Here is a 49,110-nt window from a genome sequence, read left to right as displayed (position 1 = left end):
TGACCTCGCAGCAGTTACCGGGGAGCGCGATCCCTGTGGTCGGGGGTTTCCCCGCGTTGGCGCGGTTTAGCCCCCCATCGCAATCGCGGGTAAACCCGCTCCCACAAGGTCCCCGCAGCAGCCCCAAAACAATCAGCCGTTAACCGGCTCACGCGAGGTCCCATGAAAGACCTGTTCAAGGATTGCTCGCTGTCCGCCCTGGTGGCCGGGATGATCGCCACGGTGATCTCCTACGCCGGCCCGCTGGTGCTGGTGTTCCACGCCGCAGAAAGCGCCGGCCTGTCCCACAGCCTGCTGTCTTCCTGGGTCTGGGCAATTTCCATCGGCAGCGCCGTGCTCGGTGCCGTACTCAGCCTGCGCTACCGGGTGCCGGTGGTGATCGCCTGGTCGATTCCCGGCTCGGCGCTGCTGGTCACCGCCTTGCCGCAGATCGGCCTGAACCAGGCCGTCGGCGCCTACCTGGTGACCAACCTGGTGTTGCTGCTGATCGGCCTCAGCGGCGCCTTCGACCGCATCATCGCGCGCCTGCCGGGCTCGATCGCCGCCGGGATGCAGGCGGGCATCCTGTTCAGCTTCGGCGTCGAGGTGTTCCGCGCGCTGCCGGCGCAACCGGCGCTGGTGCTGGGCATGTTCCTTACCTACGTGGCGATGCGCCGCTTGTGGCCGCGCTACTCGGTAGCGGCGGTGCTGCTGGTGGGCGTCGGTATCACCCTGTCTGGCGGGCATTTCCATAGCGACAAGCTGGTCTTCGACCTGGCCACGCCGCAATGGATCACCCCCGAATTCAGCCTGGCCGCCACCCTCAACCTGGCCCTGCCGCTGGTGCTGGTATCCCTGACCGGGCAGTTCATGCCGGGCATGGCAGTGCTGCGCAATGCCGGCTACCAGACCCCGGCCAGCCCGATCATCAGCAGCAGCGCGGTGGTCGGTGCGCTGCTGGCACCGTTCGGTTGCCATGGACTCAATCTGGCAGCCGTCACCGCCAGCCTCTGCACCGGCCGCGAAGCCCATGAAGACCCGCGCCGGCGCTATATCGCCGCGCTGTCCGGCTGTGCCCTGTACCTGCTGTTCGGCATTGCCGGGGCCACCCTGGTGTCGTTGTTCGCCGCGTTTCCCAAGGCGTTGATCGCGGCGCTGGCCGGGCTGGCGTTGTACGGCGCCATCAGCGAGGCCCTGGCGCGCAGCCTGGCCGAGCCCAGGGAACGCGATGCCGGGTTGTTCACCTTCCTGGTCACTGCCTCGGGCGTGTCCTTCCTTGGTCTGTCGGCAGCGTTCTGGGGGCTGGTCTTCGGCCTGCTCGCCCATTGCCTGCTGGCGGCCCGGCGTCCTTCACCCACTACGGCCGCCGTGCCGCGCAGTCACTGAAACACCGGTTCCACCCAACGGCAGCGGCCTCACCGGACCGCTGCCTGGAAAGCTGCACCCCAATAAAAACAAGATCAGAGAGCTTCCCGATGAAACAGCTACCTTGCGCAACCCGCGTCATGCTTCCCCTCGGCCTGGCCGTCGCCAGCCCCTCGCTGCTGGCGGCCGAGCCGGACTTCTTCAAGGACTCCACCGCCACCCTGACCACCCGCAATTACTACTTCAGCCGCGACTTCTCCGACATCGTCGGCGCCAACCAGCAGTCCAAGGCCGAAGAGTGGGCCCAGGGCTTCATCCTCAACTTCAAGTCCGGCTACACCCCCGGCACCCTCGGCTTCGGCGTGGATGCCATCGGCCTGCTCGGGCTCAAGCTCGACAGCAGCCGCGACCGGGCCAACACCGGCCTGTTGCCGATGCAGGAGGATGGCGTCGCTGCCGACAACTACAGCCGCCTGGGCCTGACCCTCAAGGCGCGGCTGTCGAAGACCGAGCTGAAGTTCGGCGAACTGCAACCCAACCTGCCGGTGCTGGCCTTCAGCGATATCCGCCTGCTGCCGCCGACCTACCAGGGCGTGGCCATCAGCTCGGCGGAAATCGACGGCCTGACCCTGCAGGGCGGCCACCTCAAGTCCACCCACCTGCGTAACGAAAGCGGCGACGGCAAGATGGCCGCCATGCTCGGCCATGTGCCGCAGCGCCAGGCGGAAAGCGACGGCTTCAACTTCGCCGGTGCCGACTATGCCTTCAACGGCAACCGCAGCACCGCCAGCCTGTGGTACGGCCAGCTGGAAGATATCTACGAGCAGGGCTTCCTCGGCCTCAAGCACTCCCAGCCGGTGGGCGACTGGGTGCTGGGCGCCAACCTCGGCTACTACACCGCCAGGGAAGACGGCGACAAGCTGCTTGGCGATATCGACAACCAGGCGCTGTTCTCGCTGCTCTCGGCCAAGCGCGGCGGCCACACCTTCTATGTCGGCTACCAGGCCATGTACGGCGACAGCCCGTTCCCGCGGGTGTTCGCCAATATCACCCCGCTGGGCAACGAAGTGCCGACCTACGAGTTCGCCTACACCGACGAGCGCTCCTGGCAGGCGCGCTACGACTACGACTTCGCCGCCTTGGGCATTCCCGGCCTGACTACCAGCGTGCGCTATATCACCGGCGACAACGTCGATACCGGCCGCGGCTTCGAGGGCAAGGACCGCGAGCGCGACCTGGATATCGCCTACGTGGTACAGAGCGGCGTGCTCGGCGGTCTCGGCATCCGCGTGCGCAATGCCATGGCGCGCTCCAACTACCGCAGCGATATCGACGAAAACCGCCTGATCTTCACCTACACCTGGAAACTGCTCTAAGGAGGCGGCATGACGCGAAAAGGCCTGGCCCTGCTGGTGCAGGGCCTGTCCGGGCTCGCCTGTATCGCCGCGCTGTGGCATCCGGCCGGGATTGTCCTGGCCGTGTCGGGCATGGCACTGGCCGCCGTGCTCTGGCAGGGCGTGGTGGAGTATCGAGTGCGGGAGGTGATCGTCGAAATACCTGCACCGTTACCGCCGCCTTGCCCGCCGCCGGAGCCGGTGCAGGCGGCGGAGGATCCGCGCCTGCGTGGCTGCCTGGTGGCGCTGGGTGACGAGATCCACGCCACCGAGCAGGACATGCGCTTCGCCAACCAGCTGGCGCGGGAGGCGGGTGGCAAGGTCAATGCCAGTGCCGAGAGTATCCAGGCCTCGGCGGATATCCTCGGGCGCCTGGACAGCTCCATGGTCCAGGTGGCCAGCGCCTTCGACGAACTGGGTGCGCAATCGGTGCAGATTGGTTCGTTGGTCGGCAGCATCCAGGACATCTCCAGCCAGACCAACCTGCTGGCGCTGAATGCCGCGATCGAAGCGGCCCGGGCCGGTGACCAGGGCCGGGGTTTCGCCGTGGTCGCTGACGAGGTGCGCAGCCTGTCGCGGCGGGCGGGGGATTCCAGTGCGCGGATCCGGCAGATTGCCAAGGGCCTGGAGCAATCGGCGGAGGAGGCGCGGTTGGGCATCGGTCAGCTTGGCGAAGCTGCGCGCCAGGGGCTGGCGCAGTCAGGCGTGGCCTTGCAGGCCATGCAGGACATGCGCAGCGCGGCGGTGGCACGGGTCGAGATCGTCGAGCGGGTGATGGGGCGGTTGGCCAGTCAAAGGGCGCTGGCGGGTGAGGCCGGGCGGTTGGTGAATACCATGGATTGAAGGTGTTGCTGCAAAGCAGCGCCGACCTTGTGGGAGCGGGTTCACCCGCGATTGCGATAGTGAATCCACCAACGCAATCGCGGGTAAACCCGCTCCCACAGGGTGCCCTGCACTTGATGGGGATGTGAAATCAGAACACCCGCCCCACCTTCCCGGTACAGACGATCCCCTGCACGAACATCACCATCTGCTCGCGCACCGCACCGATGCTGCCCCATTGTCCCTGCCCACATAGCAGCCCCAGTACCGCCTGGGCGATCGAGCCGGCCCGTGGCGCCGAGGCGGGCCCGCACTCGGCGATGATGATCTCGCTGAGCAGGGCGCTGTAGGCTCCTTTCAATTCCTCCACCTGGCGCAACTGCTCCGCATTGAGGTTGACCGCCTCCCGGGTCAGCAGGGTGAGCCGGTCCGGGTGCGCCTGGCTGAACGAAATGAACGCCTGGACAAAGCGTTGCAAGCGTTCGCCATTACTCCGGCTGCCCTTGAGGCACTGCCGCGTCTCGTATAGCAGATCGGTCAGGCTCGATTCGATCAGTTCGAACAGCAACCCCTGTTTGCTTTCGATATGGTGATACAGCGACCCCGCGCGCAAACCCAGGTGGCCGGCCAGGTCGCGCAGGCCGATGGCCTGGTAGCCATGGCTGGCGAACAGGCTGCTGGCCGCCTCCAGCAGGCGATCGCGGGCGTCGGGGGAGGGCACTGACAAGCGGCTGGCGGCGGGCATCGGGATGACCTGTGAACGATTTGATGTTTGACCAAATGTAAGACAACAGGCATCTTACGTAAAGACTCAATCGCAGAGGTGGTTCATGGAAAATCAAACGGTGGTGATCGTCGGTGGCGCGTCGGGCCTGGGCCTGGAAACCGCGCGCCTGATGGTCAAGCGTGGGGCGTTGAAAATCGGCCTGATCGACCGCAACGAGCAATTGCTGGTGCAGGCTGCAGAAGAATTGCGCGGCCTCGGGGCTGAGGTGGCAGTGGCGGTCGGCGATATCGCCCGCAAGGACACCGCTCACGGTGCCTTCGAGGAAATCGTCGGTGCCCTCGGCCGGGTCCATTGCCTGGTCAACAGCGCGGCGATCTACCCGCGCAAGGATATCTTCGAGATCACCGACGAGGAGTGGGATCTGGAAAACGCCGTCAACATCAAGGGCACCTACCACATGATGGTCGCGGCCGTTCGGCATATGCAGCAGTACGTGGCGGCCCCGGCAGTGACCGGGCGCATCGTCAATGTCACCTCGGTGGACGCCTTCAAGGCCCACCCGCAGAACGCCCACTACGCGGCGACCAAGGCTGCCGTGGTCAGCCTGACCAAATCCTTCGCCCAGGCCTGTGCCAAGGACCAGATCCTGGTCAATTCGGTAGCCCCGGCCGGTTTCGCCACCGAGCGCGCCCGCCAGCTGGGTTTCCTCGGCGAACTGGCCGCTGCCAACCCGCTGGGGCGCGCCGCCGAGCCTGCGGAAATCGCCGAATGGATCGTGATGATGGGCAGCAGCCGCAACAGCTACGCCACTGGAGAGAACGTGATTGTCAGCGGGGGCTATATCTATGCCTGAAGTCGCATTCCCCGCGGGCTACCAGCGCGCCCTGGTGACCGGGGCCACCAGTGGTATCGGCAAGGCCATCGTCCTGGCCCTGCGCGATGCCGGTCTGCAGGTGATCGCGGTCGGGCGCAGTCCCGAGGCGCTGGCGGAACTGGTCGACGAGCCGGGGGTGACCACCCTGCGGGCAGACGTCCGTGACGTCCATGGGCTGAGTGCCGCACTGCAAGGGCAGGCTGTGGACGTACTGGTCAACAACGCCGGCATCCTCTCGACCCGCGCCGCGTTCCAGGAGATCGACGAGGCGGAGATCGACAACATGCTCGATATCAACCTCAAGGCGCCGCTGCATCTGGCCCGGCAAGTGCTGCCGGGGATGGTCGGGCGGGGCAGGGGGCACCTGTTCTTCATCGGCTCGAGCGCCGGCCGCGCGCCGCATCCGGGAGCCGCGGTGTATGGTGCTTCGAAGGCCGGCGTCAGTCTGTTCTGTGATGCCTTGCGCTGCGACCTGCTCGGTACTGGCGTGCGCGTCACCGAGATCGCCCCGGGGCGGGTGCAGACCCAGTTGTACAAGACCGCGATGGGTATGCAGGCGGCGGGTAGCGAGCTGTATGACGGCTATGAGTCGATCCAGCCGGCGGACATTGCCGAGCTGTTGCTGGCGGCGTTGAGGATGCCGGCGGCGGTGGATGTATCGCGGCTGGAGGTTTTCCCCACGGCGCAGGCGGTGGGCGGGTCGCGGATGGTCAAGACGCTGGAATAGAGCCCATCTGCGGTCACCTGTGGGAGCGGGTTTGCCGGAACGCCGGAACGCCGCGATTGCGGTAGTGAATTCACCATGGCAATCGCGGGTAAACCCGCTCCCACAGGGGTGGTGTTGTATCTATGGGCTTTTGCAGGCGACAGATTTCTCTCCACAGGTGCTTGACCACCTGTAAGACAACATATAACTTACATGAAAAGCCGCTTAGCCAAGCGGAGTCGTAACAACTACAAAGCATTGCAGGGGATATGACGATGACTGCGACATCATGCCGGGTCGGCGTGGACATAGGCGGAACCTTCACCGATATCGCGCTGGACGTGGACGGGGTTCTGCATTCGACCAAGATCCTGACCGACTACGAGCTGCCCGAGCGGGCCATCCTCACCGGCGTGCGCCAGGTGGTGGAGCAGGCCGGCCTGCAGCTGTCGGATATCCACCAGCTGATCCACGGCACTACCCTGGCGACCAACGCCCTGATCGAGCGCCGCGGTGCGCGTACCGCCTTCATCACCACTGAGGGCTTTCGCGACACCCTGGAAATGCGCACCGAAAACCGCTTCGAGCAGTACGACATCAATATCGCCCTGCCGCCGCCGCTGATCGACCGTGAACACCGCTACACCCTGCGTGAGCGCCTGGATGTGAAGGGCCGCGTGCTGATCGCCCCGGCCCAGGCCGAGATCGACGCCCTGGTCGAGCGCATCGCCGAAGGCAACTACGAAAGCGTGGCCATCGGCTTTATCCATAGCTACGTCAACGGCGCCCACGAGCGTCAACTGCGCGATGCCTTGCAGGCGCGCCTGCCGCAACTGTCGATTTCCATTTCCAGCGAAGTCTCGCCGCAGATGCGCGAGTTCGAGCGCTTCAACACCGTCTGCGCCAACGCCTACGTCAAGCCGCTGATCAAGTCCTACCTGGACCGCCTGGTGGTGACGTTGAAACAGTCAGGCGCCGATTGCCCGGTATTCATGATCCACTCCGGCGGCGGCATCATCTCGGTGCAGAGCGCCGCCGAATTTCCGGTACGCCTGGTGGAGTCCGGCCCGGCCGGCGGGGCGATCTTCGCCGCCGATATCGCTCGCCGCTACCAGCTGGAAAACGTCCTGTCCTTCGACATGGGCGGGACCACGGCGAAGATTTGCCTGATCGAAGACCAGGTGCCGAAGACCGCCAAGACCTTCGAAGTGGCCCGCACCTATCGCTTCAAGAAGGGCAGCGGCATGCCGATTTCCATCCCGGTGGTGGAGATGGTCGAGATCGGTGCCGGCGGCGGTTCCATCGCCAGCATCGACAGCATGCGCCAGATCCGCGTCGGCCCGCACAGCGCCGCCTCCGAGCCAGGTCCGGCCTGCTACGGCCGTGGCGGCCAGGAGCCGACCATCACCGATGCCAACCTGCTGCTCGGTCGTCTCGATGCCGACAACTTCGCCGGCGGCGCCCTGCGCCTGTCCAGCGACAACGCCGCCATTGCGATGAGCCGGGTCATCGGCCAGCCGCTGAACCTGCAAGCCTACACCGCCGCCTTTGGCGTCTGCGAAGTGGTCGACGAAAACATGGCCAACGCCGGTCGCGTGCATGCCGTGGAAAGCGGCAAGGACATCGCCGACTACACCATGATCACCTTCGGTGGCGGTGGCCCGCTGCATGCCGCGCGGCTCTGCGAAAAGATGGGCGTGTCGCGCTTCCTGGTGCCGGCCGGTGCCGGCGTGGGATCGGCCATCGGCTTCCTGCGTGCGCCGTTCGGCTATGAAGCGGTGCGCAGCGCCTTCGTGCGCCTGTCCGAGTTCGATGCCGCCGCGGTCAATGTGCTGATCGAAGAGATGAAGGCCGAGTCGCTGGGCTTCCTCCGTCAAGGCATGCCCGAGGGCGAGCCGGAAATGGACTGTACCGCCTTCATGCGCTACGTCGGCCAGGGCTGGGAAATTCCCGTAGCCCTGCCATTCAAGGCCTTCAGCGCGGCGGATACCGTCGAGTTCAAGGCGCGCTTCGAAGAGGCCTACACGCGCTTCTTCGGTCGCCCGATCGACGGTCCGGACATCGAGATCGTCAGCTGGTCGGTCAAGGCCAGTTCGCCGCTGCCGCCGGTCGCCCGGATCGAGGAGGTCGCCGCCTCGTACCGCGCCCATGAAGTGGCGCGCCGCCAGGTCTTCGACGTGGCCGCCGGTGGTTTCGTCGATGCCGGCATCCATCCCCGCGAAGAGCTGCAGGTCGGTGCCCGGGTCGATGGCCCGGCGATCATCGTCGAACGCGAGACCTCGACCTTCGTCACCTCGAACTTCACCGCCACGGTCCAGCCCGACGGCTGCCTGCTGGTCGCCCGTCGCTAATACCTGATTCGGAAGCATTCACCATGAGCGAAACATTGATCGACATTCAAATGCAGGTGATGTGGAACCGCCTGGTCTCGGTGGTCGAAGAACAGGCCCTGACCCTGATCCGCACCGCCTTCTCCACCAGCGTGCGCGAGGCGGGCGACCTGTCCGCCGGGGTATTCGACCGTGCCGGCAACATGCTCGCCCAAGCGGTCACCGGCACGCCGGGGCACGTCAACACCATGGCCGAAGCGGTGGTGCACTTCATCAAGGATATCGGCGAGGACAACATCTTCGAGGGTGATGTCTACGTGACCAACGACCCGTGGAAGGGCACCGGGCACCTGCACGACATCACCATCGTCTCGCCGTCCTTCCACAGGGGACGCCTGATCGGCTACTTCGCCAGTACCGCCCACGTGGTCGATATCGGTGGTCGCGGTTTCGGCCCGGATGCCCGCGAGGTGTACGAGGAAGGCCTGTTCATCCCGATCATGAAGCTGTTCGAGCGCGGCAAGGTCAACCGCGACCTGATCAATATCCTGCGCAACAACGTGCGCGAGAACGATCGCGTGGTTGGCGACTTCTACGCCCTCTCGGCGTGCAACGAGACCGGCCACAAGCGCCTGCTGGACATGCTCGAAGAGTTCCAGCTGGACGATCTGGAGCATATCGGCAGCTTCATCCTGGAGCACAGTCGCCGCGCCACCCTGGAATGCTTCAAGTCGCTGCCCCACGGCACCTACAGCAACAGCATGACCCTCGACGGCTACGACGTGCCGGTCACCCTGGCGGTGACTCTGACCGTCGGCCCGGACGGGATCAAGAGCGACTTCACCGGTACTTCGGGCATGAGCCAGTTCGGCATCAACGTGCCGTTGGGTTACGCCAAGGCCTACGCCTGCTACGGCCTGAAGTGCATCGTCGCGCCGGAGATCCCCAACAACTCGGCATCCCTGGAGCCCTTCGAGGTGACCGCGCCGGAAGGCTGCATCCTCAATGCCAAGCATCCGGCACCCGTGTCGGTGCGCCATGTGCTGGGCCACTTCGTCCCGGATCTGGTACTGGGCGCGCTGCACAAGTGCCTGCCGGGCAAGGTACCGGCCGAAGGTGCCAGTGCCCTGTGGAACCTGCATCTGAGCGTGCGCCCGCTGGAAAGCAACCCCAACGGTCGCAATGCCGAGATGCTGATGTTCAACAGCGGCGGCATGGGTGCCCGTTCGGCGATGGATGGCCTCAGCGCCACGGCCTTCCCCAGCGGTGTGCACACCATGCCGGTGGAAGCCACCGAGCATGCCGGGCCGGTGGTGGTCTGGCGCAAGGAGCTGCGTGAGGGTTCCGGTGGCGCCGGCCTGCTGCGCGGCGGCCTGGGCCAGGAGATCGAGGTCTCGGCGGCCGAGGGCTACAGCTTCCGCTTCAGCGCCATGTTCGACCGTATCCAGTACGCCGCCCGCGGCCTGGAAGGCGGCCAGCCGGGAGCGGCGGGTTATGTCGGCCTGGATGACGGCAGTCTGCTGCGCGGCAAGGGCCAGCAGTTCGTCCCGGCGGATCGGCGCCTGGTCCTGCGGCTGCCCGGTGGCGGTGGCTACGGTGATCCGCGCCAGCGCGATCGCCAGCAGGTCGAGCGCGATCTGCGCTTCGGCTACATCAGCGCCGAACAGGCACGGGACGACTACGGCTTCGAAGCCGGCGGGGAGCGTTGAGATGGAGATCCAGAGCAGCCGCGTGCGCGCGGTGAAGAGCTCGCCAAGCATGGCGGTGTCGGTCCTGGCCAAGCAGATGCTGGCCCAGGGCGAGTCGGTGATCAACCTGGCCCTGGGCGAGCCGGACTACAACGTCCCGGCCCATGTGATCGAGGCGGCCCACCAGGCAATGCTCGCCGGCAACAACCACTACACCGGGCCCAATGGTCTGGAGTCGCTGCGCCAGGCGATCGTCGACAAATTCGCCCGGGAGAACGACCTGGTCTACGGCCTCGACGAGATCTGCGTAGGCAACGGTGCCAAGCAACTGCTGTTCAACGCCTTTCTCGCCACGCTGGAACCGGGCGACGAGGTCATCACTCCGGCGCCGTACTGGGTGTCCTACACCGATATGGCCATGCTCAATGGCGGCGTGCCGAGGGTGATTCCGTGCGATGCCGACCAGGGCTTCAAGCTCAAGCCGGAGCAACTGGAGGCCGCGATCACCCCGCGCACCCGCTGGGTCATGCTCAATTCGCCGAACAACCCGAGCGGTGCGATTTTCACTCGCGAGGAACTGGCCGCCCTCGGCGCGGTGCTGGAGCGTCACCCACATGTGCTGGTGATCTCCGACGAGATCTACGAACACATCGTCCTCGGCGACCAGCCCTTCGTGTCCTTCGTCACTGCGTGCCCGCAGATGCGCGATCGCACCCTGTTGATCAACGGCGTGTCCAAGGCCTATGCCATGACCGGCTACCGCCTGGGCTACGCCGCCGGGCCGAAGAACCTGATCGTGGCGATGAACAAGACCCAGTCGCAGACCACCACCTGCCCGTCGAGCATCTCGCAACTGGCCGCCGTGGCCGCGCTGAACGGCCCGCAGGATTTCGTCCGCGAGGCCAACCGCGAGTACCAGGCACGGGGCGAACTGGTGGTGCGCGGACTGGCGCAGATTCCCGGGCTGCAACTACAGATGCCGCAAGGCGCCTTCTATGCCTTCCCCAACGTCGCCGCCTTCATCGGCAAGCGCGCCCCGGACGGCGAGGTGATCGGCAACGACGCCGACCTTTCGGCCTACCTGCTGCGGGTCGGCAAGGTGGCCACGGTGCCGGGTTCGGCATTCGGTCTGGAACCTTATGTACGGCTGTCGTTCGCCACATCGCGGCAGGAACTGGAACAGGCCCTGGGGCAGTTGCGCGATGCCTTCGCGGCCCTGGTTTGACTAATCGGAATTCGAGGTAACCATGAGCAAACCCTTCAAACGCCTGCTGATCACCGGCGCCGCCGGGCGCCTCGGCTCGGTGCTGCGCAAGCACCTGGCGGCCTTCGCCGACGAGCTGCGCCTGACCGATATCGCCGACCTGGGGCAGGCCGCGGCCCATGAACAGCTGATCCGCTGCGACCTGGGCAACTTCGACGACGTGCTGCCGCTGACCGAGGGCGTGGACGCGATCGTGCATGCCGGTGGCGTGCCGGTGGAAGACACATTCGCCAGGATCCTCAACGGCAATATCGTCGGCACCTACAACATCTACGAAGCGGCACGGCGCAATGGCGTCAAGCGCGTGGTGTACACCAGTTCCAACCACGCCATCGGCTTCTACGACCGCACCGAAACCATCGATGCCACTGCTGCCCACCGTCCGGACAGCCTGTACGGCGTGAGCAAGTGCTTCGCCGAGGACCTGGGCCGCTACTACTGGGACAAGTTCGGCATCGAGTCGGTCAACCTGCGCATCGGCTCGTCGTTCCCCGAGCCGCTGGACCGACGCATGCTCGCCACCTGGCTGTCGTTCGACGACTTCGCCCAGCTCACCGAGCGCTCGCTGCTGGCGCCGCGGGTCGGGCACATGATCGTCTACGGCATGTCGGCCAACCGCGAAAGCCTGTGGGACAACCGCCTGGCCTCGTCCATCGGCTATGTACCGCAGGACAGCGCCGACGCCTACCGCGAGAAGGTCCTGGCCGAGCATCCGCCGCTGGACCCGAACGAGCCGGCAGCGCGTTTCCATGGCGGCAACTTTGCCGGCGCCGGGCACTTCGAAGACCCGAAATGACCTCCACATCCCAAGAGTGCTGAACCATGGCTTCCACGGCTAAACAACAGAATTACGATGTGGTGATCGTCGGTGGCGCGGTGAATGGCAGTTCCACCGCCTACTTCCTCGCCAACAACCCGGACTTCAAGGGCTCTGTGCTGGTCATCGAGCGCGACTGGACCTACAACAAGTCCGCCACCGCGCTCTCCAGCAGTTCGATCCGCCAGCAGTTCTCCAACCCGATCAACATCGAGATCTCGAAGTTCGGCGCCGAGTTCGTGCGTAACTTCCCCGAGGTCATGGAGGTGGATGGCGACAAGCCCAACCTGGCCTTCCACGAGAACGGCTACCTGTTCCTCGGCGACGACAAGGGCTACGAGGTGCTGCGCCGCCTGCACGACACCCAGGTGTCCCACGGCGCCGACGTGCACCTGCTCGACCCCGAGCAACTGGCACGGCAGTTCCCCTGGGTCAATATCGACTCCCTGGCTGGCGCCAGCTACGGCAAGACCGGCGAGGGCTGGTTCGACAGTCTCGGCATGCTCAACGGCTTCCGGCGCAAGGCGCGGTCGATGGGCATCGAATACATCGAGAACGAAGTGGTCGGCATCCAGCGCGAAGGCGACCGCGTCACGGCTGTGCAACTGGCCAGTGGCGAGCGTATCGGCTGTGGCCTGCTGGTCAACTGCGCCGGCACCCGGGGTACCAGGATCGCCCGCATGGCTGGCCTGGATATTCCGGTGGAGCCGCGCCGTCGCTCGCTGTTCGTCTTCGACTGCCGCACCCCGCTGCAAGGCACGGTGCCGCTGACCATCGATCCGACCGGCGTGTTCTTCCGTCCTGAAGGGCAGTTCTACCTCGGCGGTACCTACCCGAAAAACGATCCGGAAGTGGATTTCGAGGACTTCGACGTGATGCACGACGAGTTCGACGAAGAGGTCTGGCCGATCCTTGCCGAGCGCGTGCCGGCGTTCGAGGGCATCAAGGTGGTGAACTTCTGGGCCGGGCACTACGACTTCTGCGTGCTCGATCACAACGCCATCGTCGGCCCGCACAACGAAGTGAGCAACTTCCTGTTCTGCAACGGCTTCAGCGGCCATGGCCTGCAGCAGGCGCCGGCCATCGGACGCGGTCTTTCCGAACTGATCACCTATGGCGGCTATCGCTCGCTGGACCTGGGTGCGCTGTCCTACCAGCGGGTCATCGACAACAAGCCGTTCCTCGAAGACTCGGTCATCTGAGCGCGCCGCCTGAAGGAGAACAACAATGAGTGACAACACAGCAGTACGCAGCGGCGGCCAGGTGCTGGTCGATGCCTTGCGGGTCAACGGGGTCGAGCGCGCCTTCTGCGTGCCTGGCGAAAGCTACCTGGCGGTGCTCGATGCGCTGCATGACGTGCAGGACGAGATCGAGCTGATCGTCTGTCGCCAGGAGGGCGGGGCGGCCTACATGGCCGAGGCCTACGGCAAGCTCACCGGCAAGCCGGGGATCTGCATGGTGACCCGCGGACCGGGTGCGACCAATGCCTCGGTGGGGGTGCACACCGCATTCCAGGATTCCACGCCGATGATCCTGTTCATCGGCCAGGTGGCCCGCGACCAGATCGAGCGCGAGGCCTTCCAGGAAGTGGACTACCGGCGCATGTTCGGCCAGATGGCCAAGTGGGTGGTGCAGATCGATGACGCGGCGCGGATTCCCGAGCTGGTCAACCAGGCCTTCCAGCGCGCCATCAGCGGGCGCCCGGGTCCGGTGGTGGTGGCATTGCCGGAAGACATGCTGACCGATCTGGTCTCGGTGGCTGATGCCCGTCCGGCGCAGCGCGTTGAAGCGGCACCGGCTCCGGCAGCGCTGGCCGAGTTGCAGGCGCTGATCGGCAAGGCCGGCAAGCCGCTGGTGATCGCCGGTGGCGGTGGCTGGAATGCTGAGGCGGTGGCCGACCTCAAGCGCTTCGTCGAGGTGCAGAACTTGCCGCTGGCGGCCTCGTTTCGCTGCCAGGACCTGTTCGACAACACCGATCCGCACTATGCCGGCGATCTCGGCCTGGCGGCTGGTCCGGCGCTGGTGGAGGCGGTGAAAGGCTCCGACCTGCTGATCGTAGTCGGTGCCCGCCTCGGCGAAATGACCACCGGTGGCTACGCCCTGGTGGATATCCCGACGCCCAGGCAGGCCCTGGTGCATGTGCATGCCAGCGCCGAGGAAATCGGCCGGGTCTACCAGCCGACCCTGGGCATCAACGCCGGCCCGGCCAGCTTCCTGGCCCAGGCCGCAGCCTTGCCGGCCGTGCGTCCGGCGGCATTCAGCGACTGGGTAGCCAGCCTCAATGGCGGATATCGCGGCAACTTCGACACCCCGCGCTCGCCCGGCGATGTGCAGATGAGCGAAGTGATCGCCTGGCTGAACAAGACCCTGCCGGCCGACAGCATCCTTACCTGCGGCGCCGGCAACTACACCGGCTGGGTGCATCGTGGCTACCAGCACCGGGTCTTCCGCACCCTGCTGGGCCCGACCAACGGTTCCATGGGCTATGGCGTGCCGGCGGCGGTGGCAGCCAAGCTGACCTGTCCGCAGCGCACGGTGATCGCCTTCGCCGGTGACGGTTGCTTCATGATGAACGGCCAGGAACTGGCCACGGCGGCGCACTACGACGCCCGGGTGATCACCATCGTGATCAACAACGGCATGTACGGCACCATCCGCATGCACCAGGAGCGCAGCTACCCGGGCCGGGTCTCCGGCACTGAGTTGCACAATCCGGACTTCGCTGCCCTGGCCCGGGCCTACGGCCTGCATGGCGAAACCGTGACCCGTACCGAGGACTTCGCCGGCGCCTTCGAGCGTTGCCAGGCCTCGGGCAAGGCGGCGCTGATCGAGATCCAGGTGGATCCGGAAGCCCTGACCCCGCGCATGACCCTCAGCCAGATCCGCGAGAAGGCGATGCAGTCCGCGCGCTGATTGACCTCGGGTGGGGCGCGGTATGGCCCCACCTTTTTCCCTTTTTCGAACGAGCCAATCGACATGAAACTTGCCGATCACGACCTGCTGCGTGAGTGTTGCTATATCGACGGGCAATGGCTGGCGGCCGACAGCGGCCAGCGCATTGCCGTGACCAATCCGGCCAATGGCGAGGTACTGGGGCATGTGCCGCGCATGGGTGCCGAAGAGACCCGTCGCGCCATCGTCGCCGCCGAGCGTGCCCTGCCGGCCTGGCGTGCGCTGACCGCCAAGGAGCGGGCGGCGCGCCTGCAAGCCTGGTTCCGCGAGATCATGGCTCACCAGGAAGACCTGGCGCGGATCATGACCGCCGAGCAGGGCAAGCCCCTGGCCGAATCCCGTGGCGAGATCGCCTTCGCGGCGGCCTACCTGGAGTTCTATGCCGAAGAGGGCAAGCGCATCTACGGCGACGTGATTCCGTCGCCGAATTCCGACCGCCGCCTGCTGGTGACCAAGGAGCCGATCGGTGTCTGCGCGGCGATCACGCCGTGGAACTTCCCCTCGGCGATGATCACCCGCAAGGCTGCGCCGGCCTTGGCGGCGGGCTGCACCCTGGTGCTCAAGCCGGCGTCGCAGACACCGTTCAGTGCCCTGGCGCTGTGCGTGCTGGCGGAGCGGGCGGGGATTCCGCCGGGCGTGCTCAGCGTGGTGACCGGGGATTCGGCGGCCATCGGTGGCGAGCTGACCGCCAGCCCGGTGGTGCGCAAGCTGTCCTTTACCGGTTCGACGCCGATCGGCATCCAGTTGCTGCAGCAGTGCGCGGCGACGGTGAAGAAGGTCACCATGGAGCTGGGCGGCAATGCGCCCTTTATCGTCTTCGACGATGCCGACCTGGAGAAGGCGGTGGAGGGCGCGCTGATCGCCAAGTTCCGCAACAGCGGGCAGACCTGCGTTTGTGCCAACCGTTTCTATATCCAGGACGGCATCTACGAGCGCTTCCTCCAGCGCTTCGCCGAGCGGGTGAATGAGTTGGTGGTGGGCGAGGGTGACCAGCCGGGTACGCAGGTCGGACCGATGATCGACGGGCGCGCGGCCACCGGGGTCGAGCGCATGGTCGGCGAGGCGGTGGAGGCCGGGGCGCGGGTGGTGGCCGGTGGTCGCCGGCATGCCCTGGGTGAGGCGTTCTTCGAGCCGACCTTGCTGGCGGATGTAACGCCGGAAATGCGCGTGGCGCGGGAGGAGATCTTCGGGCCGGTGGCGCCGATCTTCCGTTTCGCCAGCGAGGAAGAGGTGATCGCCGAAGCCAACAACACCGAGTTCGGCCTGGCCTGCTACCTGTATGCGCGGGATGTAGGGCGGATCTGGCGGGTGTCCGAGGCGCTAGAGTACGGGATGGTCGGGGTCAATGTCGGTGTGGTGGCGACCGAGGTGGCGCCCTTTGGTGGGGTCAAGGCTTCGGGGCTGGGGCGGGAAGGGTCGCGGTACGGGATCGAGGATTACCTGGAGATCAAGTACGTCTGCCTGGGGTTGTGAAAAACCGTTCGGCTTGACGCGTACCCTGTGGGAGCGGGTTCACCCGCGATTGAGTCGGTGATTCCACTACTGCAATCGCGGGTGAACCCGCTCCCACAGGTCCGAGTACAGGCAACCTCAATTCTTGCTATCAAGCACCCGCTGATACCGCGACAAACTCTCTTCCAGGTGCTTGCGCAGCGCCGTGCGCGCGCCACTCACATCGCCCATGGTGATCGCCGAGAGGATCGCGCCATGCTCGCGGCCGATCTTCTTGATATGGGTCTGGCGGTTCTTGCCCGTCACCTGGCCATGCTTGAGGTTGAGGTCAAGGATGATGTCCGGCCCCAGGGCTTCGAGCAGCTGGGTGAAGTGCGGGTTGTTGGTGGCCCGGGCAATCGCCAGGTGGAATTCGAAGTCGGCCTTGGCTTCCTCCTCCAGGCTCGCCCCATCCAGGGCATTGAAGCGGTCGAAGGCCTCGGTGATCTGCGCCATGCTGGTCGGGCTGCGGCGCTCGGCTGCGCGGGCCACCGATTCGGTCTCGATGCCCAGGCGCAATTCGAGAATATGCGCCGCCGCGCGTACATCATCGACCACGCTGTCGATGGCGAAGCCGATGCGCTTCACATCCTGCTCGACTACGAACACACCGACACCCTGGCGGGCGATCAGGCGTCCACCCAGGCGCAACGAGGCGACAGCCTCGCGGATCACCGGGCGGCTCACCCCGAATTCCTTGCACAGCTCCTGCTCGGACGGCAGCTTGTCGCCCGGGCGGTAAGTGCCATTGTCGATCCGGCTGGACAGCTCCTGGATCACGGTTTCCGCCAGATTGGCGCGGCGCGTACCTAACGACGCATTCATCGAATTGCTCCTGAAACTGATTGGCTCATCACGGTTGATTCTCCGCCAGGTCATGCGCAGCCCGTAAGCCCCATGCGGTCGGGATCCGTAGCCAACCAGCGGTAATTGTGTGGCCATATGTTATCAAACATCTGACCAGGCAGGTGGCGACAGCCGATTTGCGGCCTGGTCCGCTTCGTCTGCTCGCCAGGCTTTTTTACATTTTTCCCAAGCATACACCCATTGACAGTTGCCTGCTGACTGTTATCTTACAAGTGCGATGGCGTTCTGGCCAATCGCGAGCGGTAAGCGATGACGAGGTGCTCGGTCTGCTTGCGTGCACCCCCGATGGCTTGCCCTGTTTCTCGCTGGTTCGTCCGACCACTACTGGGAGCTGAAAAATGAAAAAGAATATCGGCGGGCGTACAGCCCTAGCGACCGCGGTAACGTTGTTCATGGCCATGGGGACCGCGCAAGCGGAGGTGGTCAGGATCGGTTTCGCCGGCCCTCTCACCGGGCCTTCGGCACACCAGGGGCAGGATGTCGAGCACGGCATCCAGATCGCCATCGATGAAGCCAACCAGCAGCAACTGAAGATTGGTGGCCAGGTGGCCGAGTTCAAGCTGGTCTCCGAGGACGATGTCGCCGACCCGCGTACCGGCACCGCCGTGGCCCAGCGCCTGGTGGACTCGAAAGTGGCGGTGGTGATCGGTCACTACAACTCCGGCACCAGCATCCCGGCCTCGAAGATCTACGCCGCCGCCGGCATCCCGCAGATTTCCCCGTCGGCCACCAACCCGACCCTCACCCAGCAAGGCATCCCGTCGGTGTTCCGCGTGGTCAACGATGACGCCACCCTCGGCCGCTACGCCGGCAATTACCTGGTCAGCAAGCTGGAAGCCAAGCGCATCGCCATCTTCGATGACCGCACCGCCTACGGCCAGGGCCTGGCCGACGAGGTGACCAAGGCGGTCAAGGCCGCGGGCGGCAACGTTGTGGTGCGCGAGTACACCAACGACAAGTCCACCGACTTCAACGCCATCCTCACCACGGCCAAGGCGCAGAAGGCCGACGCGGTGTTCTTCGCCGCTCTGGACTACCAGGCTGCGCCCATGGCCAAGCAGATGAAGAACCTTGGCCTCAAGGCGCGCTTCATGAACATCGGCAACCTGCCCAACGACTCCTTCAAGCAGATGGCCGGCAGCGCCGCCGACGGCGTCTACGCCTGGAACTACGGCACGCCGCTGCTGGACATGCCCAAGGGCGCGGCCTTCGAGCAGAAGCTCAAGGACAAGTTCGGCGTTGGTGTGGTGCAGTCCTCGCCTGCTGCCTACGACGCCACCTGGGCGGCGATCAACGCCATGGTCAAGGCCGGTTCCGCCGATCCCAAGACCTACCTGCCAGTACTCAAGAGCGAGAGCTACGAAGGCGTCACCGGCACCATCGCCTTCGACGACAAGGGCAACCTGAAAAGCCCTGCCGCCACCGTGTTCCAGTTCGCCGACGGCGGCTGGAAAACCCTGTCGGTCGAGCGCAACTGAGCTTCACCCCAATAACAAGCGGGCCCGCGAGGCCCGCCGCATAACAAGAAGATTTTTCCCACCTGCCAGGCCAGTCGCTCGCGCGGGCAAACCCTTCGCGCGTCGACGTCAATGCAGTTTCGAGGATTCAGCTCGTGGACGGTAATTTCGATATTTTGTTGCAGCAGGTCCTCAACGGCCTGGTGCTGGGCAGCATCTACGCCTTGGTCGCGCTGGGCTACACCATGGTCTACGGCATCATCGGCCTGATCAACTTCGCCCATGGCGAGGTGGTGATGGTTGGCGCCATGGTCACCATTTCAGTGTTGACCATGCTTGCCGGCGCCGGTTTCGCCCCAGGCATCGTCACCTTGCTGCTGGCGATCATGGCTGCGGCGGTGGTCTGCATGCTGCTCGCTCAGGGCATGGAAAAGTATGCCTATCGGCCGCTGCGCAAGGCGCCGCGGCTGACGCCGCTGATCCTCGCCATCGGTATCTCCATCGCCCTGCAGAACCTGGCGATGATGATCTGGGGGCGTGGCTACAAGACCTTTCCCGAAGTGGTCGAGACACAACCGGTGGATATCCTCGGCGCGACCCTGACCAACGTGCAGGTGTCGATCATGCTGATCTCGGTGGTGATCATGCTCGGCCTGTGGCTGCTGGTGGACAAGACCCGCCTGGGCAAGGCCATGCGCGCCACCGCGCAGAACCAGGAAGTGGCCGGTCTGATGGGCATCAATATCAACCGGGTGATTTCCGCGACCTTCCTGATCGGCGCGAGCCTCGGCGCCATCGCCGGGGTGATGCGTGCCATCAACTACGGCCAGGCCGATGCCTACATGGGCCTGCTATTGGGGCTCAAAGCCTTCTCTGCGGCGGTGCTGGGCGGCATCGGCAACCTCTTTGGTGCCATGGCCGGCGGCCTGTTGCTGGGGCTGATCGAATCCCTGGCGGCGGGCTACACCGGACAGATCACCGGTGGTTTCCTCGGTGCCAACTACCAGGACATCTTCGCCTTCGCGGTGTTGATCCTCGTGCTGCTGTTCCGGCCCAACGGCCTGCTTGGCGAACGCCAGGCCGACCGGGCCTGAGGGGGCGTCATGAACAATCACAAGACTCAATACCTGCTGCTGATCCTCGGTTTCATCGCCTTGCCGTTCCTGGTCGAGGCCATTCCCATGCTCGGTCCGACCTGGGTACGCATCCTCGGTTTCGCCATGCTCTACGTGCTGCTGGCGCTGGGACTGAACATCGTGATCGGCTACGCCGGCCTGCTGGACATGGGCTACATCGGCTTCTACGCCATCGGTGCCTACCTGTACGCCTTGCTGGCCTCGCCGCACCTGAACATGGCCGGCCTGGCCGCTGGCGTGCTGGACTGGCCGCTATGGGTGATCATCCCGCTGGCGGCGGTGGCCGCAGCGATCTGCGGCGTGCTGATCGGCGCGCCGGTGCTGAAACTGCGTGGCGATTACCTGGCGATTGTCACCCTCGGCTTCGGCGAGATCATCCGCATCTTCATGAACAACCTCGACCAGCCGGTGAACCTCACCAATGGTCCGCAGGGCATCAGCAACATCGCCCCGCTGCACCTGGACTTCGGCGCCTGGAGCCACGCGCCAGGCGAGGGCGCGACGGCGGTACTGTCGTTGCAGGAAAGCTGGAGCCTGTTCGGTCTCAACGTCTCGCCGGTGATCAGCTACTACCTGTTCTTCCTGTTCATCGTGATTCTCTGCATCGTCCTGTCCAAGCGCCTCGAAGTATCGCGCATCGGTCGCGCCTGGATGGCCCTGCGCGAAGACGAAGTGGCCGCCGAGGCCATGGGCCTGAACAAGCGCAACCTCAAGCTGCTGGCGTTTGCCATGGGCGCGACGTTCGGTGGCGTGTCCGGCGTGCTGTTCTCCAGCTACCAGGGCTTCGTCAGCCCCGAGTCCTTCACCCTGATGGAGTCGATCATGGTCCTGGCCATGGTGGTGCTCGGCGGCATGGGCTCGATCCGTGGCGTGGTGCTGGGGGCGCTCATCCTGTCGGTGATGCCCGAGCTGTTCCGCGACCTGGTCAACTGGATCCAGCCGTGGGTCATGGACAACGTCACCTTCGTCAGCCGCGACATCCTGCGCAACGTGCTGGATGCCTCGACCCTGCGCATGCTGGTGTTCGGTTTTGCCCTGATCCTGGTCATGCGCTTCCGTCCCGAAGGCCTGTGGCCGTCCGACCGCCGTCGTGCCGAGCTGCATGACGCCGACCCTGAACCTGCGCCCGTACCGGCCGCGCTGAGCACGTCCGTACAGGCGCCGGCCAGCGAAGCGTCCTTCGAATACCCGGCCAAAGAGGCGGACAAGGCATGAGCGACATCCTTCTCGAACTGCATCAGGTGAGCAAGTTCTTCGGCGGCCTGCAGGCGCTGCACGGGATCGACCTGAAGATCCGTCGCGGCGAGATCCGTGGCCTGCTCGGCCCCAATGGCGCCGGCAAGACCACCCTGTTCAACGTGCTCACCGGCCTGTACCAGGCCGAGCAGGGCAAGGTGATGTTCGACGGCAAGCCGCTGCGCATCAGCAAGCCGGACAAGGTGGTGGAAGCCGGCATCTCGCGGACCTTCCAGAACATTCGCCTGTTCCACAACATGACCGCGCTGGAGAACGTGATGATCGGCCGGCATGTGCGCACCCGCAGCGGGGTGTTCGGCGCGATCCTGCGCACTGCGGCCTGCGTGCGTGAAGAGCGCGAGATCCGCCAGGCCGCTCGCTACTGGCTGGACTACGTCGGTATCGCTCACCTGGGCAGCGAGCTGGCGAAGAACCTGTCCTATGGCGACCAGCGTCGCCTGGAAATCGCCCGGGCCCTGGCCACCGAGCCCAAGCTGATCGCCCTCGACGAGCCGGCGGCCGGCATGAATGCCTCGGAGACCGAGGGGCTGCGCAAGCTGATGTGCAAGATGCAGGCGGACGGCAAGACCGTGCTGCTCATCGAGCATGACGTGAAGCTGGTGATGGGCCTGTGCGACCACGTCACGGTGCTGGAATTCGGGCGCAAGATCGCCGACGGCCTGCCGGCCGACGTGCAGAAGGACCCCAAGGTCATCGAGGCTTATCTCGGTGCGGAGGTAGTGGCATGAAGAACATTCTCGAAGTGAACGAGCTCAAGGTGGCCTACGGTGCCATCCAGGCGATCAAGGGCATCGACCTCAAGGTCCGCGAAGGCGAGATGGTCGCCCTGATCGGTGCCAATGGCGCGGGCAAGACCACCACCCTCAAGACCCTCGCCGGCCTGCTGACGCCGAGTGCCGGACAGATCACCTTCGACGGCAAGGCCCATTCGGCGATCAAGGCCTACGACCTGATCCGCGAAGGCTTGGCGCTGGTACCGGAAGGCCGGGGCATCTTTCCCAAGCTGACGGTCCATGAAAACCTCGAAATGGGTGCCTTTTCCCGGCGCGATGGCAAGGACGCGATCAATGTCGATATCGAGCGGATGTACGGCATCTTCCCGCGCCTCAAGGAGCGCGCCTTTCAACTGGCCGGGACCATGTCCGGTGGCGAGCAGCAGATGCTCGCCATCTCCCGCGCCCTGATGGGCCGGCCCAAGTTGCTGCTGCTCGACGAGCCGTCCATGGGCCTGGCGCCGATCATCGTGCAGAAGATCTTCGAAACCATCCGCGAGGTGGTCAAGGGCGGCGTGACCCTGCTGCTGGTGGAGCAGAACGCCCGCCTGGCCCTGCAGACCTGCGACCGCGCCTACGTGATCGATTCCGGGCGCATCGCCCTGACCGGCCATTGCCATGACCTGCTGCACGACGAGCAGGTGCAGAAGGCCTACCTCGGCGAATGAGGGGGCGTAATCCAATGAAGAGGGTGTGCTGTGAGTGACATTGAACGCTACGGATTCGATACCCGGATCCACCATGGGGTGAAGCACAACGGTGTGGTCTACCTGACCGGCCAGGTGGGCACGCCAGGCACCTCGGCTGCGGCGCAGACCCGCGAAGTGCTGGGCAAGATCGACGAGCTGCTGGCCCAGGCCGGCACCGACAAACGCCGGATCCTCAACGTGATGCTGTGGCTGGACGACCTGCGCGACTTCGACGAGGTCAACCAGGTCTGGGACACCTGGGTCGACAAGGCCCACGCCCCGGCGCGCTCCACCGGCCAGGCACGCATGACCAGGCCCGGCATGCTGGTGGAAATCATCGTTACCGCCGCGACCTGACGGGACGGTATTGGCTTTATCTCGCCGCCGTTCGTGCGGCGGCGAAGTGGATTGAAGGTTTCAGATGACGTCGTATCCAGAAGAAAAACAAGGCTCCCTGCAACACGGCCTGACTTCCCGTCAGGTGTCCATGATCTCCATCGCCGGCATCATCGGCGCCGGCTTGTTCATCGGCTCTTCCAACGCCATCGCCTCCGCCGGCCCGGCCATTCTCATCTCCTATGCCATGACCGGCCTGCTGGTCCTGCTGGTGATGCGCATGCTCGGCGAAATGGCGGTGGCCAACCCCGACAGCGGTTCGTTCTCGACCTATGCCGGCCAGGCCATCGGGCCCTGGGCCGGCTTCAGCATCGGCTGGCTGTACTGGTGGTTCTGGGTGCTGATCATCCCCGTGGAAGCCATCGCCGGCGCCGACATCCTGCATGCCTGGTTTCCGGCCGTGCCGTCCTGGCTGTTCGCCTTTCTGATCATGGGCGCGCTGGCTTGCAGCAACCTGGTCAGTGTGAAGAACTTCGGCGAGTTCGAGTTCTGGTTCGCGCTGGTCAAGGTGGTCGCCATCATCGCCTTCATCGTCATCGGTTGCCTGGCGGTCTTCGGCGCCTGGCCCCTGGCCGAGGTTTCCGGCGTCAGCCACCTGTGGGCCAATGGCGGGTTCATGCCCAATGGTTTCGGGACCGTGCTGGGCGGGGTGCTGATCACCATCTTCTCGTTCTTCGGCGCCGAGATCGTCACCATCGCCGCAGACGAAACCTCCAACCCGCAGGCCAAGATCCGCCGCGCCACCAACCTGGTGGTGTACCGCATCGCGATCTTCTACCTGGCCTCGATCTTCCTGGTGGTCTCGCTGGTGGCCTGGAACGATCCGGGCCTGAAGGCGGTGGGCTCGTTCCAGCGCGTACTGGAAGTGCTCAACGTGCCCGGCGCGAAACTGGTGGTCGACCTGGTGGTCCTAGTGGCCGTCACCAGTTGCATGAACTCCGGGCTCTACACGGCCTCGCGCATGCTCTATTCGCTGGGCGCGAGGGGCGAGGCGCTGCCTCTGGTCAAGCGCGTGTCCGCCAATGGCGTGCCGGTGGTGGCCGTGCTTCTGTCGACCCTGGCGGGCTTTGCCGGGTGCGTCGTCAACTACGTCTTCCCGGGCAAGGTCTTCAGCTTCCTGTTGTCGACCACGGGCTCCATCGCCTTGCTGGTCTACCTGGTGATCGCCGTTTCGCAACTGCGCATGCGGGCACGGGCCGAGCGGGAGGGCCGGCAACCTGAGTTCAGGATGTGGCTGTTCCCCTGGCTGACCTGGCTGGTGATCGGCAGCATCCTGCTGGTGCTGGGGTACATGTTGTTCAGTGATGCCTATCGCTACGAGGCACTGATGACTGGCGGGGTGACGACCTTCATCGTGCTGGTGTACCTGACGCGGCAGTGGATACCGCGCCAGGGAACGCGTGTTTTGCAGCGCTAGGTATAAGGTCCCGGGCATCTGTTGCGGCAGCATTGCGCCAACCCGCCGGGGTGTTCGAGGCGGTCGAGCCCCAGCCTTCCTTGGCCAGGGCCGGCTACCGGTGTTACTTCAACCGGGCCATCCAGATATTGGTCGAGTACGGAATCTGGATCGAGGCGCTGCCCAGGCTCTGCAGATAGTCCTCGATGGCGCTGATCACCTCGGGGAATGCGGCGCCGGCCTGACGCTGCAGCGTTGCGTGGGAGCGCCAGGCCTCCAGGCATTCCTCGATCGACTGCTGGTGGGTGACGCGGGCATCGAGGTGGACAACCGCGCCGAACAGCCCGGAAGCATCGATGGCGGCGCTCTGGTCTTCACGGCGCGTACCGTAGGCGTAGCCCGGCACGCGCTCCTTGATGATGGCTTCGATGCGGGCCTGGATCGGGTCATCCAGATTGCGGTGGTTCCACATGCAGGCGAACCAGCCGCGCGGCTTGAGGATCCGCGCCGTTTCCTTGAGGGCTTGCTGGCGATCGCAGACATTGAAGGAGCTGCCGAAGGTGACCATGTCGAACGCTTGGTCGGCTTGCCCGGTGGCTTCGCCAGTGCCTTCGTGCCAGGCGACGTTGCCCAGGTCGAGGGTGCGCTTGATGCCGTTGGCACGCATGGCATCGTTGGGCTCCACGGCCACCACGTCCATGCCGCGTGCGGCCAGCATCAAGGTCAGGTGGGCGACACCTGCGCCGACATCGCAGAAGCGCTCGCCCTTGCTGGCGCCGGCGATGGACACCATGGCATCGATCGCCGCGTCGGCGTAGTCGGGACGCTTCAGGTAAGCGTCAGCCAGGACGGTGTAATCCCATTCGGTTTTCATACTGATTTCCCTTTTATGAATCGGTGCAGCAAGTCGTCGGTCAATGTCATTGCCGTGTGCCGGGGATCGAATTCCGCCACCCACTCCGCCATGCGCGGTTCGTCTATCGGTACGTCGAGCCCTGCGACGTTGCTCAGCTCGCCGGCATCGAAGCGCCGGTAGATGCCCTTGGGGTCGCGGCGGCGCAGTTCCTCCACCGGGACCTTCAGGTACACCTCGAAGTAACCTGGCAGATGAGCGCGGTTCCAGGCATGGATCTCGCGGAACAGCGAAATCGTCGCGATCACCACGATATGCCCCTGGGCCGCGATGACCCGGCACAACTGCGCGTACTGCATGGCCAGCGCCAGGCGTCCGCTTCTCTCGTAGCTCTGCGGGTGGTTGGCCGTCGTGCCGAACACGTCGCGCAGTTCATCGCCGTCGAGCATGACCACCGAGTGGCCCTGGTGGCGCAGCCTGGCGGTGAAGTCCCGGGCCAGGGTCGACTTGCCCGCCCCCGAAAGCCCGGTGATCCACACCACCTGCCCGCTGAAGCCGGCACTCATCTGGCCTCGACCTCGCCGGCAGCGTTCATCGCAAAGTAGCGGAATTCGGAATCGTGCTGTTTTTCCACCAGGTCCAGGAAGACTTCCTCGGGGTGGCGGAAGCCGCCGAATTCCGACTCGTAGAATGCCTTGTACAGCGCATAGTGCTGGTCGGGCGGCAGCAACTCGAAGCCGTGCAGCAACTCCCGGAGTTCGTCGCCGTTCCTGGCGATGGGCAGCAGGTTGCCCATCTGCTGCAGCCAGGCATGCACGATGGGGTGGGTTTCACTGCAGGACGGCACGTAGTAGATGGGCAGCCTGCAGGTATTGAGCATGAACGAAACGCCGCCGCTCGACGCATCGGTAATGATCGTGTCGCACTTGCGGTAGAAGTCTTCGCTGCGACCCTTGGTGGTGTCGATGGTAATCCACGGATACTCGCCGAGCTTCTCGCACATCTCCGCAATATAGGGATGTTCGAAGTCGGTCATGTAGGGACGCAGGAGAATGCTGGCGTGGGGCACCTGGGTCTTCACTGCGTTGATGACTTCGACCATGTTTTCGAAGAGCGAGGCGCCGCTCGGGCAGATGCCTTTCTGGGTCGGCAGTATGCCCACGACATACTTGTCGGGGCTGCGCTCAAAGGCGGGTGGCGCGCTCAGGACTTCGGGGATTTTCACCGGCAGGGTCGAGATTGCCGTGGTCTTGCGCAGGTCCGAGCGGATCGTCTTCAGGGAAAAGGACAGGCCATTGTGTCTGTCCTGCCGATAAAGCTGCATGCCTTTCTGCAGCAGGCAGAAGAACGATCGGGAAGGAGAAACGATGGCATCGAAAAGCGCCATCAGGCTGGAGGCATAATGCTTGTCGGCGATGGGCATGCCGACATTGCCATGGGAGATGAACACCGCGAAGTTCGATTCATCCAGCGCCCGTCCAATAAAGGCGTCATTCGAGATGATGACCTGCGACTTCAGTTCCGCAATATATTCCAGTTCGATTTCTTCAACCGGATAATCCAGGACCTGTTCGGCGTCCTGTTTGCTCAGTCCGGTAGTCTTTGTATGAAGTACGACACAGTTATATTTATGTCGAAGTGCATTCAGAGGGGGCAGGAGGTATTCAAGATACGTTTTCCCGCCATTCAATACGTTGTTGATCAGATAAATGTTTTTCATGGCAAGCATTGCGCGTCGGCAGCCTTCCTGGGCGTCAAAAGTATTATTTCAATCACAGGCAATCGGGCGATGCTATCACGCGCTCCAGCCAATCTGCCATCACTCTGGGGCGCCTGTTGTCGGCGTGGAAAAAGTGGAAATCCGCAGTTTGTCGATTGTGTAGTATCGCCGTCTGCGCAATCGCCTCACACGCCTCCAGAGCACAACCGGAACCTTGTTTCTCATGACGCTTTTCTACCTCAAGCTCATCGTCACACCGCTGCTGATGTGGGCTGTTTCCCTTGCCTCGCGACGCTGGGGCGGGCTGCTCGGCGGGCTGCTCTCGGGCATGCCGATCACCTCGGCGCTGGTCATGGTGTTCCTGTGCCTGGAGCAGGGCAGCGGGTTCGCCGTGAATGCGGTACCCGGCGCGCTGGGTGGGCTGGCGGCGGTGCAGGCGAGTTATGCCTGCTACCTGTTCAGCAGTCGCCGGGTCGGTATCGTGCCCACGGTGCTGGTGTCGCTGGGATGCTATGGGATCGCGGCGTACGTCCTCACCCATTGGGCGGGCTTGCCGCTGGCCATCGGCGTCGCCCTGTGCCTGGTGGCGCTGCTGGTATGGGCCACCGGGCGCGAGGCGCGGCCGGCGCAGTTGGCGCAGATCAAGCCGCGCTGGTGGGAAATCCCCCTGCGCATGGTCGCCGCCACCAGCCTGCTCATGCTCACCACCGGGACCGCGCAGTGGCTCGGCCCGGCAGTGAGCGGCATGCTCGCACCGATCCCGGTGATCGCCTGGCCGCTGGTGGTGTTCTCCCATGTCCAGGGCGGCCGCTATTCCATGGCCGGGATGATCCGCGGCAACGCCATCGGCGGGGTCGGGGTGATCGCGTTCTATCTGGTCATCGGGCATTTGCTCGATCACCTGGGGATCGCGTTGACCTTCTTCCTCGCCGTTGCGCTGGCGGTGGTCCTGACGGTCGGGCTGGCGACCTTGCTGCGCTCGCGCCAGGCCCGATGACGCTGGCGTCGACACCGGCCTCGATGCGGTTACATGGGTGAAACAATGATCTTCACATTGTGCTCCTTGTTGTTCACCAGCTCCTCGAACCCTCGCTCGACGATCTGCTCCAGCCCGATCCGCCCGGTCACCAGCGGCGCGATGTCCAGGCGGCCGTCGGCGATGAAGGCGATCACGTCGGCGAATTCGCCGTTGTAGGCCAGCGAGCCGATCACCTGCTTCTCGGTCGCCACCACCTCGAAGAAGTTGAACGAGCTGGCTTCCTCGAAGATGCCCACCAGCACGCAGGTGCCGGCCTTGCGGATGGCATCGATGGCCAGCTTGGCGGTGTGCTTGTTGCCGATGCACTCGAAGCTGACATCGGCACCCAGGCCGTTGGTGAGGTTGCGGATCTCTTCCAGCACATCGCATTCGTTCGGGTCCAGCACATGGCTGGCGCCCACCTCCCAGGCCTTGGCCTTGCGCGCCGAGGACATCTCCAGGGCGATCACCCGCGCCGCGCCGGCAGCCTTGGCGCACATGATGGTGCACAGGCCGATGGTGCCGGCCCCGACCACCACCACGTTGCGCCCCAGCAGGTTGCCGGCCTTCTTCACCGCGTGCATGCCCACCGCCAGCGGTTCGATCAGCGCCCCGGCCTCGGCCGGGAAGTCCGCCGGCAGCTTGTACAGCAGGTTGGCCGGGACGTTGACCCACTCGGCGAAGGCGCCGTTGTTCATCAGGCCGGTGAAGGCCAGGTTCTCGCAGATGTTGTACAGCCCGGTGCGGCAGTAGTAGCAGGTGCCGCAGTGCTGGCAGGCGTCGGCGGCCACCACCTCGCCGGCGCTGAAGCCCTCGACCCCGGCGCCGAGCTTGACGATTTCGCCGCAGAACTCGTGGCCGAGGATGCACTGGCCCTTGATCCCGGTGAGCGGGTGCGGGGCCTCCACCGGGATGAACACCGGGCCGGCGACGAACTCGTGCAGGTCGGAGCCGCAGATGCCGCACCAGTGCACGCGGATCTGCACCCAGCCGGGGGCTGGATCGCCCGGCAGCGGCACGCTTTCCACGCGGATATCGTTGCGCCCGTGCCAGACCGCCGCGCGCATGCTGTTGGAAGTGATGGTCATGCTGTTCTCCTGTTCAGTGGCGTGCGAGGAAGGCCAGCAGCAGGGCGTTGACCGCCTCGGCGTCTTCCAGTTGCAGCATGTGCGCCTGCCTGGGCAGCACGTGGACTTCGGCGGGCAGGCCCTCGGCGTGGCGGGCGGGAATGATCGCGTCCGCCTCTCCCCAGATCACCAGCACCGGATGCTCGCCGGCCTCGACGACAGGGCGCAGGTCGACCTGCTGCCGGCCGCCTGCGAACAGCGTCCCGGCCAACTGGCGCAGGGCGCTGTCCACCCCTTCCAGGCGCTTGTACTTGAGCATGTCCTCAAGCATCTGCCGGTTGACCAGCGCCGGGTCGGAGAACAGTTGCACCAGTTGCGGCTTGAGGGAGTTGCGGTTGCCGGCCTCGACGAAGCCTTGCAGGTAATCGCCGTTGATCTCCGCCCCCAGCCCGGCGCTGGCCAGCAGGCTCAGCGAACGCACCCGCCGTGGCGCCAGGCGCGCGGTATCGAGGGCCACGGCGCCGCCCATGGAGTGCCCGGCCAGGTGCGCCTGGGCGATGTCCAGGTGGTCGAGCAGGCCGAGTACCGCGCCGCTCAGTTCGTCCAGGTCGCCCCGGGCCAGGACCTTGCCCGATTCGCCATGGCCGGGCAGGTCCAGGGCGATGACCCGGCGCCCGGCCGCCAGCGCCTCGTGGTTGAACAGCCAGTTGTTGAGGTCGCCGCCGAAGCCGTGGATCAGCACCAGCGGCACGCCGCCTTCGCCACGCTCGAAGTAGCGCAGCACGCGGCCGTCCAGCTCGATCTTCTGCGGCAGCGGCCCGCTATCGGCCTCGCCACCGCCGTCGGCGACGAACTCGGCCTGGAAACGCTCGACCACGGCATCGATGTCTTCGTCGCGGGCTTCGCCTTCGACCACCACGCCGAGCAGCGCCCCCACCGGCAGGGTCTCGTCCTCCCGCGCCACCTGGCGCCGCAGCACCCCGGAGAAGGGTGCCTCGACGCTGCTGCTGATCTTGTCGGTCTCGACATCCAGCACCGCGTCGCCTTTCTCGATCAGGTCGCCGTCCTGCTTGAGCCAGGTATCGACGCGCCCCTCGGTCATCGACAGGCCCCACTTGGGCATGGTCAGGGTATGGATCCGGCTCATGCCACCTTCCTCCCGTGCAGCAGTTCCAGCACCGTGGCCTCGATCTTCGCCGCGCTGGGGATGTACAGGTCTTCCAGGGCATCGGAGAACGGCACCGGTGTATGCGGCGCGGTGACCTGGCGGATCGGGCCCTTGAGGGCATGGAAGGCCTGCTCGGCGACCAGCGCGGCAATGTCGGTGGCCAGGGAGCAGCGCGGGTTGGCTTCGTCGATGACCACCAGGTGGCCGGTCTTTTCCACGCTTTCGAGGATGCTGTCGGCGTCCAGCGGGCTGGTGGTGCGCAGGTCCAGCACCTCGCAGGACACGCCCTGGCGCGCCAGGCTGGCGGCGGCGTCCATGGCCAGGTGGACCATGCGCCCGTAGGTCACCAGGGTCACGTCGTCGCCGTCACGGAGGAAGTTGGCCTCGCCGAAGGGCACGGTGTAGAGCTCTTCCGGCACTTCGCCCTGCATCGAGTAGAGCAGCTTGTGCTCGCAGAAGATCACCGGGTCGTTGTCGCGGATCGCCTGGATCAGCAGGCCCTTGGCATCGTAGGGCGAGGACGGGCAGACCACCTTGAGCCCGGGGATATGGGTCCATAGCGCGGTGAGCATCTGCGAGTGCTGGGCGGCGGCGCGCAGGCCGGCGCCGACCATGGTGCGGATCACCAGCGGGGTGACCGCCTTGCCGCCGAACATGTAGCGGAACTTGGCGGCCTGGTTGAGGATCTGGTCCAGGCAGCAGCCGGCGAAGTCGACGAACATCAGCTCGCACACCGGACGCAGGCCGCGGGTGGCGGCACCGACCGCGGCGCCGACGTAGCCGATCTCGGACAACGGCGTGTCCAGCACGCGGCCGGGAAACTGGTGGTACAGGCCCTTGGTGACCCCGAGCACGCCGCCCCAGGCGTCGTCCTCGCCGGGTGCGCCGGCGCCGCCGGCATTGTCCTCGCCCATGATGAACACGGTCTGGTCGCGGCGCATTTCCTGGGCCAGGGCTTCGTTGATGGCCTGCTGGTAACTGATCTTTCTAGCCATGATGGCGGTCCTTTCTTGTTATGGATTCAGGGATAGGCGACGTAGACGTCGCTCAGCAGGTCGGCCGGGGAGGGCTTGGGATCGGACTTGGCGCGCCGCACGGCGTCCTCGATGCTGGCTTCCACCTCGGCATCGATGGCGTCCAGCGCGGCCGCCTGGAGCAGGCCGGCGCGCACGGTGCGCTCACGGAACTGCATCAGGCAGTCGCGGGTTTCCCGGTAATGCTTGACCTCGTCGGGGTGGCGGTAGGTCTGCGCGTCGCCCTCGAAGTGGCCGTAGTAGCGGGTCAGCTTGACCTCGATCAGCGACGGCCCTTCGCCGGCGCGGGCGCGCTCGATGGCGGCGCCGGCGGCTTCATGCACGGCGAAGAAATCGAAGCCGTCCACCGTCACCCCGGGCATGCCGAAGCCGGCGGCGCGGTCGGCGATATGGTCGCAGGCCACCGACCAGTTCGACGCCGTGGCCTCGGCGTAGCCGTTGTTCTCGGCGATGAAGATGCACGGCAGGCTCCACACCGAGGCCAGGTTCATCGCCTCGAACACCGCGCCCTCGTTGGAGCCGCCGTCGCCGAAGAAGGCCACCGCCACCGCCTTGCTGCCCTTGAGCTTGGCCGCCAGCGCGGCGCCTGCGGCCAGCGGGGCGCCGGCGCCGACGATGCCGTTGGCACCGAGCATGCCCTTGGACAGGTCGGCGATATGCATGGAGCCGCCCTTGCCCTGGCAGACCCCGGTCTTCTTGCCGTAGATCTCGGCCATCATCCCGTACACGTCGACGCCCTTGGCAATGCAGTGGCCGTGTCCGCGGTGGGTCGAGGCGATGCAGTCCTCGTCGTCGAGGTGGGCCATGACCCCGGCGGCGGAAGCCTCTTCGCCGGCATACAGGTGGACGAAGCCGGGGATCTCGCCGGTGGCGAACTCCACGTGCAGGCGTTCCTCGAAGGCGCGGATGGTGCGCATCACGCGCCAGGCATGCAGCAGTCGTTCAGTCGATAGCGTGGACATTTTCTTGTTCTCCTGGGTGGTTCACGGTGTTGCCGGTGACGGCCAGCAGGCGATGACGAGCGGCGTAGGCCAGGGCGGCCTCGACGTCGATGCTCAGCGGGCCGTCAAGTTCGAGGGTGATGCTGGGGTGGTCGCTGGCGGCGAACTCGATCTCCCGTTCGCCGTCCAGGGCCAGGGTGCCGGCGGCCAGCAGCGGCCGCCGGGCCACGCCGGGTTCGAGGCTGCCGCTGGCGACAATGCCGCAGGCTTGCAGCAGGCCTGGGGCGAGCGGGGCGAGCAGGGCTTCGTCGGCCTCCGGCGAGAGGCGCAGCCAGCTGCCGCGCGGGCTGCGCCGCGATACCGGGTTCCACAGCCCGCACAGCGACGACAGGCCGATGGCATGGGGTTCGGCGAAGGCGGCGTGGATCTCGGCGATGTCCTCGGCGCGGCTGATGGCGCGGGCGCCGGTGAAGGTCAGCGGTGAAACCGCGACTTCCACCAGGGCGATCTCGTCGATGCCCCGGGACGGCAGGCGTACGCGCAGGCGCTTGTTGCGGCGCAGGGCGATGTCCGCGGGAATCCGGCCACTGGCATAGAGCCCGCCGACCAGCCCGGCGCCGGTGGCCTCGCGCAGTTCCGGGAAGGCGTTGTTGGTGCCGGTGGACAGGCACAGCAGGGGGATGTCGCCGATTTCGGCGGCCACCGCCTTGTGCGTGCCGTCGCCCCCGAGCACGGCGACCAGGTTCACCCCGCGTTCAGCCAGCATCCGCGCGGCCAGGCGGGTGTCCTCGACGCTCTGGCGCAGGGGCATGTCGAGGAACTCCAGGCGTGGCCAGCGGCTGTCGCGGGCGTGGCGGCCGCTGCTGGCCTTGAGCACGGCGGCGGCGATGCCGGTCATGTCCGGCGGCATCAGCACCTCGTCGATGCCGGTGGCGCCGAAGGCCCCGAGCAGGCGCTGGACCACGGCGGCCTTGTCGGTGCTGGAGGTCAGCCCGGCATTGGCGGTCAGGCGCCGCAGGTCGCGGCCCGAGGCAGGGTTGGCGATGATGCCGATCCGCAGGGCGGGAGTGAGCATGGCGCACCTCTGATTGTTGTTGTGGGTGCGGGACGGGGCCCGGTGTCGGGAGGGGTAGGAGCAAGGCCGGTGCCAGGATCCGGATTTCGCGTTGAAACCTGCGTTGCAGAGCAGTTCGTGTGGATCCGGAGAGGGCGCCCGGCTGAGATGGACAATCTCAGCCCTCGCTGATGGTTTGCACCTTGCAGGCGCTGGCCTGCCTGCTCCGGTGGGGCCAGTACGATTGCCGAGACGCCGAGACGCAGCGTCTCACCCACCCACCGGCCATCCGCCGCGCTTGTCCATACGCCGGGCCGGGTCTTAAATGAGCCCCACAAGAACAACGAAACGAGCCGCGGAGGCCCCATGCTGCCTGCCTCGTCGAAAGCCCACGTGGACTGCGTCAGCCGCGTGTTGCGGCATGCCGGTCGCCTGCCTGAGGCCCCGGTGCCGAACCTGATCCTCGATTCCTGGCGCCGTTCCATGGAACAGCACCACCTCGACCCCGGCTCGCTGCAGGGGCCGCGGATCCTCAGCCAGACCCTGCTCAACGAATACCGCGAGCGGGCCGAGAGTTTCCTGCGCATCGCCGGCGACGAGGTCTCGCGCCTGCATGGCCGGGTGCGCGACGCCGACTACTGCGTGCTGCTCACCGACGCCCAGGGCAACACCATCGACTATCGCGTGGAGTCGGCGATTCGCGCCGACTGCCGGCGTGCCGGGCTGTACCTCGGCACTTGCTGGTCGGAGGGCGAGGAGGGCACCTGTGGCGTGGCTGCGGTGCTGACCAACGGTGTGCCGGTGACGGTGCACAAGCGCGACCACTTTCGCGCCGCCTTCATCGGCCTGACCTGCTCGGCCGCACCGGTGTTCGACCCCTGGGGCGAGCTGCTCGGCGTGCTCGACGTATCGGCGGTGGAGTCCCCGGACGATCGGCGCAGCCAGCACCTGATCCGGCAGATGACGGTGCAGAGCGCCCGCGATATCGAGAACGCCTTCTTCATGCACAGCACCCGCGGCCAGTACGTCCTGCGTGCCCACGCGGCGCCGGGGTATGTCGACAGCCGTCCGGACTTTCTCTTCGCCTGGGATGCCGATGGCCAGGTGCAGGCGCTCAACCCGGCGGCCCGCCACTACCTGCTGGAGCGCTACGGGCAGTTGCCCCGGCATATCGGCGAGGTGTTCGACCCGGACCTGCTGCGTGCCGCTGCCGACGAGCACCCGCGGCATGTCGCCGAGCACGACCTGCATGTGCGCCTGAGCACGCCGCGGCGTTCCCTGAGCCTGGCGGTGCCGTCCCGCGAGGCCAGCCAGGCCGATCCGCGCATCGTCGAAAGCCTGCGCCTGGCGGTGCGGGTCAAGGACCGCAACCTGCCGGTGCTGATCCATGGCGAGACCGGCGCGGGCAAGGAGGTCTTCGCCCGCCAGTTGCATGAATCCAGCGCCCGTCGCGACAAACCCTTCATCGCGCTGAACTGCGCGGCCATCCCCGAGAGCCTGATCGAGAGCGAGCTGTTCGGCTATGTCGCCGGGGCCTTCACCGGCGCCGAGCGCAAGGGTGCGCGCGGGCTGTTGCAGCAGGCCGACGGCGGTACCCTGTTCCTCGACGAGATCGGCGACATGCCCCTGGCCCTGCAGACCCGCCTGCTGCGGGTGCTGGCCGAGGGTGAGGTGGCGCCGCTGGGGGCGGCGCAGCGGCAGACCGTGGATATCCAGGTGGTCTGCGCCAGCCACCGCGACCTGGCGGCGCTGGTGGCCGAGGGGACGTTCCGCGAGGACCTGTATTTTCGCCTCAGTGGCGCGCGCTTCGAGCTGCCGCCGTTGCGCGAGCGCAGTGACAAGCTGGCCCTGATCAACCGCATTCTCGATGAGGAAGCGGCGCGCTGTGGCGTGCGTGCTGGCCTGGGAGGGGTGGTCCTGGAGCGTCTGCTGGGCTACGGCTGGCCGGGCAATGTGCGGCAGTTGCGGCATGTGCTGCGCTACGCCTGCGCCATCTGCCCGGGCGAGAGCATTCGCCTGGAGGACTTGCCGGCGGAACTGCGCGGCGTCGCCCCGGTCGTGACCGACGACATCCCGTCCAGTCCCGAACGCCAGGCGCTGATCGATGCCCTGGTGCGCCATCGCTGGCAGCCGGGCCCGGCGGCGCAGGCCATGGGTATTTCCCGGGCGACCCTGTATCGGCGGGTGAAACAGCATGACATCGTGATGCCGCGGGTGAAGGGCAAGGCCTAGTGCAGAACCGTTCGGGCTTCAGCAGGCGCCTGCCGCGCTCCATACAGCCACACCCTGGCGAGGATGGTCGCCGCCGCCAGGGCGCAGAACAGCAGGCCGCTGACCAGGGTGCCCGGCAGGCCCATGCGCGTGATGAACCAGCCACCGCTGGTGGCGCCGAGGGTGACCCCCAGGTTGATGAACGAGATGTACAGGCCGGTGACGAACTCCGGTGCCTCGGGGGCCTCCGAGGTCAGCCAGACCTGGGTCACGATCAGGCCGCTGGTGTGGGTGGCGCCCCACAGCACGACGATGACGATCATCGGCAGGAGGGCCGGGCTGGCGAAGAAGTGCAGGAGCAGGTAGGCCGCGCCGAGCAGGATCGGCTGCAGCAGGGTGGTGGTCACCTTGCTCCTGGCCAGCAGGCGGCCCGCCAGCAGGTTGCCGGCCACGCCGCCGATGCCGAACAGGATCAGCATGGCGCTGATCACCTCGCCACTCATGCCGGCTTCTCGGGACAGGTACTCGGCACTGTAGGCATACACCGAGAACATCGCGGCGAAGATCAGCGTGGACGCCAGGATGTTCAGCCACAGCGTCGGCTTGCGCAGGATCGCCAGTTGCTTGCCGTAGGGGGCTTTCTGGCCGGCGAAGGTGTCGGGCAGGCGGGCGATGATACCCAGGCCGGCGATCAGGTTGACCGCGGTGCAGAACAGGAAGGCCGCTTCATAGGAGAAGCGTGCGGCGATCCAGGTGGTGATCGGCACGCCGAGGACCATGCCCATGCTGGTGCCGACGAAGGCCTTGGCCGTGGCCTGGGTAGCCTGCTCCCTGGGATACAGCGACACCACCGCGACGAACGCCAGCGAGAAATACAGCGGGTGGAAGAACGCCGGGATGACCCGCAGGATCGCCAGGGTCCCATAGTCGGGTGCATAGGCCGACAGGGCGCTGGTCACGGCGAAGACGAACAGCGACAGGGTTAGCATGCGCTTGCGGTTGTAGCGCGAGAACAGCAGCACCATGAACGGACCGAACACCGCGATGACCAGGGCGAACAGCCCCACCAGCCAGCCGGCTTCGGCGGCGCCGACGCTGTAGCGCTCGATGATCACCGGCAGGATGCCGACCACGCCGAACTCGATGGTGTAGACCCCGAACAGGCCCAGGGCGATGAAGAACAGGGGATTGAACAGTTTCACGGTCGCTCCTTGTCATTCACACGCCGTATACGGCATGGGTCAGGTCAAGGGTGAACTGCCCGTACATGCCTTCGAACGCAGTGTTGGTGAAGGCCACCACCGACAGTTGCTGCAGCGGATCGACGAACCACGAGTGACCGAACGCACCGCCCAGGCGCCAGGTACCGACGGACTCCGGCGTCTGCGCCGCCTGCGCATCGGTCAGCACGGTGAAGCCCAGGCCGAAACCGCGTCCCGGCCAGTTGGCCAGCTCCAGGTCGCCGGTCTGCACGCTGCCCATTTCCTTGGCCAGGCTCGCCGACATCAGGCTGCCGCCGCCCTGGCGCAGGGTTTCCAGCAGTACCAGGAACTCCCCGGCGGTACCGACCATCCCCGAGCCGCCGGACGGGTAGGCACTGGCGTCGAGGGCGCGGTCCGCGTCCATGCGGATGCCGGCGGTGTTCTCGAACACCTCGATCACCTCGACGCCCTGCATGCGCCGTGGCGCCGGGTCGGCATTGAGGTAGGCGGCGGTCAGGCGGGTCGGGTCGACCACGTTGAAGCGCGTGTCGGACAGGCCGAGCGGCTTGCTCACCAGCTGTTCGATGGCTTCGGCCAGCGGCGCCCCGTATACCCGGGCGATCAAGGCGCCCAGCACGTCAGTGGCGATCGAGTAGCCCCAGGCGCTGCCCGGGCGATACAGCAACGGCGCGCTGGCCAGGCGACGGATGTTCTCGTCCAGGGTCAGGGGCGCATTTTCCAGGCCGTCGCACACGCCGGCCCGGGCATAGGCGCCGCCGCCCCGGGCTTCGAGGAAACCGTAGCCCAGGCCGGCGGTATGGCTGAGCAACTGGCGCAGGGTGATGGCGACACGGCTGCCGTCTGCCAGGGCCGGCTGGAATTCCGGCAGCCAGCGGGCGATGGGGTCGTCGAGGCCGATGCGGCCCTGGGCGACCAGGGCCAGGGCGGCGGTCGAGGTGATTGGCTTGGTTACCGAGGACAGGCGGAACAGCGCATCACTGCGCATCGCTTTGCCAGCCTCGCGGTCGGCCACGCCGGCGGCCTTGCGATAGATGATTTCACCGCGACGGGCCACCAGTACCACGGCGCCCACCAGGCGCTGGTCCTCGATGGCGCTGTCCAGCACAGCGTCGATCCGCGCCCGGATCGGGTCGCTGGCGACGGCGCCGGATAGCTGGATGGATTCCTTGATGGTCATGCGTGCGACTCCCTGCTGTGGTTGACGGGGCCATGCTAGGGAACAGACGACCAGGGAAACAGAGGCTAGAATTCCGCACACTTCGGACATATCAGTCCGCAATTCAGAACTCAGGGACAGCGCGTGGACAACCTCAGTGGCATCTCGGTTTTCGTACAGGTGGCCGAAACCCGCAGCTTCGTGGCGGCGGGGCGGCAGTTGGGCGTGTCGTCGTCGGCGATCGGCAAGAGCATCGCGCGGCTGGAGCAGCGCCTGGGCGTGCGGTTGTTTCACCGCACGACCCGCAGCATCAATCTGACGGCGGAAGGCACGCTGTTTCTCGGACGCTGCCAACGGGTGCTGGATGAGCTGCAAGCGGCGGAGCTGGAACTGTCGAGCAGCAGCAGCGAGCCGCGCGGCAAGCTGCGGGTCAGCCTGCCGCTGGCCGGGCAGTTTCTCTTCAGCCTGTTGTCCGGGTTCGCCAGGCGTTATCCGGAGATTCACCTGGAGCTGGATTTCACCGACCGCCTGGTGGACGTGGTGGAAGAGGGCTTCGATGCGGTGGTCAGGACCGGCGCCCTCGACGACTCGCGCTTGGTGGCGCGGCGGCTGGGGGCCTTTCGTTTTGTCCTGGTGGGGGCGCCGGGCTACTTCCAGGCCCATGGCCTGCCGGCCAGCGCCAGTGCCCTGGCTGAGCATGACTGCCTGCTGTACCGGGTGCCTTCAACCGGCAAGCTCGAACGCTGGCCGCTGCCGGAGCAGGCGGGCAACGGCCCGCAGAACCTGCGGGCGGCGATGGTCTGCAACAACATCGACATGCTGGTGAATGCCGCCCTGGCCGGGCGTGGCATTGCCTGCCTGCCCGAGTTCGCGGTGAAGGCGGCGCTGCAGTCCGGTGAATTGCAGGCGGTGTTGACGGAAGAGGTGACCCGCACCCTTCACTTCAGCGTGCTATGGCCGCCGAGCCGGTTCATCGCGCCGAAGCTGCGCTGCTTCGTGGATTTCATTTCCTTGCACCTGTGAAGGGGCGCGGCCACTACCGGCTGTATCTCACCTACGACATCCTGTTCTGGTGATCGGCGCAAACCGGGCGCGATGAGCGCGCGCCCGGCAGGCTGGGGCTACTTGAGGAAGTTCAGGTCCAGCGGGTAATCCAGGATGATCCGCGTCTGGTCGAGGTCGTTGGCGATCGCGCCGTAGTCGCCGCCGGTGCGCATCGAAGCGTGCAGCAGGCGCAGCGACAGGTTCTTCGCCGGCCCCGACTGCACCACGTATTTCACCCACAGGTCACGTTCCCACTGCGAGCCGTCGTGCACCGCGCGGAACCGCGAGTACGCGCCGCCGGCGTCGCGGCCGTCGATATCGGTGCCACGGATGTAGCGTGCGGTGAAGGTCAGCCCCGGGACGCCGAGCACGGCCGCGTCCAGGTCGTAGCGAGCGCTCCAGGCGCGTTCGTTGGGGCTGTTGAAGTCGCTGCCCTGGGAGGCGGCATCCAGCTCGATGTCGAAGCTGTTCCAGACATAGTCGAAAGGCTGGTCGCCATCGATGCGGGTATAGGCCAGCTCGACCTTGTGCCCCCCCAGCGCATAGCCCACCCGGGTGCTCCAGGCGTCGTTGCGGATGTCGCCGAGCAGGGCGGTGCCGGTGTCGCGGGTCCGGTAGTAGTTGGCGCCGGTGTTGAACACGCCCCCCACGCTCAACGGCAGCCGATACTCGATCGAGGCGAATTGCTGGTTCCAGATATTGTCCAGCTCGGAACCGAACAGCTTGATCTTCACATGCTCGATGCCACTGTAGATGCCGCCGTAATAGCTGACGAAATCGCTGTCGGCCTGACGACCGCCGTAGGCCGTGCCCAGCTTGCCGCCATGATTGGTTTCGGCGCGGTCGCTGCTGGAGGTGAAGCGTCCGGCATTGAGGGTGAGGCCGGCGAAGCTGCGGTCGGTGACATTCCAGCCGCGCAGGGTCTGCGGCAGCAGGCGGATATCGCCGTACTTGAGCACCGGCGAATCCGGGAACAGGTCGCCATAGGCCAGTTCGGTGCTGCCTACGCGCATCTTCAGCGCGCCGCCGGCCTTGGAGTATTCGCTCTTCGGGTCTCCCTGGTTGTCCCGCGAGACGATGCCGCCGTTGCCGATGCCATCACCGACCCGGCCTTTGCCACCGTCCAGTTTCACCGCGCCCATGTAGTGCAGGTCGAGGCCGAAACCGACCAGGCCCTGGGTAAAGCCGGAGTTGAATTTCGCCAGGACGCCTTGCGCCCATTCCTGGCGATAGCTTTGTCGTTCGCCGGCGGGGTTGAGGTAACTGCCGTTACGGTTGTCGGCGTTCCAGTAGAAGTTCCTGAAGCCGACCGTGGTCGAGCTGTCTTCGATGAAACCATTGTTCGATTCGGCCGCCACGCCGATCGATGCACACAGACAGGCACTTGCGCCGGCCATTCCCAGGGTGAAAGCGTTGAGCCGCATAGAGACTTCCTTATTGCCAGATTCAAGAACGGCAGCGTGAAGATTTATTGTTATTGACCAGGCGTCTTTCGAGCGGGCAGCCGGGTGCCTGACCGCTGGCTTGCGGATGCCGCAAGTTGCGCCCTTGATCGTCGGTGTTGCCCGGGCCGGTGGTGTCAGCCCGGGAAGGTGTTGCCCGCTATCAGGCCGTCAGGCCGTCGAAGAAGCGCGAGGCGTTTTCGTCCAGGGTGGCGATGTCGTAGCCGCCTTCCTGGACCACCACGCAGGGCAGGCCGAGGGCCTTGATCCGCTGCCCCAGCAGGCGGAAGCCTTCGTGGCTGACGGCGACCTTGGACTGCGGATCGTTTTCGTAGATGTCGAAGCCCAGCGACAGCACCAGCACGTCCGGGGCGAAGTCGCGCAGCGCGGCGCTGGCCTGGTCCATGCAGGCGAAGAAATCCGCCTCGCTGGCGCCGTGGGCCATCGGCAGGTTGAGGTTGAAACCTTTGCCTGCGCCGCTGCCGGTTTCATCGTCGAAGCCGGCCACCACGGGGTAGAAGTTGGTCGGGTCGCCGTGGATCGACACGTAGAGCACGTCGTCGCGCTCGTAGAAGATCTCCTGGATGCCCTGGCCGTGGTGCATGTCGGTGTCCAGCACGGCCACCCTGGTGTACTTGCCCCTGAGCACCTGGGCGGCGATCGCGGCGTTGTTCAGGAAGCAGAACCCGCCTGCCGCCTCGGCGCGGGCATGGTGCCCCGGCGGACGGCACAGGGCGTAGGCGGCCTGGTCGCCTTCGAGCACCGCGTGCGCCGCCGCCACGGCGCTCTGCGCCGACCAGTAGGCCGCCTGCCAGGTGTGCTCGCCGATCGGGCAACTGCCGTCGGCCAGGTAGCGGGCGGTCTTGCCGAGAATGCCCCGCAGCGGGTTGCCTTCGCGGATATAGATGTTCGACATCACTTCGTCGCCCCAGTCTTCCGGTACTTCATGCCATTGCTGGTAGGCGCTGCGCAGATAGTCCAGATAGGCCTGGCCATGCACGGCGGCGAGGGGTGCCTCGCCGTGGTCGGCCGGCTCGAAGCGCGGATAACCGAGCCGGTCGACCACCGCCAGCAGCGGGTCGATCCGCGCCGGTACTTCCTGCGGCTGGCGCATCTGCCCGCGCGACAGGTAGGAGCGGGGGTGGTGCAGGCGTTGTGCGGGATGGAAAAACGTTTTCATCGATGACCTCTTGGTAAAGGCATGCGGTCAGTAACCCAGTGCGGGATCGACCAGATTGTTCAGGGCCAGGCCGTTGGCCAGGCGCGCGACGTTGTCGGCCACCTGCCGGGCGATGCAGCGGTCCGAGGCCGCCGAGGCCATGTGCGGCGTGATCCACACCCCGGGGGTGTGCCACAGCGGTGAGTCGGCGGGCAGCGGCTCCTGCTCGAACACGTCGAGCAGGGCGCCGCGCAGCTGTCCGTCCGCCAGCGCCTGGCGCAGGTGGTCCGCGTCGAGGTGCTGGCCGCGGCCGCAGTTGATCAGGGCGCTGCCCCGCGCCATGCGCTGGAACACCGCGTGGCCGAGGAGGCCATGGGTGGCGGCCGTCAGCGGCAGCAGGTTGACCAGCACGTTGAGCCCGTCGAGGAAACCGTCCAGCGCCTGCGCACCGCCGAAGGTCGAGACGCCCGCCAGCTCGCGCGGGGTCCGGGCCCAGCCACGCACGTCGTAGCCGGCCTCGGCCAGGCGCACGGCCACGGGCGCGCCGATGGCGCCGAGGCCCATCACGCCGACCCTGAAATCCTGCGCCTTGCGCTGCCCCGGGCGCTGCCAGCGCTGCACGGCATTGCCGGTTATCACCTGGTCGAAGCCGCGGTGGAAGTGCAGCACGCCCCAGTGCACGTACTCGCTCATGCCGAGGGTGTGGTCGGGGTCGACCACGCGGCACACGGGCACGTCGGGATCACGGGAGCTGTCGTTGGCCAGATGGTCGACGCCCGAGCCGATCGAGTGCACCAGGCGCAGGTTCGGCAAGCGCGCCAGGCTGCCTTGCGGCGGGAACCAGCACACGGCGACTTCGGCCTCCCGGGCCCGGGCATCCTCGGGCCGCACTACCTGCAGATGCGGCGCATGCTCGGCGAACAGCCTGGCCAGCCAGTCGGTCAGCGCGGGGTTCTGGCACAGCAGTACGAGGCTGGCCATGTCAGTTGCACCAGTCCGTGCGCTGTTCTTCGATCAGGCTGAGCGCGGCTTGCCAGGCCATGTCGATGATGCCGTCGATACCGTCGCGGGCGAACTGCGCCGCAGTGTGCCGGCAGACCTCTTCGCTGGGAATGTTCAGCGCCGCGCCGGCGGCCATCGCCTGGATCTGCGCCTGGCAGGCGCGCTCCAGGAAGTAGATCTCGTGGAAGGCCGCCGCCACGCTGCCGCCGGCCGCCAGCAGGCCATGGTTGCGCAGGATCATCGCCTTGTGCGAGCCCAGATCTGCCACCAGGCGCTCGCGCTCCTCCAGCGACAGGGCGATGCCTTCATAGGTGTGATAGGCCAGGTTGCCGTAGAACTTCAGGGCGTGCTGGGTCAGCGGCAGCAGGCCGTCGCGCTGTGCCGCGACCGCCATGCCCGCCGCCGTGTGGGTGTGGATGATGCAGTGCAGGTCGGGGCGTGCGTCGTGGATGGCCGAGTGGATGACGAAGCCGGCGGCGTTGACCCGGCCGCCGTTGTAATGGCGGTCGACCACATTGCCGTCCAGGTCGATCAGCACCAGGTCGCTGGCGCGCATCTTTTCGAAGGCCACGCCATAGCGGTTGATCAGGAAGTTCCGATCGGGGCCGGGTACCCGCAAGGTGATGTGGGTGTCGATCAGGTCGGTCATGCGGTAGTAGGCGACCAGGCGATACAGCGCGGCCAGGTCGCAGCGCGCTTGCCATTCGATTTCGGGCATGTCGAGGGGCTTGCTCATCATGCGACTCCTTGAGAGGTGGACAGGGATGCCGGTGCGGTATTGGCGCGGCGCAACTGCGCCAGGCCCAGCACGCCGGTCAGCGACATCAGGGCCAGCACGCTGAAGAACAGCGCCAGCGGCAGCCATTGCCCGGCGAAGTGGCCGGCGAGGAAGGTACCCAGCATCGGCGTCAGGCCGCCGGTCAGGCCGCTACCCAGTTGATAGGCGATGGAGATGCCCGAGTAGCGCACCCGGGCCGGGAAGGCTTCGGCCATGTAGCCGGCGATCACCGCGTAGAGGGCAGCCAGCAGGATCACGGCCAGGGCGATGCCCGCCGTCATGTAGAACAGGTTGCCGGTCTGCACCAGCAGGAACATCGGGTACGGCACCACGATGCACAGCGAGGCCACCCACTTGAGGAAGCGTCCTTCGCCGAGCCGTTCGGCGAGCATCGCCGAACAGGGTTGGGAGAGGAATTGCAGGATGGTCACCACGAACAGGCAATCGAGGATGGTGGACTTGGCGATGCCCTGGTACTGGGTGACGTAGGTGATCATGAAGGTGTTGGTGAAGAAGAACCCGCCCGAACCGATGGTCACCGCCAGTGCGGCGAAGAGGATGTTCCGCCAGCCTTTGCGCAGCACTTCCAGGACCGGGTTGTCCGAAGTCTGGTCGCTGACCTTGACCTCGGCGAACTCCGGCGATTCGGGAACACCGAAGCGGATGACCAGGCCGACGATCATCAGCACGCCGCTCATCAGGAACGGCAGGCGCCAGCCCCAGCTCATCAGGTCTTGCTGGTCCATGTCGGTGATCAGGCGGAAGGCGATCAGCGCCAGCAGCAGGCCGGCCGGGCTGCCCCACTGGGCGAACGAGGCGAAGAACACCTTGCGCCCCTTGGGTGCGTGTTCGCTGGCCATCAGCACCGCGCCGCCCCATTCGCCACCTACCGAGATGCCTTGCAGCAGGCGCAGGAAAACCAGGCCGATGGGAGCCCAGATACCGGCCTGGGCGTAGGTGGGCAGCAGCCCGATGCAGGTGGTGGCCACGCCCATCAGGACGATGGTCACCAGCAGCATCTTCTTGCGCCCGAGGCGGTCGCCCAGGTGGCCGAACACCATGCCGGCGAAGGGTCGGGCGATAAAGCCGACGGCAAAGCTGCCGAACGCGGCCATGGTGCTGAGCATCGGGTTTTCGCTGGGGAAGAACAGCTGGCCAAGGACCAGCGCTGCAGCGAAGGCGTAGATGTAGAAGTCGTAGAATTCGATGGTGGTGCCGATGAAGGCTGCCGCCGCGGCACGACGCGGGGTTGAGTTGTTGCTGGTCATCCGAGGCTCCTGGGAGTCATTTTTATAGGCAGGAGGAGGGGGCATGCAGTGCATGACGATCGCACTCTGGCGGTGCGTTGTTGAATGGTGCGCCAAGCCCTATGCTAGGAAAAGCTTCTAATCTCAATACTCAAGTATAAGCCTGGGCAATAATGACGACTCCTCCGGCGACCCCCTTCCGAAACCCCGAAGCCAAGCGCTTTCTCAATGACCGTCTCGACTGGAACCTGCTGCGCACCTTCCTGGTGATCGGACAGGAGGGCAGCATCAGCCGTGCCGCAGCGCGTCTGCACCTGAGCCAGCCGGCGATCAGCCAGGCCCTCAGGCGCCTGGAGGAGCAACTGGACACTGCCCTGGTGGTGCGGCGCGGGCCGCGCATCACCCTGTCCAAGACCGGCGAGGAAGTGATGCAGATCGCCGCCGAGCTCTACGGCACCGTCTCGCGGCTGGGGCCGGCGCTGGATACGCCGGCGGAGACGGTGACGGGCAGGATCCGCTTGCTCAGCATCAGCCGCATCCAGTCGCGCTTCTATGATGATTTCCTCGCCCAGTTCCACAACGAGTACCCGCAGGTGGAACTGGAGATCGACGTGCTGCGCAGTTCCGACGTGATCAGCGCCTTGCTGCAGAAGACCGCCTCGTTCGGCCTCAGCCTCTGCCGCACCCCGCAGCCCAGGCTGGAACAGCGGGTGTTGCTGGAGCAGCGCTACGCCTTCTTCTGCGGCAAGCGCCACCGCCTGTTCGGTCGCAAGAACCTGACCCTGGCCGACCTGCAGAGCGAGAACTTTGTCAGCTTCACCAGCGACCAGATCGGCGGCAACCTGTCGCCGCTCACGGTGTTCCGGGACCAGCAGGGATTCACCGGACGCATCGTGGCGTCATCGCCGAGCCTCGACGAAATCCTCCGTCTGGTCGGGGCCGGCTATGGCATCGGCTGCCTGCCGGAGCATATCGTTGCCGCCGATGTGCAGGCCGGTGAACTCTGGCGTCTGCCGCCGTGGGAAGGGGTGATCGACGTGAGCGTCTACCTGTTGTGGAACCGCGAGCAGAAGATGACGCGTGCGGAGTCGATCTTTCTGGAGCGGTTCCAGCAGGTGCTGATGACCACGGATCTGGCGGAACGGTTTTGAAAGGTACGCGGCATTCGTCAAGGCTTACAGCGGGTTCATGGTGGTCGGCTGACCAAGCTGGCTATAGTGTTTTATACTGCCGCGTTGATTTTGAGCCCATGTGCAGGGACGCGGATGAAAAGGCGATACGAAAAATTCAACCTCAAGCGAAGGATTGCCGGCCCGGGATATTGGGCAGTGCAGCGCCTGGATGAGTTGAAGGCGAGCATCTCGTATGGCGGCAACCCGGAGCACAAGATGAATCCGGGAGATTTCGGCCTGGAGCCGCCAGCAGATCCACGCCAGGGAAAGTCCTTGTGTGATGTGGCGCAGATTTTTACCCGTGCAGAGGCGTTGAAACTGTTGCAGGCAGGGTTGGATAGAGGGCTTGTGAGCGATCGGGAGAACAACGGCTGGCCGAAGAATATCTGGTCTGTTACCGATAATGGAGTTCCAATGGAAGCACAGTTGGAGAACCCGGAAACAGGGAAATATCATGGCTACCCGATGCCTGACAGTGATCCTCTGGCCTCTGACGTAATTGCTCGGTGGAAGAACCATGGCTGAGATAGATTTTTCAATTGACTGGTTGGCATCTGGAAGTGGCCCGGAGATTTTTCGAGACACGTCAGGACAGTTGTCCATCAATGTCAATGACACCTGTCTAACGCGTAACGAAGATATCTGGTCAAGTACCGTACGTGATTCGGTACTGGTGTCTGCGTATCCATTGGCCTTGTGGTTCGCCTCGTCGTGGTGGCGGTTGAACCATGAACCACTCCCACCGTTTGGCTACGGCCCCCCGCAGGATTGGCGCATGGCCCATGAACTTGGCGCCGCTAATCATGGTTTTGTATGGCCCCGAATCATATTTGCGGCAGATGGGGAGTCGGTAAATGTCTGGGCCGAACAAAAAAACGTGGTGGGTCAATCCGTTCAGTATCTCTATGGACTGGAGACTCCTCACGCAGTGCCACTTGCAGCCTTTTCCCGCAAGGTCGAGACCTTTATCGATAAAGTCATCAGTAGATTGAATGCTCTAGGTCATCAGCCTACTGAACTTGCTGAATGGTGGGCGCTGATTCGCGAGGATCAGGAAGATCCCGAGGCGCTGCGTTATCGAATCCTCGAGGCGAAACTTGGCTACGATCCCGATGAATGTCCTCAGCACATCATCGATGAAGCATTGGCGCTTCAGACCAGAATCGGCGTTACTGCCATGGCTGAATTGGCTCCCGTGTACAAGTCCAGGATCAGCGAGATTTCTGCCTATACGACACAATGTGGAATTCGGGGGAAACCTGAAATCAGCGCTGAGCGTTTTGCACCTGTTCCCCACAGCCAGAAACCCTGGCAACGAGGCGCGAATTCAGCGAAAGCGCTTCGCGCGCTCCTGGGGAAAAAACACGAGCCCATCAGAAACACTGACCTTTATGATCTCCTGGGTGTAGCCAGAGCGAAGATGGAGAATTGGAGTCCCTATGAAGGAAGCAAAGCCGCCATCGCCGAGCCCCTTGATGGAGGATTTCTTAATTATCTTCCTCGCAAGAAACACCCCGATGCCAGGCGCTTTGAACTGGCTCGCCTGATCGGGGAAGTGATGGACCACTCCGAAGCGGACAAGGGTTGGTTGGTTTCATCCGATATTGCAACCGCGACCCAGAAGCGCCAACGTTCCTTTGCCGCCGAGTTTCTATGCCCGATCGACGCGCTGGTCGATTTCCTGGGAGGCAATTTCTCGGAGTCTTCTCGTGAGGATGCGGCAGTGCACTTCAATGTCAGTGACAAGACCATCGAGTCATTGCTTGCAAACAACGGCCACTCGGGTTTCCTGTCCAATGAGCCGAAAGTCCCCTACCAGGTGCATGCCTGACGTGTTTCAGGCATAGCCCTACAGCGTCGATATGGGCATAAGGTCCGATGTTTGTAAGCAAACATCGGATTTTTATGTCGTGGCATCGTTGCTGTGCCTATCAGGATTCCTGGCAAACACTATCAGCGAGTCTGATACTTGAGTTGCCTGTGCTGAGTTTCTTGTTTGGAGCTCGTACACTCGATGATAAGCCGTTAGTTCGAAGTCGGTCTGGCAATTACAAGTTGTGCACATCGATCGATAAATTATCGAATACTTAAACTCTCTTCCGTCAAACCATTTTTCACCGCGCTTCGAATTGCCGGCGGCAGTGGTTCTTCCTCGTTCGTTGTAATCAGATAAAGCAGGTGAATAATGAAAGTATTCAACGCGGGAATTGCAGTGGCCTTGATCGCGCTGTCCTCCATCACTACCGGTCTGGCACAGGCCGGGCAGGAAACCGCCAGGCCCACCGTGGCCGTGCTGGCCACCGGCGGCACCATCGCCGGGACCGCCGCGCAGGACACCCAGACCACCGGCTACAAGCCCGGCGTGCTCACCGCCAGTGCGCTGATCGCCTCGGTTCCGGCCCTGGACAAGGTCGCCAGGGTCCAGGCCGAGCAGGTCGCCAACGTGGGCAGCGACAACATGGACAACCAGGTCCTGCTCAAGCTGGCCAAGCGCATCAACGAGGTGCTCAGGCAGGATGATGTCTCGGGCGTGGTCGTCACCCACGGCACCGACACCCTCGAAGAAACCGCGTACTTCCTCAACCTGGTGGTCAAGAGCGACAAGCCCGTCGTGGTCACTGGCGCCATGCGACCCGCCACCGCCATCGGTGCCGATGGTCCGAGCAACCTCCTGCAGGCCGTGACCGTGGCGGCGTCTCCCGAAGCCAGGGGGCGCGGCGTGCTGGTGGTCCTGAATGACCGTATCGGTGCGGCGCGGACCATCACCAAGACCAACGCCAACGCACTGGATACCTTCAAGTCCAGCAGCGGCGGCTACCTCGGCAGCCTGGTCAACCAGCGACCGGTCTTCGAGTCGACGGTCGGTAAGCGCCACACCACCCAGACGCCATTCGATATCTCGAAGCTCGACAGCCTGCCCAAGGTCGACATCGTCTACGGCTACCAGAACGACAACGGCTATATGTACGACGCCGCCGTGGCCCACCAGGCCAAGGGCATCGTCATCGCGGGCGTCGGTGCGGGCAGCGAGTCCAACTTCGTCCTGCCGGCGGTGCGCAAGGCGATCGAGCAGGGGGTCGTGGTCGTCCGTTCTTCCAGGACGGGCAGCGGCTACGTGCCGGCCGACGAGGCCTATCCAGGCCTGCTCGGTGACGACCTGAACCCGCAGAAGGCGCGCATCCTGCTGATGCTGGCCCTGACCGTCACGCAGGATCAGGCCGCTATACAGGACATGTTCGACACCTACTGAACGAGCCGCGCAAACTTTCCGCAGCCAGCGGACTTTTCACGCACCCAACGGACAGCCCCGTTCCGGCAACCGCCTGAAGATGTCTCCAACGTCAACGACTGGAGAGATCGACATGAAAGGGCATTACGTCTACGTCCGCGCGGAGTCCGGCGAACAGTTCCAGGCCTACCTGGCCACGTCCATCGATGGCC

44 protein-coding genes (1 of these 44 only partly in view) are annotated in these 49,110 nt (G+C 65.2%); 27 read left to right on the top strand and 17 right to left on the bottom strand.

Annotated elements, in window-relative coordinates:
• The first annotated feature begins 162 nt into the window (after positions 1-162).
• The 3 genes from V0R59_RS19455 to V0R59_RS19445 all read left to right on the top strand — a co-directional run bounded on the left by V0R59_RS19455 (position 163) and on the right by V0R59_RS19445 (position 3,581).
• On the top strand, positions 163-1,365 hold the full coding sequence (locus tag V0R59_RS19455) for a benzoate/H(+) symporter BenE family transporter (protein ID WP_330078289.1): 1,203 nt from the start codon (positions 163-165) through the stop codon (positions 1,363-1,365).
• A gap of 89 nt (positions 1,366-1,454) precedes the next feature.
• The gene (locus V0R59_RS19450; protein ID WP_375547425.1) at positions 1,455-2,720 is read left to right on the top strand and encodes an OprD family porin; all 1,266 of its coding nucleotides are present in this window, start codon (positions 1,455-1,457) and stop codon (positions 2,718-2,720) included.
• Positions 2,721-2,729: 9 nt separating this feature from the next.
• Positions 2,730-3,581, top strand: coding sequence for a methyl-accepting chemotaxis protein (locus V0R59_RS19445; protein WP_330078290.1), 852 nt, complete (start codon positions 2,730-2,732; stop codon positions 3,579-3,581).
• Positions 3,582-3,711: 130 nt separating this feature from the next.
• Here V0R59_RS19445 and V0R59_RS19440 read toward each other — a convergent pair whose 3' ends face one another.
• Entirely contained in the window at positions 3,712-4,305 is a 594-nt protein-coding gene (locus V0R59_RS19440; protein WP_330078291.1) for a TetR/AcrR family transcriptional regulator, read from the bottom strand.
• A gap of 85 nt (positions 4,306-4,390) precedes the next feature.
• Here V0R59_RS19440 and V0R59_RS19435 point away from each other — a divergent pair, with 85 nt between their 5' ends.
• The 9 genes from V0R59_RS19435 to V0R59_RS19395 all read left to right on the top strand — a co-directional run bounded on the left by V0R59_RS19435 (position 4,391) and on the right by V0R59_RS19395 (position 16,391).
• Positions 4,391-5,140, top strand: a complete 750-nt coding sequence (locus tag V0R59_RS19435; RefSeq protein ID WP_330078292.1) for an SDR family NAD(P)-dependent oxidoreductase — start codon at positions 4,391-4,393, stop codon at positions 5,138-5,140.
• Positions 5,133-5,888, top strand: coding sequence for an SDR family oxidoreductase (locus V0R59_RS19430; protein ID WP_330078293.1), 756 nt, complete (start codon positions 5,133-5,135; stop codon positions 5,886-5,888). The genes V0R59_RS19435 and V0R59_RS19430 overlap by 8 nt, the downstream gene beginning before the upstream one ends.
• Positions 5,889-6,142: 254 nt before the next feature.
• Positions 6,143-8,218, top strand: coding sequence for a hydantoinase/oxoprolinase family protein (locus V0R59_RS19425; RefSeq protein WP_330078294.1), 2,076 nt, complete (start codon positions 6,143-6,145; stop codon positions 8,216-8,218).
• 23 nt (positions 8,219-8,241) lie between these two features.
• Positions 8,242-9,906, top strand: coding sequence for a hydantoinase B/oxoprolinase family protein (locus V0R59_RS19420; protein ID WP_330078295.1), 1,665 nt, complete (start codon positions 8,242-8,244; stop codon positions 9,904-9,906).
• A 1-nt stretch (position 9,907) separates the two neighbouring features.
• The gene (locus tag V0R59_RS19415) at positions 9,908-11,110 is read left to right on the top strand and encodes a pyridoxal phosphate-dependent aminotransferase (protein WP_330078296.1); all 1,203 of its coding nucleotides are present in this window, start codon (positions 9,908-9,910) and stop codon (positions 11,108-11,110) included.
• Between the two features lie 22 nt (positions 11,111-11,132).
• Positions 11,133-11,945, top strand: a complete 813-nt coding sequence (locus V0R59_RS19410) for an NAD-dependent epimerase/dehydratase family protein (protein WP_330078297.1) — start codon at positions 11,133-11,135, stop codon at positions 11,943-11,945.
• Between the two features lie 26 nt (positions 11,946-11,971).
• Entirely contained in the window at positions 11,972-13,168 is a 1,197-nt protein-coding gene (locus V0R59_RS19405; protein WP_330078298.1) for an NAD(P)/FAD-dependent oxidoreductase, read from the top strand.
• A 25-nt stretch (positions 13,169-13,193) separates the two neighbouring features.
• Positions 13,194-14,879, top strand: a complete 1,686-nt coding sequence (locus V0R59_RS19400; protein WP_330078299.1) for a thiamine pyrophosphate-binding protein — start codon at positions 13,194-13,196, stop codon at positions 14,877-14,879.
• A 63-nt stretch (positions 14,880-14,942) separates the two neighbouring features.
• Positions 14,943-16,391 carry an NAD-dependent succinate-semialdehyde dehydrogenase gene (locus tag V0R59_RS19395; protein WP_330078300.1) on the top strand — a complete coding sequence of 483 codons (1,449 nt, stop codon included), beginning with the start codon at positions 14,943-14,945 and terminating at the stop codon, positions 16,389-16,391.
• 117 nt (positions 16,392-16,508) lie between these two features.
• Here the strand turns inward: V0R59_RS19395 and V0R59_RS19390 are convergent, their stop codons facing one another.
• Complete coding sequence (locus V0R59_RS19390) at positions 16,509-17,234, bottom strand: FadR/GntR family transcriptional regulator (protein ID WP_330076261.1); 726 nt, start codon at positions 17,232-17,234, stop codon at positions 16,509-16,511.
• 380 nt (positions 17,235-17,614) lie between these two features.
• On the opposite strand from V0R59_RS19390, the gene V0R59_RS19385 reads away from it, so the two are divergent.
• The 7 genes from V0R59_RS19385 to V0R59_RS19355 all read left to right on the top strand — a co-directional run bounded on the left by V0R59_RS19385 (position 17,615) and on the right by V0R59_RS19355 (position 24,401).
• The gene (locus V0R59_RS19385; RefSeq protein ID WP_330076262.1) at positions 17,615-18,754 is read left to right on the top strand and encodes a branched-chain amino acid ABC transporter substrate-binding protein; all 1,140 of its coding nucleotides are present in this window, start codon (positions 17,615-17,617) and stop codon (positions 18,752-18,754) included.
• 134 nt (positions 18,755-18,888) lie between these two features.
• Positions 18,889-19,827, top strand: a complete 939-nt coding sequence (locus V0R59_RS19380) for a branched-chain amino acid ABC transporter permease (RefSeq protein WP_330076263.1) — start codon at positions 18,889-18,891, stop codon at positions 19,825-19,827.
• A 9-nt stretch (positions 19,828-19,836) separates the two neighbouring features.
• Complete coding sequence (locus V0R59_RS19375; RefSeq protein ID WP_330076264.1) at positions 19,837-21,084, top strand: ABC transporter permease subunit; 1,248 nt, start codon at positions 19,837-19,839, stop codon at positions 21,082-21,084.
• The gene (locus tag V0R59_RS19370; protein WP_330076265.1) at positions 21,081-21,854 is read left to right on the top strand and encodes an ABC transporter ATP-binding protein; all 774 of its coding nucleotides are present in this window, start codon (positions 21,081-21,083) and stop codon (positions 21,852-21,854) included. The genes V0R59_RS19375 and V0R59_RS19370 overlap by 4 nt, the downstream gene beginning before the upstream one ends.
• A complete protein-coding gene (locus V0R59_RS19365) occupies positions 21,851-22,567 on the top strand; it encodes an ABC transporter ATP-binding protein (RefSeq protein ID WP_330076266.1) in 717 nt (238 codons plus the stop codon). Before V0R59_RS19370 ends, V0R59_RS19365 begins: the two co-directional genes overlap by 4 nt.
• A 30-nt stretch (positions 22,568-22,597) precedes the next feature.
• A complete protein-coding gene (locus V0R59_RS19360; protein WP_330076267.1) occupies positions 22,598-22,945 on the top strand; it encodes a RidA family protein in 348 nt (115 codons plus the stop codon).
• A gap of 64 nt (positions 22,946-23,009) precedes the next feature.
• The gene (locus V0R59_RS19355; RefSeq protein ID WP_330076268.1) at positions 23,010-24,401 is read left to right on the top strand and encodes an amino acid permease; all 1,392 of its coding nucleotides are present in this window, start codon (positions 23,010-23,012) and stop codon (positions 24,399-24,401) included.
• 103 nt (positions 24,402-24,504) lie between these two features.
• On the opposite strand, the gene V0R59_RS19350 is transcribed toward V0R59_RS19355, so the two are convergent.
• The 3 genes from V0R59_RS19350 to V0R59_RS19340 are packed head-to-tail and all read right to left on the bottom strand — an operon-like array spanning position 24,505 to position 26,962.
• Complete coding sequence (locus V0R59_RS19350) at positions 24,505-25,254, bottom strand: class I SAM-dependent methyltransferase (protein ID WP_330076269.1); 750 nt, start codon at positions 25,252-25,254, stop codon at positions 24,505-24,507.
• Entirely contained in the window at positions 25,251-25,799 is a 549-nt protein-coding gene (locus V0R59_RS19345) for an adenylyl-sulfate kinase (protein WP_330076270.1), read from the bottom strand. Before V0R59_RS19345 ends, V0R59_RS19350 begins: the two co-directional genes overlap by 4 nt.
• Positions 25,796-26,962 carry a hypothetical protein gene (locus V0R59_RS19340; protein ID WP_330076271.1) on the bottom strand — a complete coding sequence of 389 codons (1,167 nt, stop codon included), beginning with the start codon at positions 26,960-26,962 and terminating at the stop codon, positions 25,796-25,798. Before V0R59_RS19340 ends, V0R59_RS19345 begins: the two co-directional genes overlap by 4 nt.
• A gap of 214 nt (positions 26,963-27,176) precedes the next feature.
• Here V0R59_RS19340 and V0R59_RS19335 point away from each other — a divergent pair, with 214 nt between their 5' ends.
• Positions 27,177-27,950 (top strand): hypothetical protein, encoded by a 774-nt coding sequence (locus tag V0R59_RS19335; protein ID WP_330076272.1) that lies wholly within the window; start codon positions 27,177-27,179, stop codon positions 27,948-27,950.
• Positions 27,951-27,979: 29 nt separating this feature from the next.
• Here the strand turns inward: V0R59_RS19335 and V0R59_RS19330 are convergent, their stop codons facing one another.
• From V0R59_RS19330 to V0R59_RS19310, 5 genes are read right to left on the bottom strand one after another with little or no spacing between them, the layout of a single operon-like run.
• The gene (locus tag V0R59_RS19330; RefSeq protein WP_330076342.1) at positions 27,980-29,038 is read right to left on the bottom strand and encodes a 2,3-butanediol dehydrogenase; all 1,059 of its coding nucleotides are present in this window, start codon (positions 29,036-29,038) and stop codon (positions 27,980-27,982) included.
• Positions 29,039-29,072: 34 nt separating this feature from the next.
• Entirely contained in the window at positions 29,073-30,185 is a 1,113-nt protein-coding gene (locus V0R59_RS19325) for an acetoin dehydrogenase dihydrolipoyllysine-residue acetyltransferase subunit (RefSeq protein ID WP_330076273.1), read from the bottom strand.
• Entirely contained in the window at positions 30,182-31,201 is a 1,020-nt protein-coding gene (locus V0R59_RS19320; RefSeq protein ID WP_330076274.1) for an alpha-ketoacid dehydrogenase subunit beta, read from the bottom strand. The genes V0R59_RS19325 and V0R59_RS19320 overlap by 4 nt, the downstream gene beginning before the upstream one ends.
• Before the next feature lie 26 nt (positions 31,202-31,227).
• Complete coding sequence (locus tag V0R59_RS19315; protein WP_330076275.1) at positions 31,228-32,202, bottom strand: thiamine pyrophosphate-dependent dehydrogenase E1 component subunit alpha; 975 nt, start codon at positions 32,200-32,202, stop codon at positions 31,228-31,230.
• The gene (locus tag V0R59_RS19310; RefSeq protein WP_330076276.1) at positions 32,183-33,256 is read right to left on the bottom strand and encodes an ATP-NAD kinase family protein; all 1,074 of its coding nucleotides are present in this window, start codon (positions 33,254-33,256) and stop codon (positions 32,183-32,185) included. Before V0R59_RS19310 ends, V0R59_RS19315 begins: the two co-directional genes overlap by 20 nt.
• A gap of 345 nt (positions 33,257-33,601) precedes the next feature.
• On the opposite strand from V0R59_RS19310, the gene V0R59_RS19305 reads away from it, so the two are divergent.
• A complete protein-coding gene (locus V0R59_RS19305) occupies positions 33,602-35,467 on the top strand; it encodes a sigma-54-dependent Fis family transcriptional regulator (RefSeq protein ID WP_330076277.1) in 1,866 nt (621 codons plus the stop codon).
• Here the strand turns inward: V0R59_RS19305 and V0R59_RS19300 are convergent.
• Positions 35,464-36,648 carry an MFS transporter gene (locus V0R59_RS19300; RefSeq protein ID WP_330076278.1) on the bottom strand — a complete coding sequence of 395 codons (1,185 nt, stop codon included), beginning with the start codon at positions 36,646-36,648 and terminating at the stop codon, positions 35,464-35,466. The two genes, V0R59_RS19305 and V0R59_RS19300, sit on opposite strands and share 4 nt — an antisense overlap.
• 16 nt (positions 36,649-36,664) lie before the next feature.
• Positions 36,665-37,846, bottom strand: coding sequence for a serine hydrolase domain-containing protein (locus tag V0R59_RS19295; RefSeq protein ID WP_330076279.1), 1,182 nt, complete (start codon positions 37,844-37,846; stop codon positions 36,665-36,667).
• A 123-nt stretch (positions 37,847-37,969) separates the two neighbouring features.
• Here V0R59_RS19295 and V0R59_RS19290 point away from each other — a divergent pair, with 123 nt between their 5' ends.
• Positions 37,970-38,848 (top strand): LysR family transcriptional regulator, encoded by an 879-nt coding sequence (locus tag V0R59_RS19290; RefSeq protein ID WP_330076280.1) that lies wholly within the window; start codon positions 37,970-37,972, stop codon positions 38,846-38,848.
• A gap of 98 nt (positions 38,849-38,946) precedes the next feature.
• Here the strand turns inward: V0R59_RS19290 and V0R59_RS19285 are convergent, their stop codons facing one another.
• From V0R59_RS19285 to V0R59_RS19265, 5 genes are all read right to left on the bottom strand, one after another.
• Positions 38,947-40,293 carry an OprD family porin gene (locus V0R59_RS19285; RefSeq protein WP_330076281.1) on the bottom strand — a complete coding sequence of 449 codons (1,347 nt, stop codon included), beginning with the start codon at positions 40,291-40,293 and terminating at the stop codon, positions 38,947-38,949.
• Between the two features lie 181 nt (positions 40,294-40,474).
• The gene (locus tag V0R59_RS19280; RefSeq protein ID WP_330076282.1) at positions 40,475-41,491 is read right to left on the bottom strand and encodes a histone deacetylase family protein; all 1,017 of its coding nucleotides are present in this window, start codon (positions 41,489-41,491) and stop codon (positions 40,475-40,477) included.
• Between the two features lie 27 nt (positions 41,492-41,518).
• A complete protein-coding gene (locus V0R59_RS19275) occupies positions 41,519-42,451 on the bottom strand; it encodes a 2-hydroxyacid dehydrogenase (RefSeq protein ID WP_330076283.1) in 933 nt (310 codons plus the stop codon).
• Between the two features lies 1 nt (position 42,452).
• Entirely contained in the window at positions 42,453-43,208 is a 756-nt protein-coding gene (locus V0R59_RS19270; RefSeq protein ID WP_330076284.1) for a class II aldolase/adducin family protein, read from the bottom strand.
• On the bottom strand, positions 43,208-44,518 hold the full coding sequence (locus tag V0R59_RS19265) for an MFS transporter (protein WP_330076285.1): 1,311 nt from the start codon (positions 44,516-44,518) through the stop codon (positions 43,208-43,210). The genes V0R59_RS19270 and V0R59_RS19265 overlap by 1 nt, the downstream gene beginning before the upstream one ends.
• 152 nt (positions 44,519-44,670) lie before the next feature.
• On the opposite strand from V0R59_RS19265, the gene V0R59_RS19260 reads away from it, so the two are divergent.
• From V0R59_RS19260 to V0R59_RS19240, 5 genes are all read left to right on the top strand, one after another.
• A complete protein-coding gene (locus V0R59_RS19260) occupies positions 44,671-45,648 on the top strand; it encodes a LysR family transcriptional regulator (protein ID WP_330076286.1) in 978 nt (325 codons plus the stop codon).
• 177 nt (positions 45,649-45,825) lie between these two features.
• Positions 45,826-46,194, top strand: a complete 369-nt coding sequence (locus V0R59_RS19255; RefSeq protein ID WP_330076287.1) for a hypothetical protein — start codon at positions 45,826-45,828, stop codon at positions 46,192-46,194.
• A gap of 250 nt (positions 46,195-46,444) precedes the next feature.
• The gene (locus V0R59_RS19250) at positions 46,445-47,500 is read left to right on the top strand and encodes a hypothetical protein (RefSeq protein WP_330076288.1); all 1,056 of its coding nucleotides are present in this window, start codon (positions 46,445-46,447) and stop codon (positions 47,498-47,500) included.
• Positions 47,501-47,854: 354 nt separating this feature from the next.
• Positions 47,855-48,919: a type II asparaginase gene (locus V0R59_RS19245; RefSeq protein WP_330076289.1), complete on the top strand. Its 1,065-nt coding sequence runs from the start codon at positions 47,855-47,857 to the stop codon at positions 48,917-48,919.
• Positions 48,920-49,031: 112 nt separating this feature from the next.
• Positions 49,032-49,110 carry the 5' end (the start) of a dienelactone hydrolase family protein gene (locus V0R59_RS19240; protein ID WP_330076290.1) on the top strand. 1,172 nt of this gene lie beyond the right edge of the window, so only the first 79 of its 1,251 coding nucleotides appear in the window; the start codon lies at positions 49,032-49,034; the stop codon falls past the right edge of the window.

This window comes from Pseudomonas ulcerans (assembly GCF_036324125.1).
Classification (GTDB): domain Bacteria; phylum Pseudomonadota; class Gammaproteobacteria; order Pseudomonadales; family Pseudomonadaceae; genus Aquipseudomonas; species Aquipseudomonas ulcerans.
Note: the sequence above shows the minus strand (reverse complement) of the source record. Positions and strands in the feature narration are given on the sequence as shown.

Bases quoted from the DNA above. Each gene is read 5' to 3' on its own strand.
- V0R59_RS19455 (WP_330078289.1), top strand. From the start codon at position 163: ATGAAAGACCTGTTCAAGGATTGCTCGCTGTCCGCCCTGGTGGCCGGG.
- V0R59_RS19450 (WP_375547425.1), top strand. From the start codon at position 1,455: ATGAAACAGCTACCTTGCGCAACCCGCGTCATGCTTCCCCTCGGCCTG.
- V0R59_RS19445 (WP_330078290.1), top strand. From the start codon at position 2,730: ATGACGCGAAAAGGCCTGGCCCTGCTGGTGCAGGGCCTGTCCGGGCTC.
- V0R59_RS19440 (WP_330078291.1), bottom strand. From the start codon at position 4,305: ATGCCCGCCGCCAGCCGCTTGTCAGTGCCCTCCCCCGACGCCCGCGAT.
- V0R59_RS19435 (WP_330078292.1), top strand. From the start codon at position 4,391: ATGGAAAATCAAACGGTGGTGATCGTCGGTGGCGCGTCGGGCCTGGGC.
- V0R59_RS19430 (WP_330078293.1), top strand. From the start codon at position 5,133: ATGCCTGAAGTCGCATTCCCCGCGGGCTACCAGCGCGCCCTGGTGACC.
- V0R59_RS19425 (WP_330078294.1), top strand. From the start codon at position 6,143: ATGACTGCGACATCATGCCGGGTCGGCGTGGACATAGGCGGAACCTTC.
- V0R59_RS19420 (WP_330078295.1), top strand. From the start codon at position 8,242: ATGAGCGAAACATTGATCGACATTCAAATGCAGGTGATGTGGAACCGC.
- V0R59_RS19415 (WP_330078296.1), top strand. From the start codon at position 9,908: ATGGAGATCCAGAGCAGCCGCGTGCGCGCGGTGAAGAGCTCGCCAAGC.
- V0R59_RS19410 (WP_330078297.1), top strand. From the start codon at position 11,133: ATGAGCAAACCCTTCAAACGCCTGCTGATCACCGGCGCCGCCGGGCGC.
- V0R59_RS19405 (WP_330078298.1), top strand. From the start codon at position 11,972: ATGGCTTCCACGGCTAAACAACAGAATTACGATGTGGTGATCGTCGGT.
- V0R59_RS19400 (WP_330078299.1), top strand. From the start codon at position 13,194: ATGAGTGACAACACAGCAGTACGCAGCGGCGGCCAGGTGCTGGTCGAT.
- V0R59_RS19395 (WP_330078300.1), top strand. From the start codon at position 14,943: ATGAAACTTGCCGATCACGACCTGCTGCGTGAGTGTTGCTATATCGAC.
- V0R59_RS19390 (WP_330076261.1), bottom strand. From the start codon at position 17,234: ATGAATGCGTCGTTAGGTACGCGCCGCGCCAATCTGGCGGAAACCGTG.
- V0R59_RS19385 (WP_330076262.1), top strand. From the start codon at position 17,615: ATGAAAAAGAATATCGGCGGGCGTACAGCCCTAGCGACCGCGGTAACG.
- V0R59_RS19375 (WP_330076264.1), top strand. From the start codon at position 19,837: ATGAACAATCACAAGACTCAATACCTGCTGCTGATCCTCGGTTTCATC.
- V0R59_RS19370 (WP_330076265.1), top strand. From the start codon at position 21,081: ATGAGCGACATCCTTCTCGAACTGCATCAGGTGAGCAAGTTCTTCGGC.
- V0R59_RS19365 (WP_330076266.1), top strand. From the start codon at position 21,851: ATGAAGAACATTCTCGAAGTGAACGAGCTCAAGGTGGCCTACGGTGCC.
- V0R59_RS19355 (WP_330076268.1), top strand. From the start codon at position 23,010: ATGACGTCGTATCCAGAAGAAAAACAAGGCTCCCTGCAACACGGCCTG.
- V0R59_RS19350 (WP_330076269.1), bottom strand. From the start codon at position 25,254: ATGAAAACCGAATGGGATTACACCGTCCTGGCTGACGCTTACCTGAAG.
- V0R59_RS19345 (WP_330076270.1), bottom strand. From the start codon at position 25,799: ATGAGTGCCGGCTTCAGCGGGCAGGTGGTGTGGATCACCGGGCTTTCG.
- V0R59_RS19340 (WP_330076271.1), bottom strand. From the start codon at position 26,962: ATGCTTGCCATGAAAAACATTTATCTGATCAACAACGTATTGAATGGC.
- V0R59_RS19335 (WP_330076272.1), top strand. From the start codon at position 27,177: ATGACGCTTTTCTACCTCAAGCTCATCGTCACACCGCTGCTGATGTGG.
- V0R59_RS19330 (WP_330076342.1), bottom strand. From the start codon at position 29,038: ATGCGCGCGGCGGTCTGGCACGGGCGCAACGATATCCGCGTGGAAAGC.
- V0R59_RS19325 (WP_330076273.1), bottom strand. From the start codon at position 30,185: ATGAGCCGGATCCATACCCTGACCATGCCCAAGTGGGGCCTGTCGATG.
- V0R59_RS19320 (WP_330076274.1), bottom strand. From the start codon at position 31,201: ATGGCTAGAAAGATCAGTTACCAGCAGGCCATCAACGAAGCCCTGGCC.
- V0R59_RS19315 (WP_330076275.1), bottom strand. From the start codon at position 32,202: ATGTCCACGCTATCGACTGAACGACTGCTGCATGCCTGGCGCGTGATG.
- V0R59_RS19310 (WP_330076276.1), bottom strand. From the start codon at position 33,256: ATGCTCACTCCCGCCCTGCGGATCGGCATCATCGCCAACCCTGCCTCG.
- V0R59_RS19305 (WP_330076277.1), top strand. From the start codon at position 33,602: ATGCTGCCTGCCTCGTCGAAAGCCCACGTGGACTGCGTCAGCCGCGTG.
- V0R59_RS19295 (WP_330076279.1), bottom strand. From the start codon at position 37,846: ATGACCATCAAGGAATCCATCCAGCTATCCGGCGCCGTCGCCAGCGAC.
- V0R59_RS19285 (WP_330076281.1), bottom strand. From the start codon at position 40,293: ATGCGGCTCAACGCTTTCACCCTGGGAATGGCCGGCGCAAGTGCCTGT.
- V0R59_RS19280 (WP_330076282.1), bottom strand. From the start codon at position 41,491: ATGAAAACGTTTTTCCATCCCGCACAACGCCTGCACCACCCCCGCTCC.
- V0R59_RS19275 (WP_330076283.1), bottom strand. From the start codon at position 42,451: ATGGCCAGCCTCGTACTGCTGTGCCAGAACCCCGCGCTGACCGACTGG.
- V0R59_RS19270 (WP_330076284.1), bottom strand. From the start codon at position 43,208: ATGAGCAAGCCCCTCGACATGCCCGAAATCGAATGGCAAGCGCGCTGC.
- V0R59_RS19265 (WP_330076285.1), bottom strand. From the start codon at position 44,518: ATGACCAGCAACAACTCAACCCCGCGTCGTGCCGCGGCGGCAGCCTTC.
- V0R59_RS19260 (WP_330076286.1), top strand. From the start codon at position 44,671: ATGACGACTCCTCCGGCGACCCCCTTCCGAAACCCCGAAGCCAAGCGC.
- V0R59_RS19250 (WP_330076288.1), top strand. From the start codon at position 46,445: ATGGCCCATGAACTTGGCGCCGCTAATCATGGTTTTGTATGGCCCCGA.
- V0R59_RS19245 (WP_330076289.1), top strand. From the start codon at position 47,855: ATGAAAGTATTCAACGCGGGAATTGCAGTGGCCTTGATCGCGCTGTCC.